This is a genomic window from Stenotrophomonas sp., from assembly GCF_050737575.1.
In the GTDB taxonomy this organism is placed as follows: Bacteria; Pseudomonadota; Gammaproteobacteria; order Xanthomonadales; family Xanthomonadaceae; genus Stenotrophomonas.
Map to the genome: position 1 here is coordinate 393978 of NZ_JBOHXW010000004.1, position 57171 is coordinate 451148.

The 57171-nt window shown below is 63.2% G+C and carries 52 protein-coding genes (2 of these 52 running past the window's edge); 37 read left to right on the forward strand and 15 right to left on the reverse strand.

The genetic code is table 11. The annotated features are described in order from the left end of the window. Positions 1–281, reverse strand: the start of a protein-coding gene (scpB, locus tag ACREP4_RS10390; RefSeq protein ID WP_431596099.1) for an SMC-Scp complex subunit ScpB. It extends 574 nt beyond the left edge of the window; the window shows 281 of its 855 coding nt (coding positions 1–281); it begins with the start codon at positions 279–281; its stop codon lies off the left edge, out of view. Between the two features lie 16 nt (positions 282–297). After that, a complete protein-coding gene (locus tag ACREP4_RS10395) occupies positions 298–1197 on the reverse strand; it encodes a segregation and condensation protein A (RefSeq protein ID WP_431596100.1) in 900 nt (299 codons plus the stop codon). A 348-nt stretch (positions 1198–1545) separates the two neighbouring features. Here ACREP4_RS10395 and ACREP4_RS10400 point away from each other — a divergent pair, with 348 nt between their 5' ends. The 9 genes from ACREP4_RS10400 to ACREP4_RS10440 all read left to right on the forward strand — a co-directional run bounded on the left by ACREP4_RS10400 (position 1546) and on the right by ACREP4_RS10440 (position 14389). Continuing rightward, positions 1546–1845 carry a YciI family protein gene (locus tag ACREP4_RS10400; protein WP_431596101.1) on the forward strand — a complete coding sequence of 100 codons (300 nt, stop codon included), beginning with the start codon at positions 1546–1548 and terminating at the stop codon, positions 1843–1845. After that, positions 1842–2120: a BolA family protein gene (locus ACREP4_RS10405; protein ID WP_431596102.1), complete on the forward strand. Its 279-nt coding sequence runs from the start codon at positions 1842–1844 to the stop codon at positions 2118–2120. Before ACREP4_RS10400 ends, ACREP4_RS10405 begins: the two co-directional genes overlap by 4 nt. 129 nt (positions 2121–2249) lie before the next feature. Then, a complete protein-coding gene (locus tag ACREP4_RS10410; RefSeq protein ID WP_431596161.1) occupies positions 2250–3269 on the forward strand; it encodes a LacI family DNA-binding transcriptional regulator in 1020 nt (339 codons plus the stop codon). Between the two features lie 78 nt (positions 3270–3347). Next, on the forward strand, positions 3348–6362 hold the full coding sequence (locus ACREP4_RS10415) for a TonB-dependent receptor domain-containing protein (RefSeq protein WP_431596103.1): 3015 nt from the start codon (positions 3348–3350) through the stop codon (positions 6360–6362). A gap of 185 nt (positions 6363–6547) precedes the next feature. Further along, entirely contained in the window at positions 6548–8077 is a 1530-nt protein-coding gene (locus ACREP4_RS10420) for a glucoamylase family protein (protein ID WP_431596104.1), read from the forward strand. Between the two features lie 7 nt (positions 8078–8084). Further along, positions 8085–9377, forward strand: coding sequence for a sugar ABC transporter substrate-binding protein (locus tag ACREP4_RS10425; protein WP_431596105.1), 1293 nt, complete (start codon positions 8085–8087; stop codon positions 9375–9377). Continuing rightward, a complete protein-coding gene (locus ACREP4_RS10430; RefSeq protein WP_431596106.1) occupies positions 9374–10255 on the forward strand; it encodes a carbohydrate ABC transporter permease in 882 nt (293 codons plus the stop codon). The genes ACREP4_RS10425 and ACREP4_RS10430 overlap by 4 nt, the downstream gene beginning before the upstream one ends. A gap of 13 nt (positions 10256–10268) precedes the next feature. Then, complete coding sequence (locus ACREP4_RS10435; protein WP_431596107.1) at positions 10269–11105, forward strand: carbohydrate ABC transporter permease; 837 nt, start codon at positions 10269–10271, stop codon at positions 11103–11105. A gap of 128 nt (positions 11106–11233) precedes the next feature. Beyond that, positions 11234–14389: a discoidin domain-containing protein gene (locus ACREP4_RS10440; protein ID WP_431596108.1), complete on the forward strand. Its 3156-nt coding sequence runs from the start codon at positions 11234–11236 to the stop codon at positions 14387–14389. A gap of 262 nt (positions 14390–14651) precedes the next feature. Here ACREP4_RS10440 and eda read toward each other — a convergent pair whose 3' ends face one another. From eda to zwf, 5 genes are all read right to left on the reverse strand, one after another. After that, positions 14652–15311, reverse strand: a complete 660-nt coding sequence (gene eda, locus ACREP4_RS10445; RefSeq protein ID WP_431596109.1) for a bifunctional 4-hydroxy-2-oxoglutarate aldolase/2-dehydro-3-deoxy-phosphogluconate aldolase — start codon at positions 15309–15311, stop codon at positions 14652–14654. 53 nt (positions 15312–15364) lie between these two features. Next, on the reverse strand, positions 15365–17275 hold the full coding sequence (gene edd, locus ACREP4_RS10450; RefSeq protein ID WP_431596110.1) for a phosphogluconate dehydratase: 1911 nt from the start codon (positions 17273–17275) through the stop codon (positions 15365–15367). A gap of 142 nt (positions 17276–17417) precedes the next feature. Further along, entirely contained in the window at positions 17418–18137 is a 720-nt protein-coding gene (locus ACREP4_RS10455; RefSeq protein ID WP_431596111.1) for a 6-phosphogluconolactonase, read from the reverse strand. Beyond that, a complete protein-coding gene (gene glk / locus ACREP4_RS10460) occupies positions 18134–19141 on the reverse strand; it encodes a glucokinase (RefSeq protein ID WP_431596112.1) in 1008 nt (335 codons plus the stop codon). Before glk ends, ACREP4_RS10455 begins: the two co-directional genes overlap by 4 nt. Then, a complete protein-coding gene (gene zwf / locus ACREP4_RS10465) occupies positions 19138–20577 on the reverse strand; it encodes a glucose-6-phosphate dehydrogenase (protein WP_431596113.1) in 1440 nt (479 codons plus the stop codon). Before zwf ends, glk begins: the two co-directional genes overlap by 4 nt. A 326-nt stretch (positions 20578–20903) precedes the next feature. Between zwf and ACREP4_RS10470 the strand changes: the two genes are divergently transcribed. After that, on the forward strand, positions 20904–21992 hold the full coding sequence (locus tag ACREP4_RS10470) for an ABC transporter ATP-binding protein (protein WP_431596114.1): 1089 nt from the start codon (positions 20904–20906) through the stop codon (positions 21990–21992). A gap of 90 nt (positions 21993–22082) precedes the next feature. Here ACREP4_RS10470 and ACREP4_RS10475 read toward each other — a convergent pair whose 3' ends face one another. Next, the gene (locus ACREP4_RS10475; RefSeq protein WP_431596115.1) at positions 22083–22943 is read right to left on the reverse strand and encodes a YgfZ/GcvT domain-containing protein; all 861 of its coding nucleotides are present in this window, start codon (positions 22941–22943) and stop codon (positions 22083–22085) included. A 39-nt stretch (positions 22944–22982) separates the two neighbouring features. On the opposite strand from ACREP4_RS10475, the gene ACREP4_RS10480 reads away from it, so the two are divergent. The 10 genes from ACREP4_RS10480 (at position 22983) to ACREP4_RS10525 (ending at position 29995) form a co-directional block, all read left to right on the forward strand. Further along, the gene (locus ACREP4_RS10480) at positions 22983–23156 is read left to right on the forward strand and encodes a DUF1674 domain-containing protein (protein WP_431596116.1); all 174 of its coding nucleotides are present in this window, start codon (positions 22983–22985) and stop codon (positions 23154–23156) included. Positions 23157–23211: 55 nt separating this feature from the next. Continuing rightward, positions 23212–23604: a succinate dehydrogenase, cytochrome b556 subunit gene (sdhC, locus tag ACREP4_RS10485; RefSeq protein WP_431596117.1), complete on the forward strand. Its 393-nt coding sequence runs from the start codon at positions 23212–23214 to the stop codon at positions 23602–23604. After that, positions 23601–23984, forward strand: coding sequence for a succinate dehydrogenase, hydrophobic membrane anchor protein (gene sdhD, locus ACREP4_RS10490; RefSeq protein ID WP_431596118.1), 384 nt, complete (start codon positions 23601–23603; stop codon positions 23982–23984). Before sdhC ends, sdhD begins: the two co-directional genes overlap by 4 nt. A gap of 3 nt (positions 23985–23987) precedes the next feature. Further along, a complete protein-coding gene (gene sdhA, locus ACREP4_RS10495) occupies positions 23988–25778 on the forward strand; it encodes a succinate dehydrogenase flavoprotein subunit (protein WP_431596119.1) in 1791 nt (596 codons plus the stop codon). Between the two features lie 18 nt (positions 25779–25796). Then, the gene (locus ACREP4_RS10500; protein WP_057631833.1) at positions 25797–26582 is read left to right on the forward strand and encodes a succinate dehydrogenase iron-sulfur subunit; all 786 of its coding nucleotides are present in this window, start codon (positions 25797–25799) and stop codon (positions 26580–26582) included. Positions 26583–26799: 217 nt separating this feature from the next. Next, positions 26800–27054: a succinate dehydrogenase assembly factor 2 gene (locus ACREP4_RS10505; protein ID WP_431596120.1), complete on the forward strand. Its 255-nt coding sequence runs from the start codon at positions 26800–26802 to the stop codon at positions 27052–27054. A 19-nt stretch (positions 27055–27073) separates the two neighbouring features. Further along, the gene (locus ACREP4_RS10510; RefSeq protein WP_431596121.1) at positions 27074–27454 is read left to right on the forward strand and encodes a hypothetical protein; all 381 of its coding nucleotides are present in this window, start codon (positions 27074–27076) and stop codon (positions 27452–27454) included. Between the two features lie 23 nt (positions 27455–27477). Next, positions 27478–28719, forward strand: a complete 1242-nt coding sequence (locus ACREP4_RS10515) for a lipoprotein-releasing ABC transporter permease subunit (RefSeq protein WP_431596122.1) — start codon at positions 27478–27480, stop codon at positions 28717–28719. Next, on the forward strand, positions 28712–29422 hold the full coding sequence (lolD, locus tag ACREP4_RS10520; protein WP_431596123.1) for a lipoprotein-releasing ABC transporter ATP-binding protein LolD: 711 nt from the start codon (positions 28712–28714) through the stop codon (positions 29420–29422). Before ACREP4_RS10515 ends, lolD begins: the two co-directional genes overlap by 8 nt. Positions 29423–29533: 111 nt before the next feature. Beyond that, positions 29534–29995: a DUF6491 family protein gene (locus ACREP4_RS10525; RefSeq protein WP_431596124.1), complete on the forward strand. Its 462-nt coding sequence runs from the start codon at positions 29534–29536 to the stop codon at positions 29993–29995. Between the two features lie 94 nt (positions 29996–30089). Here ACREP4_RS10525 and ACREP4_RS10530 read toward each other — a convergent pair whose 3' ends face one another. The 4 genes from ACREP4_RS10530 to htpG all read right to left on the reverse strand — a co-directional run bounded on the left by ACREP4_RS10530 (position 30090) and on the right by htpG (position 35171). Beyond that, the gene (locus tag ACREP4_RS10530; protein ID WP_431596125.1) at positions 30090–30365 is read right to left on the reverse strand and encodes an oxidative damage protection protein; all 276 of its coding nucleotides are present in this window, start codon (positions 30363–30365) and stop codon (positions 30090–30092) included. 25 nt (positions 30366–30390) lie between these two features. Further along, entirely contained in the window at positions 30391–31437 is a 1047-nt protein-coding gene (gene mutY / locus ACREP4_RS10535; RefSeq protein ID WP_431596126.1) for an A/G-specific adenine glycosylase, read from the reverse strand. Between the two features lie 204 nt (positions 31438–31641). After that, complete coding sequence (ftsY, locus tag ACREP4_RS10540; protein WP_431596127.1) at positions 31642–33039, reverse strand: signal recognition particle-docking protein FtsY; 1398 nt, start codon at positions 33037–33039, stop codon at positions 31642–31644. A 227-nt stretch (positions 33040–33266) separates the two neighbouring features. Continuing rightward, positions 33267–35171 carry a molecular chaperone HtpG gene (htpG, locus tag ACREP4_RS10545; RefSeq protein ID WP_431596128.1) on the reverse strand — a complete coding sequence of 635 codons (1905 nt, stop codon included), beginning with the start codon at positions 35169–35171 and terminating at the stop codon, positions 33267–33269. A gap of 204 nt (positions 35172–35375) precedes the next feature. Between htpG and rsmD the strand changes: the two genes are divergently transcribed. The 7 genes from rsmD to ACREP4_RS10580 all read left to right on the forward strand — a co-directional run bounded on the left by rsmD (position 35376) and on the right by ACREP4_RS10580 (position 41508). Continuing rightward, entirely contained in the window at positions 35376–35996 is a 621-nt protein-coding gene (gene rsmD / locus ACREP4_RS10550; protein ID WP_431596129.1) for a 16S rRNA (guanine(966)-N(2))-methyltransferase RsmD, read from the forward strand. Beyond that, positions 35993–36499: a pantetheine-phosphate adenylyltransferase gene (gene coaD, locus ACREP4_RS10555; RefSeq protein WP_431596130.1), complete on the forward strand. Its 507-nt coding sequence runs from the start codon at positions 35993–35995 to the stop codon at positions 36497–36499. Before rsmD ends, coaD begins: the two co-directional genes overlap by 4 nt. 43 nt (positions 36500–36542) lie before the next feature. After that, positions 36543–37034: a hypothetical protein gene (locus ACREP4_RS10560; RefSeq protein WP_431596131.1), complete on the forward strand. Its 492-nt coding sequence runs from the start codon at positions 36543–36545 to the stop codon at positions 37032–37034. A 314-nt stretch (positions 37035–37348) separates the two neighbouring features. Then, the gene (locus ACREP4_RS10565) at positions 37349–37633 is read left to right on the forward strand and encodes a YfhL family 4Fe-4S dicluster ferredoxin (RefSeq protein WP_431596132.1); all 285 of its coding nucleotides are present in this window, start codon (positions 37349–37351) and stop codon (positions 37631–37633) included. After that, positions 37630–39372: a gamma-glutamyltransferase gene (gene ggt / locus ACREP4_RS10570; protein WP_431596133.1), complete on the forward strand. Its 1743-nt coding sequence runs from the start codon at positions 37630–37632 to the stop codon at positions 39370–39372. Before ACREP4_RS10565 ends, ggt begins: the two co-directional genes overlap by 4 nt. Positions 39373–39684: 312 nt before the next feature. Then, positions 39685–40575, forward strand: coding sequence for an MBL fold metallo-hydrolase (locus ACREP4_RS10575; RefSeq protein ID WP_431596134.1), 891 nt, complete (start codon positions 39685–39687; stop codon positions 40573–40575). 96 nt (positions 40576–40671) lie between these two features. After that, positions 40672–41508: an alpha/beta hydrolase family protein gene (locus tag ACREP4_RS10580; RefSeq protein ID WP_431596135.1), complete on the forward strand. Its 837-nt coding sequence runs from the start codon at positions 40672–40674 to the stop codon at positions 41506–41508. 151 nt (positions 41509–41659) lie between these two features. Here the strand turns inward: ACREP4_RS10580 and ACREP4_RS10585 are convergent, their stop codons facing one another. Then, on the reverse strand, positions 41660–42070 hold the full coding sequence (locus ACREP4_RS10585; RefSeq protein ID WP_431596136.1) for a g-type lysozyme inhibitor: 411 nt from the start codon (positions 42068–42070) through the stop codon (positions 41660–41662). A gap of 139 nt (positions 42071–42209) precedes the next feature. Then, positions 42210–42842 carry a uracil phosphoribosyltransferase gene (gene upp / locus ACREP4_RS10590; protein ID WP_057631851.1) on the reverse strand — a complete coding sequence of 211 codons (633 nt, stop codon included), beginning with the start codon at positions 42840–42842 and terminating at the stop codon, positions 42210–42212. A gap of 205 nt (positions 42843–43047) precedes the next feature. On the opposite strand from upp, the gene ACREP4_RS10595 reads away from it, so the two are divergent. The 5 genes from ACREP4_RS10595 (at position 43048) to ACREP4_RS10615 (ending at position 49400) form a co-directional block, all read left to right on the forward strand. Beyond that, complete coding sequence (locus ACREP4_RS10595; RefSeq protein WP_431596162.1) at positions 43048–45561, forward strand: TonB-dependent receptor; 2514 nt, start codon at positions 43048–43050, stop codon at positions 45559–45561. After that, positions 45558–46667: a phytase gene (locus ACREP4_RS10600; protein ID WP_431596137.1), complete on the forward strand. Its 1110-nt coding sequence runs from the start codon at positions 45558–45560 to the stop codon at positions 46665–46667. Before ACREP4_RS10595 ends, ACREP4_RS10600 begins: the two co-directional genes overlap by 4 nt. Continuing rightward, positions 46667–48037 carry a metallophosphoesterase gene (locus tag ACREP4_RS10605; protein WP_431596138.1) on the forward strand — a complete coding sequence of 457 codons (1371 nt, stop codon included), beginning with the start codon at positions 46667–46669 and terminating at the stop codon, positions 48035–48037. Before ACREP4_RS10600 ends, ACREP4_RS10605 begins: the two co-directional genes overlap by 1 nt. Positions 48038–48062: 25 nt before the next feature. Next, positions 48063–48662 (forward strand): inorganic diphosphatase, encoded by a 600-nt coding sequence (locus ACREP4_RS10610; RefSeq protein WP_431596139.1) that lies wholly within the window; start codon positions 48063–48065, stop codon positions 48660–48662. Between the two features lie 228 nt (positions 48663–48890). Further along, positions 48891–49400: a hypothetical protein gene (locus ACREP4_RS10615; RefSeq protein WP_431596140.1), complete on the forward strand. Its 510-nt coding sequence runs from the start codon at positions 48891–48893 to the stop codon at positions 49398–49400. A 189-nt stretch (positions 49401–49589) separates the two neighbouring features. On the opposite strand, the gene ACREP4_RS10620 is transcribed toward ACREP4_RS10615, so the two are convergent. Beyond that, on the reverse strand, positions 49590–50612 hold the full coding sequence (locus tag ACREP4_RS10620; protein ID WP_431596141.1) for a LysR family transcriptional regulator: 1023 nt from the start codon (positions 50610–50612) through the stop codon (positions 49590–49592). A gap of 127 nt (positions 50613–50739) precedes the next feature. Here ACREP4_RS10620 and ACREP4_RS10625 point away from each other — a divergent pair, with 127 nt between their 5' ends. The 5 genes from ACREP4_RS10625 to ACREP4_RS10645 form a co-directional block, all read left to right on the forward strand. Beyond that, on the forward strand, positions 50740–50967 hold the full coding sequence (locus tag ACREP4_RS10625) for a hypothetical protein (protein ID WP_431596142.1): 228 nt from the start codon (positions 50740–50742) through the stop codon (positions 50965–50967). A 159-nt stretch (positions 50968–51126) separates the two neighbouring features. After that, entirely contained in the window at positions 51127–52335 is a 1209-nt protein-coding gene (locus ACREP4_RS10630; protein ID WP_431596143.1) for an efflux RND transporter periplasmic adaptor subunit, read from the forward strand. Between the two features lie 109 nt (positions 52336–52444). Continuing rightward, positions 52445–55615 (forward strand): efflux RND transporter permease subunit, encoded by a 3171-nt coding sequence (locus tag ACREP4_RS10635; protein WP_431596144.1) that lies wholly within the window; start codon positions 52445–52447, stop codon positions 55613–55615. Between the two features lie 206 nt (positions 55616–55821). Further along, on the forward strand, positions 55822–56559 hold the full coding sequence (locus ACREP4_RS10640; RefSeq protein WP_431596145.1) for an SDR family oxidoreductase: 738 nt from the start codon (positions 55822–55824) through the stop codon (positions 56557–56559). After that, on the forward strand, positions 56553–57171 hold the beginning of the coding sequence (locus tag ACREP4_RS10645; RefSeq protein ID WP_431596146.1) for an efflux transporter outer membrane subunit. The gene runs 794 nt beyond the window's last position; 619 of the gene's 1413 nt are visible here — the first part of the coding sequence; its start codon is at positions 56553–56555; its stop codon lies beyond the right edge, outside the window. Before ACREP4_RS10640 ends, ACREP4_RS10645 begins: the two co-directional genes overlap by 7 nt.

A 57171-nucleotide genomic window follows, 5' to 3' on the forward strand; every position in this document is an offset into this window, starting at 1 on the left:
AATGTGGCGCGGGTGTAGCGGGTCTTGCGCTCGGTCCACAGCCGGGACACCCAGCTGTGCACTTCGCCGGTGATCTGGTAGCGGAAGCCCGAGGCCACCTCGACCAGTTCCACGCCACGCTCGGCACACGCCTCGCGCAGCAGTTCCAGTGCACGCTCCACGCTGCCCGGGGGCGCCGGAGCGTCTTCCGGAAACAGGCCTTGCAGCTGCGACAGGGTCAGCGGCTGGCTGGAGGCCAGCAGGGCACCTTCGACAATACGGTTGATCAGCGGTTGATCCATGCGTCGGTCTGGTTGCTCAGGCGGGGTCGGCGTCGGCGTCATCGAACTCGCTGGAGAAGGCCAGCGGAGCGTTGGTGTTGCCGGAAGCCAGGGACTTCACGTAGATCGGGGCCAGCGAGGTTTCCTGCACGATGTCCAGCAGCTGCTCCTTGGCCAGTTCCAGCATGGCCAGGAAGGTCACCAGTACGCCGAGCTTGCCTTCTTCGGCGCTGAACAAGGTTTCAAAGCGGTAGAACTTGCCGTCTTCCAGCTGGCTGAGGATGTCGCCCATGCGCTGGCGCACACTCAGTGCCTCGCGTTTGATGGCGTGGCCGCTGAACAGCTCGGCGCGCTTGAGCACGTCATGCAGCGCCAGCAGCATTTCCTTCAGGTCCACCGGCGGCGGCAGCTTCACCGCAATGCGTTCCGGCACGAAGGCCGTTGCCAGGCTGGTGTCGCGGTCCTGGCGGGGCAGGCTGTCGATGTCTTCGGCAGCCTGTTTGAAGCGTTCGTATTCCTGCAGACGACGGACCAGCTCCGCACGCGGATCGGCTTCATCGCCTTCCACGCTTGGCGGCCGGGGCAGCAGCATGCGCGATTTGATCTCGGCAAGCATGGCGGCCATGACTAGGTATTCGGCTGCCAATTCAAAGCGCAGCTCCTGCATCACATTGATGTATTCAACGTATTGCTTGGTGATCTCGGCGACCGGGATATCCAGGATGTCCAGGTTCTGCCGGCGGATCAGGTACAGCAGCAGATCCAGCGGGCCTTCAAATGCATCCAGGATGACTTCCAGCGCGTCCGGCGGGATGTACAGATCCTGTGGGATCTGCAGTACCGGCTGCCCATGCACCATCGCCAGCGGCATTTCCTGCTGCTGCGGTATATGGGGCGGCGTTGGCGGGTTCGCGTCGTGCGCGAGTTCGGAAGTCATCAGGTCGACATCGGGTATTACGAGCCGTACGCATCCCGGGTTCCCGCCCGGTAGGGTTCGGCCTGAGTATTGCGAGCCATGCGCGCTTGTCTGGCGCGCTTCTTCCATACATGAACAACAAGACGCACCGCGAAGGGCGGCAACGTCATTACGAGGAGGTCGTCTACGCGGTCCGGGAAGAGGAGTGCTTCGGTGAACCGGCGGGGCCTGAGCCTTCCGCCGCACCGAGCCGCTACAGGCCGGCTGCGTGCAATAGCGCAAAGAGTAATCGCCAGAACCGGGCGGTGTCCAGCCTTGTGGGGCTAGACTTGTCACCGATCCATTCAGCGGACAAGGAGATAAACGCCCGTGTGGTACGTGATTGAAGGCTATGACGGCGAGCAGGTGCTGGCCGCGCGCATGCAGGCCAGGGCAGCGCACCTGGACCGGTTGAAGGCATTGCTTGACCAGGGAAGGCTTCTTTTGGCTGGTCCGTGTCCTGCCATTGACTCCGAAGACCCGGGCGAGGCTGGTTTCAGCGGCAGTGTGGTGATTGCCGAGTTCCCGGACCTGAACGCTGCCCGTGCCTGGGCGGACGCTGATCCGTATGTGGCCGCCGGCGTTTATGTACGCGTGGATGTGCGGCCCTTCCGCAAGGTGCTGCCATGAGCCGGGTAGACCAGATCCGCGCCGCGCTGCAGGCGGCGTTTGCCCCCGCACTGCTGGAGGTGGAAGACGACAGCCATCGTCATGCTGGCCATGCCGGGGCCCGTGACGGGCGCGGCCACTTCAATGTGCTGGTGGTGAGCGAGGTATTTGCCGGCAAGGCGCCGTTGGCCCGCCACCGTGCGGTGTATACGGCGGTGGGAACCATGATGGAGACCGACATCCACGCGCTGTCGATCAAGGCACTGACCCCGGCGGAGCATGCTGGCGGCGCGTGAGCCCGCTTGTCCGGCGATCCGCGCGGACAGGGAATGTCCTGTCATGGCCCAGCGCAGCATGACAAACGGTTTACAGATCGCTTTGAAAACGTTTACATTCCGCGCAACCGTGCTGCGGAGGGCATGACGGTGGCAAAACCGGCAATCACCATCAAGGATGTTGCCCGCGAGGCGAACGTCTCCGTTGCTACCGTGTCCCGTGCCCTCAATGGTCACGACAACGTCGCCGAGGCGGTGCGAGCACGGGTGTTGGAAGTCGCCAACCGGCTGCGTTACACCCCGCATGCCGCCGCGCGCAGCCTGAGCAGCCGCAGTACCCAGACCGTTGGGGTGGTGCTGCCTGACCTGCACGGCGAGTTTTTTTCCGAATTGATGCGCGGCATCGACGGTGTGGCCAGCGCCCACCGCCGGCACCTGCTCGTGTCCAGCTATCACGGCGACCCGCAGCAGCAACGCACGGTGCTGCAGGCCATGCGCGGTCGCGTGGACGGCCTGCTGCTGCTTTCGCCGTATGCCGGTGATCCCAGCTTCCTGCTGGAAAGCCTGCCTACGACCCTTCCGACGGTGTTGATCAACACGCCGCTGGACGATGGCCAGCATCCAATGTTCAGCATTGACGACCATGCCGGCGCGGTGACGATGACCGAGCATTTGTTGGCGCAAGGTCACCGCCATATCGCCTTCATCGGTGGCCCACCGCAAAACCACGATGCACAGGAACGCCTGCGTGGCTTCCGCGATGCCATGGCCGCACAGGCCGGTGGCAGTGAAGGGATTGAACTGCCCGGCGGCTTCGATGAAGCCAGCGGCCATCGTGCCGGTGTGGCCCTGCTGAAGCGTAAAACCCTGCCCGATGCGGTGTTCGCCGCCAACGACATGATGGCGCTGGGCTGTCTGTATGCCTTCAGCCAGGCCGGCGTGCGCGTCCCCGAGCAGGTGGCGTTGGCCGGCTTCGACGACATTCCGCTGGCACGCTTTGTTCACCCTGCTTTGACGACGATGCAGGTGAGCATCGCTGAGCTGGGCGAACGGGCAATGCAGCAGCTGGTGCTGCAGATAGACGATGAACACGCCAGCCCAACGCCTGGCGTCACCCTGATTCCCAGCCTGGTAGTGCGTGATTCGACCGCAGCCCGTGGTCCTTCCTGAGCCCGTGAACGCACTGGGACACCGCTTCAAACCAAATTCCTGGCAGTCCCTGACTGCCGCCGTGGAGAGAGTTGAACCATGAGAAATCCCCCTTTGAAGCATGTTCCGTCGCGCACCTTGCTGAGTTGCGCGTTGGCAGGCTGCCTGTTGCTGGGCGCCGCACCTGCATTTGCACAGAGCACCGGTGCCACCATTCGTGGCCAGGTGAGCGCTGATTCCACACCCGCCGCGCAGGCGCAGGTGACCGCCACCAACATCGCCACCGGCCTGAGCCGCAGCGTGAAGAGCAGCGCCAGCGGCGGTTACTCGCTGGCCGGTCTGCCGCCGGGCACTTACCGGGTTGACGTCAATGCAGGCGGCAAAACCAGCACCCAGAACATCACCGTGCAGGTCGGCCAGACCGCTACCGTGAATCTGGGGGTGGGCGGTGTGAGTGAAACCGCACAGGGCGGGGCGGCGACCACGCTGGATGCGGTGCAGGTCACTGCGCAGGCGGTGGTGGAAACCAAAACCTCGGAAGTGGCGACCTACGTTACCCAGAAGCAGTTGCAGGCATTGCCGCAGAATTCGCGCAACTTCCTGGCATTCGCCGACATCGTGCCGGGCGTGATGTTCAACACGGGCAACGAAGGTTCCACCTCGATCCGCAGCGGCGCCCAGCTCTCCAGCGGCGTCAATGTGTTCATCGATGGTGTCGGGCAGAAGGACTATGTGCTCAAGGGCGGCATTACCGGGCAGGACTCCAGTCGCGGCAATCCGTTTCCGCAGCTGGGCATTGCCGAGTACAAAGTTGTCACGTCGAACTACAAAGCCGAATATGACCAGCTGAGCAGCGCCGGCATCACTGCGGTCACACGCTCGGGCACCAACGAATTCCATGGCGATTTTTTCTGGGACAACGTCGCCAGCAGCTGGGTGGCAGACACCATTCGTGAAAGGGATGGTCGCGACATCAAGGCGCGCACCCATGACGAGCAGTACGGCGTGGCGCTGGGCGGCCCGCTGATCAAGGACAAACTGCACTTCTTCGTGACCTACGAAGCAAAGGATCGCAGCGATGCGCGCCAGGTGATTCCGGGCCGCCAGATATCAATCGAAGAACTGCCCGAGCGTTTCCAGGACGAGGCACGTTCCACCAACAACGCGCCGTTCAAGGAAGACCTGTACTTCGGCAAGTTGAGCTGGACGCCGGGCGATGCGCACCTGGTCGAGTTGACCATGAAGCGCCGCGAGGAAGATGAAGTCACCGGTGTGGGTGGCGTCAACCTGGCGTCATACGGAACCTTGAAGACCGGCGAAGAAACACGTATCGACCTGCGCCACCAGTTCAATGCAGCGAACTGGATGAACGATGCCCACATTACCTATGAAGACGCCAGCTTCGCGCCGCGCCCCATCAATCTGGACAACGGTTACAAGCTGTTTGTGCCACGTCGTGGTGAGGAACTCTTGAACAACCCGACGATGGAAGAGGTGATCAACCGCGGCGGTGGTGGTGATTTCCAGGAAAAGTCGCAGAAGGGCTATTCGTTCCAGAACGACTTCACCTTCTTTGGCTGGGAAGGTCATACCGTCAAGGCGGGCATCAAGTACAAGGACATCGATCTTTCCGCCTTCGAGCAGAGCCCGTACTCACCGCAGTTCCGTTATGACTTGAACCAGAGTCTGGACACACCTTATATGGTGCAGTTCACCGCATCGGGCAACGGTTACCCGACGTCGGTGGAGTCCAGTGTCAAACAGTTTGGCATCTACATTCAGGACGATTGGGAGGTCAACGAGCACCTCACCTTGAACCTCGGTTTGCGCTGGGATTACGAAACCAATCCAGCCTATGAAGACCATGTAACCCCGGCCGGGCTTGTATCCGCGCTGCAGGCATGGCCGAACATCAACAACGCAAATGTTGATTACGACTACAACAACTACATCAGCAACGGCCACAACCGCAGCGCCTTCAAGGATGGCTGGCAGCCGCGTGTGGGCTTCTCGTACGATCTCAATGGCGATCAGCGCCATGTGTTCTTCGGTGGCGCGGGCCGCTCGTACAACCGCAATCAGTTCGACTATCTGTCACTGGAAAAATACCGCCTCGCCTTCCAGCGTTACGAATACCAGTTCAATACGCCGGGCCATGCGTGTACGCCGGGGGCGGGCAGCAACTGCTACAACTTCGATCCGAGCATGTTCGATCCCGCCGTGCTGGCGCAGATGGCAGCAGCCAACCCGAACAACGGGAGCGAGGTGTTCCTGCTCAACAACGACATCAAGACGCCGTACTCCGACCAGTTCAGCATCGGTATGCGCAACGCGTTTTCGATGTGGGGGCACGACTGGAATTCGTCAGTGACCTTGATGCACGTGTTGAGTCACGACGGCATCCTTTGGACGATGGGCAACCGCTATCCCAATGGCGAGTACCGCAACAATCCTGCGGTCAACTGGGGCGGCCAGCCTTGGGGCGAGCAGTTGCCGGGATGGGGCCGGTTCTTCATCGGCAACAACGCGGTCGAAACGCGCCTGAATTCGCTGCTGCTGGCGTTGGACAAACCGTACACCACGGAATCCCATTGGGGTGTGAGCTTTGCCTACACCTACAGCGACGCCAAGGAAAACCGCAGCAATTCCGACACCTTCTCGTTCGACTACCCGAATCTGGACAACGTCGCGTTCACCCGCGCGCTCGGCATTCCAGAGCACCGTCTGGTAGCCACCGGCATTGTCGATTTCTGGGGGATTACGGGCTCGGCGAAGCTCGTCCTGGAAAGCCCAAAACTGGTTGAAGCGATCAATTGCTATTCCAGCAGCATTGCAGGTGACTGCGCGTTTGATCCGTTCAAGCCGGACAAAAAGATCGGCTACAAGCAGTTGGATCTGGCACTGCAGAAAGAATGGGATACGGGTACGGACTTGAAGCTGCGCGTGCGTGGTGACGTGCTCAACGTCTTCAACTGGCGCAATGTGCTCTCTTCCGAATATGCCAACTGGCGCGGCAATGCGGGAACGCCTGATCCGAACTATGGCAACCGGACGGGTGATGCGATTGCGCGTCCCACGCGGACGTTCAAGTTGTCGTTTGGTCTGACCTGGTGATTCACGTCCCGGCTGGCCGAAGGCCGGTCGGGCTACCGCGGTAAATGCGGTGCATCACCTTCTTTCATTTGCATTTCATGGATGTCGCCTTGAGCAAGTCATGCACCCCACAGTGGTTGGCCTGTGTCCTCGCCGGTTTCGGGCTGGCGCTGTTGGCGGGGTGCGGCAAAGCACCGGAACCGCCGATGCCAAAGGTACTGCCGCAGGTGATCCTGATCGAAGCGGATTTGCCGCCACGACCAATGAAGCCGGAACTGCCGCCGTTGTTCGACGACATCGAGCGGCGCACGTTCCAGTTCTTCTGGGACACCACCAATGAACAGAACGGGCTGACGCCGGACCGCTACCCATCGCGGCCATTCGCCAGCATTGCCTCGGTGGGCTTTGCGCTTACCGCGTATCCCATTGGCATCGAAAACGGCTGGGTAAGCCGCAACCAGGCCATTGATCGCACGCTGACCACGCTGCGTTTCTTCCGCGACCTGCCGAGCGGGCCGCAACGCACCGGCAAGGGAGCTTACAAGGGCTTCTACTACCACTTCCTGGACATGCAGGAGGGGCGTCGTTACGACAGTTGGGTGGAGCTCTCCAGCGTTGATACCGCGTTGCTGCTGATGGGCGTGCTGTTCGCCCAGTCGTACTACGACGGGGACGACGCGCGCGAGAAGGAAATCCGGCAGATCGCCGACACGATCTACAAGCGCGTGGACTGGCAGTGGCTGCAGCGCAACAAGCCGTTGGTGTCGATGGGCTGGTTCCCGGAGAGCGGCTTCATCCAGCACGACTGGATGGGCTACAACGAGGCGATGATGCTGTACATCCTCGCGCTGGGCTCGCCCACGCATGCGGTGGAGCCGGATGCCTGGACGGTGTGGTCGCGCACCTATGACAACGATTGGGGCGTGTATGAGGGGCAGGAATACCTGGCGTTCGGGCCCTTGTTCGGCCACCAGTACAGCCATGTCTGGATCGATTTCCGTGACATCCAGGATCCTTACATGCGCGAACGCGGCATCGACTATTTCCTCAACAGTCGCCGCGCCACGCTCGCCCAGCGTGAGTACGCCATCGAGAACCCAATGCAGTGGCGCGAGTACAGCGCCAATGTCTGGGGTTTGACCGCAGGTGACGGCCCGCAGAACACCACCCAGGAATACCGCGGCGAGCAGCGCCAGTTCCGCCATTACTCGGCGCGTGGTGCAGGCCTGCGCGAGAACTTCGATGACGGCACCATCGTGCCGTCGGCGGCCATTTCTTCATTGCCGTTCGCGCCGGAAGTGGTGATTCCCGCCACCGTTGAAATGCACAAGCGCTTCGGTGACTACCTGTATTCCAGCTACGGCTTTCTGGACTCGTTCAACCCCAGCTTCAACTACGACATCCCGCTCAAGACCGGGCGTTTGATTCCCGAGCGCGGTTGGGTGGCCAGTGATTACATCGCCATCGACCAGGGGCCGATCCTTACCGGCATTGCCAACTACCGCAATGAATTTGTGTGGGAGGTGATGAAGAAGAATCCGTACATCCGCAAGGGCTTGGAGCGCGCCGGTTTCACCGGCGGCTGGCTGGCACCGGAAGACAGTTTCCAGCCGCTGCAGAAGGACGAAAAAGCCGCCTCTGCACGGGCAGCAGGCATCGCCGAATCGCGCGCTGCCGCTGCTGCCGAACAGAAGGCGGCAACCGTTGTACCGCCCGCTTCCAAGCCGAAGCAGTGAGCCGCTGATGATCCGCGCGCTGGCCATGATGTTGTTGACGCTGGTGGTGGCCGGCTGCGGCAAATCGCAGGAAGGCACCACGCTGCGCTTCTGGGCGATGGGCCGAGAGGCCGAAGTCGTGGGTGAGTTGATTCGCGAATTCGAGGCCGAGAACCCCGGCATCCGTGTCGAAATCCAGAACATTCCGTGGACCGCTGCGCACGAAAAACTGCTCACCGCCTATGCCGCCGACGGGCTGCCGGATGTCTGCCAACTGGGCAATACCTGGATCGCCGAGTTCGCCATGCTGCAGGCGCTCACGCCATTGCAGTCGTATGTGGATGCCTCGTCGGTGGTGAAGCCACTGGATTACTTCCCCGGTATCTGGGACACCAATGTGGTGGACGGGCAACTGGTTGGCGTGCCGTGGTACGTGGACACGCGCCTGCTGTTCTATCGCAAGGATCTGCTGCGGCAAGCCGGCTTCGATCACCCACCGCGCACCTGGGCCGAATGGGATCAGATGAATGCTGCGCTGAAGCAGTTGATGGGGCCGAATCGCTATCCGGTACTGATGCCGCTCAACGAATTCGAGCCACAACTGTCGTTCGCGTTGCAGCAAAGTGATCCCTTGCTGCGCGAGCAGGACACGCGGGGTAATTTCCGCAGCCCCGGCTTCCGCCGCACGCTGGCGTTCTACGACAACATGTTCGAGCAGGGCTGGGCGCCGAAGATGTCCGAGACGCAGATATCCAATGTCTGGGACGAGTTCTTCCGTGGCTTCACCGCGTTCTATCTATCCGGCCCGTGGAATATCCGCGAGTTCCGCCAGCGCCAGCCGGCCAGCCTGGAAGGCGAGTGGGGCACTACCGCACTGCCGGGGCCGAATGGTCCGGGTGCGGGTATTGCCGGCGGCACCAGTCTGGTGGTGATGCGTTCGTCGCAGAAGAAAGAAGCGGCATGGAAGTTGATTGAATTTCTGTCGCGGCCGGCCATCCAACAGCGGTTCTACACCATCATCGGCGACTTGCCGCCGCGCCGCAGTGCCTGGGATTCGCCGGAGCTGACGAGCGATCCACTGACGGCGGCATTTGCGGATCAGTTGGAGCGGGTCAAGCCCACGCCAAAGGTGCTGGAGTGGGAACGTATCGCCCAGCAGATGCGCATCGTCACCGAGCAGGTCGTGCGTGGTGGATTGTCGCAGGACAAGGCGGTGGAGCAGTTGGACCAGCAGGTGGACGATATTCTCGCCAAGCGCCGTTGGCTGGTTGAGCAGCGTGCTGAGGCGGCAGAAGCGGCTGCGGCGGAGCGTGCGCGATGAAGCAGCGTTCGCTTGCCGGCTGGTTGTTCGCGGCACCGGCCCTGATTGTGATCGGCGTGTTCTTTGGCCTGCCGGTATTGTCGGCATTGGCCTTGAGCCTGACCGACTTCGACCTGTACGCACTGGCTGATCCGCACAACCTGCGCTTTGCGGGGCTGGGGAATTACATCGACCTGCTGCAGACGCCGATGTTCTGGAAGGCGCTGGGCAATACCGCGTATTTCGTGGTGGTGGGTGTGCCGCTGTCGATTGGTTTGTCGCTGGGCGCGGCAATGCTGCTCAATGCGCCGGCAGCCCGTTTCAAAGCTTTGTTCCGCACGGCCTTGTTCGCGCCGGTGGTGACCACGCTGGTCGCGGTGGCGGTGATCTGGCGCTATCTGTTCCACACCCGCTACGGTTTGGTGAACTGGGGGCTGGGGCAGGTCGGCATCAATCCTGTGGATTGGTTGGGCGACCCGCATTGGGCAATGCCGACCATCATTGGCTTCGCCGTGTGGAAAAACTTCGGCTACAACATGGTGATCTTCCTGGCCGGCTTGCAGGCCATTCCGAAGGATCTATACGAAGCGGCGCGCATCGACGGCGCCTCGCGCTGGCAGCAGTTTCTGCACATCACCTTGCCGATGCTGGGTCCGGTGTTGCTGGTAGTCGGCGTGATTACCGTATCCGGCTATTTCCAGCTGTTCGCCGAGCCGTATGTGATGACCCGCGGTGATCCGCTGCAAAGCACGGTAAGTGTTCTGTATTTCATGTTCGAGGAAGGCTTCAAGTGGTGGAATCTGGGTCGCGCTTCAGCGGTGGCGTTCCTGTTGTTCCTGATCATCCTGGCGGTGACCACGCTGATGTTGCGTTTGGGAAAACGCCGGGAGCTGGTATGAGCAGGGGGCAGCCATGAGCCGCGAAATCGGGCAATCGCGTTGGCACGCGTGGTGGGTCAATGGTGGGCTGGGTTTACTTGCGTTGGTCAGCTTGGCGCCGCTGCTGTGGATGGTGTCGGTGTCGTTCATGCCCAGCGGGCAGGCGTCGCAATTTCCGCCGCCGCTGCTGCCGGCGCAGACCACCGTGGCCAACTACCAGGCCTTGTTCGCACGCACCGGCATGGGCGGCAACTTCATCAACAGCCTGTTGGTGTCGGTGGGCATTACGTTGGGCTCGTTGCTGTTCAATACGCTGGCCGGTTATGCCTTCGCCAAACTGCGCTTTGCCGGCCGCGAGCGGATATTCCAGATGCTGCTGGCAGCGCTGGTGATTCCGGCGCAGGTGGTGATGTTGCCGTTGTTCCTGCTGATGAAACAGATGGGCTTGGTCAACACGTTTGGCGGCGTGGTGATTCCGGCCTTGGCCAGCGTGTTCGGGATTTTTCTGGTGCGGCAGTACGCGCGCTCCATTCCCGATGAGCTGCTGGAAGCGGCGCGTATCGATGGTGCCAGCGAGGCGCGCATCTTCTTCCAGATCGTGTTGCCGATGCTCAAGCCGGTGCTGGTGACCTTGGCCATTTTCACCTTCATGGGCGCATGGAATGACTTCATGTGGCCGCTGATCATATTGACCGACCAGGAGCACTACACGCTGCCAGTGGCACTGGCCAGCCTGTCGCGCGAGCACATCATGGATGTGGAAATGATGATGGCCGGCGCGGTGGTCACGGTGCTACCGGTGCTGCTGCTGTTCCTGCTGCTGCAGCGCTATTACATACAAGGCTTGCTGCTGGGTAGCATCAAGGGATGAGTGGACGTGGCAGCGGTGTATTACGCCGTCACGGTTCTGCTGTTTGGCAGTGAAACAACGGTCACGCAGGGCGTCTTTCTCTGCGAAAATCCGGCCCGGATTGTTGGGCATGAATCGAGATGCTGGTGATGAGTAAGCGCGTCGTCTGTTTGCTGTTTCTGGTGTTGCTGAGCGTGACCGTGCCGGCGACGGCAGCGGTGTTGGCGAAGTTTGATGACATCAGCGCCTGGCAACTGATTACTTCGCCGCAGGTCAGCGGTTCGCTGCGGCCGGTGAGCGGAAACAACGGCCGCGCGTTGTGCCTGGATTACGACTTCCACGAAGTATCTGGCTATGTCGGTATCCGCCGCGAGATCGATATCACCTGGCCGGAGAACTATCAGGTTTCTTTCGAGCTGCGCGGTGATTCGCCGGCCAACGACCTGCAGTTCAAGTTGATCGATGGCAGTGGCGACAATGTCTGGTGGGTCAACCGCACCGGCTATCAGTTTCCCAAGCGTTGGACGCGGGTGGATTACCGCAAACGACATATTGAAAAGGCATGGGGCCCGGGCGAAGACAAAACCCTGCGGCGCAGTGCGGCGGTGGAATTCACCATTTACAGCAAGGTTGGCGGTCGCGGCACGGTGTGCTTCGACCAGTTGACCCTGCAGCCGCTGCCGAAAGAAGACACCACGGCGCTGACCACGGCAGTCATCGCCGACACCGCCACCGCGTTGCAGCAGCGCATCGCCGACGGCAAGCCGGATACGTTCTGGATCAGCGGCGGCGTCAAGCAGCAGACCATCAGCCTGGATCTGGGCAAGGTGCGCGAATTCGGCGGCGCGGTGGTGCAATGGGTGCCGGGTTTGGAGGCGTCGCACTATGTGGTGCAGGCTTCGAGCGACGGACGCGATTGGCACAAGCTGCGCGAAGTGACCACCGGCGGCGGTGGCCGCGATTGGCTGGCGCTGCCGGAGACCGAGGCGCGCTATCTGCGCTTTGATCTGGAAGACGGCCCGAGCTGGCGCTACGGCATTCGCGACATCAGTCTCAAGCCGCTTTCGTTTGCGAACACGCCGAACGACTTCATCCGCTCGGTCGGCGCAGATCTGCCGCGCGGTTCACTGCCGCGTGGCTTCAGCGGTGAGCAGCCTTATTGGACGCTGCTCGGGCTGGACGGCGGCCGCGAGCAGGCGTTGATGAGCGAGGACGGTGCGCTGGAAGCGGCCAAATCCGGCTTCAGCATCGAGCCGTTCGTGGTGCTCGATGGCAAGGTGCTGGGCTGGGCCGATGTGAGCGCCAGTCAATCCTTGCAGGACGGCTATCTGCCGGTGCCGTCGGTCGATTGGAAGCACGACCAGTTCGGCTTGCGGGTAACCGGCTTTGTGCAGGGACGCCCGGATCAAGCGCAATTGGTTGCGCGTTATCGGCTGAGCAACACCGACAAAGTGGCGCACGAATACACGCTGGCGTTGGCGGTTCGCCCGTTCCAGGTCAACCCGCCCAGCCAGTTCCTCAACACCGTGGGCGGCGTCAGTCGCATCGAACGCCTCGCCATGCAGGACGGGCAAGTGTCGGTGAATGGCCAGCCGCGAGCGTTCGCGGTCACCAAGCCGGATCAAACCTTCGCCAGCACCTTCGACGCCAAGCTGGACGTCACGCATCTGGCCGACAAGCACCTGCCCGGCACGCATGAAGTGAGCGATCCCACCGGATTGGCATCCGGCGCCATGCTGTACACGCTGAAGCTTGATCCGGGGCAGAGCAGGGAAGTGGCGTTGGTGTTGCCGCAGACCGGTGAATGGCGCATGCCAGCCGGCTTCGATGCAGACAAGGCGCAGCAGCAGGTTGCGGCGATGTGGCGGCAGAAACTGGGGCAGGTGCAGCTGCAGCTGCCCGACGCTGGTAAGCCGCTGGCAGACACGCTGCGCACGGCGCTGGCGCACATGCTGATCTCGCGCGTCGGCCCCAGCCTGCAACCCGGCACGCGCTCGTACGCACGCAGCTGGATCCGTGATGGCGCGATGATTTCCGAAGGCCTGCTGCGCATGGGCCGCGACGATGCCGTGCGTCAGTACGTGGACTGGTACGCGCCGTATCAATTCGAGAGCGGCATGGTGCCGTGCTGCGTGGATGCACGCGGCAGCGATCCGGTGCCGGAGAACGACAGCCACGGCGAGTTGATCTACACCATCGCCGAGTACTGGCGTCACACCGGCGATCTCGCATTTCTGCAACGCATGTGGCCGCATGTGCAGGGTGCGTGGAAGTACATGGAAACGCTGCGCCTGAGCGAGCGCACCGAGGAGAACCGCGCGCGCCATCCCGGCTTCTACGGAATGATGCCGGCCTCGATCAGTCACGAAGGCTATTCGGCCAAGCCGGTGCATTCGTACTGGGATGATTTCTGGGCATTGCGTGGTTACAAGGACGCGGCCGACATGGCTGCGGCCTTGGGGCTGGAAGAAGAAGCGCTGGCGATGTCCGCTTCGCGCGACGAGTTCCGTCAGGATCTGAATGACTCGCTGCTGGCGACCATGCAGTCACACAAGATTGATTTCCTGCCGGGCTCGGTGGAGTTGGGTGATTTCGATGCCACCTCAACCACGATCGCGTTGGCGCCGGGCGGCGAACAGGGGCGACTGCCGCAGCCCGCGTTGAACAACACCTTCGAGCGCTATTGGGCGCACTTCGTCGAGCGCCGCGACGGCAAGCGCCAGTGGAAGGATTACACGCCCTACGAATGGCGCAATGTGGCCGCGTTCGTGCGATTGGGTTGGCGTGCGCGCGCCAATGAAGCCAGCGACTACTTCTTCAAGGATCGCGCACCGCAGGGCTGGAACCAGTGGGCCGAAGTGGTGTCCTCGACACCGCGCAAACCGTTCTTCGTCGGTGACCTGCCACACGCTTGGGTCGCATCGGATTTCGTGCGTTCTGCATTGGACATGTTTGCCTACGAGCGCGAGGTGGACAGCGCGATCGTGTTGGCAGCCGGCGTGCCGGCGGCATGGTTGAGCGGCAAAGGCATCGCCATCGACGGTCTGCACACCGCGCACGGCACAGTGAAGTACAGCCTGGTGCGCAGCGACAAGCAGCTGACTTTGCAGGTTCCAGAAGGCCTGCAGCTGCAAGCCGGAGGGTTGGTGTTGCCGTGGCCGTACGAAGGCACGCCGGGCGCGGCAACCATCAACGGTGAACCGGCCGAATGGATGGCCAACGAGCTTCGCATTACCGCATTGCCGGCCAAGGTGGAGATTGAGATTCCGTCGGAGTTGCGCCGCAGTGAGCGGGCCAGGCGCTAACGGGGCGGTCTTTCCCCCTCTCCCCAACCCCTCTCCCGCGAGGGGAGAGGGGCTTTAAAGCTGCAGTTGCTCAATTGAGCCTCAACATGACGTACACCGAGCCCCTCTCCCCTTGCGGGAGAGGGGTTGGGGAGAGGGGGAGCTGCCAAGCATCAGCACTCGCCAAACTCAACAATCCCTCAAATAAAAACTGCGCCTCGAACTCCGAGGCGCAGGTCAGTAGACGGAGGGAGAGGGAGATCTACCGTCGTACCTGTAAAACTCAGGCCGTGCGTGCGCGCTTGACGATTTCCGCCGCGGCCGCGGCTGATTGCTTCACCGCATCCCATTGGCCTTCGCGGATCCAGCTGTCCTGCACCATCCACGAACCGCCGATGCAGACCACGTTCTTCTGCGACAGATAGTCGCCTGCGGTTGCTTCGGTGATGCCGCCGGTGGGGCACAGCTTCAATTCGGGAATCGGTCCGGCAACGCCTTTGATCATCGCCAGCCCGCCCACGGCGGTAGCCGGGAACAACTTGCAGATGCGGAAACCGCGTGCGACCAGCGCCAGCAGCTCGGTCGGCGTTGCGGCGCCGGGGACCACCGGCAACGGCGCGTTGGCGAGCGCGTCGACCATGTGCGCAGGCGTGCCCGGCGTCACCAGAAAATCCGCGCCGGCATCAATGGCACGCTGCATCTGCTCGACGGTCAGTACCGTGCCCGCACCGACCACCACATCCGGCAGTTCGCGCTTGAGCATGGCCAGTGCTTCCATCGCCACCGGCGTGCGCAGGGTCAGTTCGATGGCCGGCAGGCCGCCTTCCAACAGCGCCGCGCTGACCGCGCGCGCCTGGTCCAGCGTGTGGACGGTGACCACCGGCAGGATGCCTGCGGCGGTAAGAAGCTGCTCGGCGCGGTCCTGATGTTGGGCAATGCTCATCGTGTTCCTCTACTGATACGGAGAGTGCGCCGCGTCGTGGCGGCGCGCGGGGATCATGCGTCCTTGGCTTCGTGCGGTGCGCCAGCGGCGGCCGCATCGTGGCCAAGGTCGTATTCGGCGTCGTATTCCCACACGCTGCCATCCGGACGCGCCGGGCCGCACGAGATCGACACTGCGCCCTGATCGGCCGGGCCCACCATGCGGCGGTTCATCGCGAACAGATTGCGGCCCATGTCATTGCCGGCCGGTGCAGTGTTGGCGGCGATGCCGCGTGACGCCCATTCCGCAGCGTCCACCAGCACTTCCAGCGTGCCGGCTTCACCGTCCAGACGAATGATGTCGCCTTCGCGCACGCGGGCGATGGAACCGCCACGCGCCGCTTCCGGTGTGACGTGGATCGCGGCCGGGATCTTGCCCGACGCACCCGACAAACGACCGTCGGTAACCAGCGCAACGCGTCGGCCTTGGTTCTGCAGCAGGCCCAGTAGCGGCGCCAGCGAATGCAGTTCCGGCATGCCGTTCGCGCGCGGGCCCTGGTAACGCACCACGGCGACGAAGTCGTGTGGCAGGGCACCGGCGGCGTGCAATTTGTTCAACACCTGTGGCGCATCCACCACCACGGCCGGGGCTTCGATGGTGCGGTACTGCGGCTTCACTGCCGAGAGCTTGATCAGCGAGCTGCCGATGTTGCCCTTGAGCAGGCGCAGGCCACCTTGTGCCTCGAACGGGTTGGACGCCGGGCGCACCGCGTCTTCATCGGCGCTCTCGGCCACGGCGGGGGCATAGCTCACCTTGCCGTCGATCAGGCGCGGTTCCTGCGCGAATGCGCGCATGCCGCCTTCGGCAATGGTGGCCAGGTCGTCATGCATCAAACCGGCATCCATCAGCTCGCGGAACACGAAGCCCGGGCCGCCAGCGGCGGCGAAGCGGTTCACGTCGGCCTCGCCGTTCGGGTAGACGCGGGCCAGCAACGGCACGATCTGCGACAGCTCGTCCATGTCATCCCACGTCAATACGATGCCGGCGGCACGCGCCACGGCAATCCAGTGAATGGTGTGATTGGTGGAGCCGCCGGTGGCCATCAATGCGACCACGGCGTTGACGATGGCGCGTTCGTCGATCAAGTGACCGAGCGGACGGAAGTCGTCGCCGAGCGCGCAGATTTCCAGCGCACGCACGCTGGCGGCGCGGGTCAGCGCATCACGCAGCGGCATTTCCGGGTTGACGAACGAAGCGCCCGGCAGCTGCACGCCCATCGCTTCCAGCAACACCTGGTTGGAGTTGGCGGTGCCGTAGAACGTGCAGGTGCCAGGGCCGTGATAAGACGCCGACTCGGCTTCCAACAGTTCTTCGCGGGTAGCTTCGCCAGCGGCGTAGCGCTCGCGCACTTCGGCTTTCTGCTTGTTGGGAATGCCCGGCGTCATCGGGCCGGCTGGCACGAACACCGCCGGCAGATGGCCGAAGGCGAGTGCGCCAATCAACAGGCCCGGCACAATCTTGTCGCACACGCCCAGATAGACCGTGGCATCGAACATGTCATGGCTCAGGCCAATCGCGGTGGCCTGGGCAATGATGTCGCGCGAGAACAGCGACAGCTCCATGCCGCCACGGCCTTGAGTGACACCGTCGCACATGGCCGGCACGGCGCCAGCGACCTGCGCGGTGGCGCCCATTTCGCGTGCGGCCTGACGCATCAACTCCGGGTAATGCTCGAACGGCTGGTGTGCCGAGAGCATGTCGTTGTAGGCGGTGATGATGCCGAGGTTGGGCGTTACGTCGCCGCGCAGCCGGCCCTTGTCGGTCGGCCCGCACGCAGCAAATGCGTGTGCCAGATTGCCGCAGCTCAGGCGGGAGCGGAACGGACCCTCACGCAGGGCGGCATCGATGCCGGCCAGATACGCCGCGCGCGAAGGGGCGCTGCGCTGGCGGATGCGTTCGGTGATGGCGTGGATTTTAGGATGCATGGCTCTATGGCTGGGAATGGGAAATGGGGGCCGCGGGTTATGCGTGGGCGGCGGTTTTTGCTGCTGCGAGTGGTGCTTGCGGCGGGTTGGGCAGGCGGTGGGAATCTTCCATTCCCTTGCGCCCGATTCCCCATTCCCCGCCTCAAGGGGCCCAATGCACGCGCAGCTTGTTTCCAGGTGCGTTGACGGCCGCCAGCACCGGGTAGGTATGCACGTCGCCGGAAATCAAGGCGGCGTTGAGTACTTCCAGCTTCTGCTTGCCGCGCAGCAACAGCAGCCGGTTGTTGATCGGCGCCAAGCCGTGCGGCGTCAACGTGATGCGCAAATGCCAGTCTTTGGCCACCGGGCAGCCGGTTGCATCCAGCGCGGCGTAGGGCTGGTTGCTCTGCAGAACACGATCCAGATCGCGCGAACCCGGGAACAGCGACGCAGTATGGCCATCGTTGCCCATGCCCAGCACCACCAGGCACGCCGGCTGCGAATGCGCGGCCAGCAAATTGGCGCTGTGCACGCATTCGGCGATGGGCAGGCCCACGCGCACCAGCGGATCGAAGTGCGCGCCTTCGGCCAGATTCATGAAGCTGTTGCGCACCAGCCACGCATTGCTGTCGTGATCCTGCGGCGACAACCAGCGCTCGTCGGCCAGGCCGACTTCAATGCGCGCCCATTCCAGCGGCTGCTCGGCGAGCAGTTCGTAAATCGGTGAGGGCGTTGTGCCACCGGAGAGCAGCATGCGTGCGCGGCCGTGCTGCTGGATCTGCTGGGTCAGGATCGTCCCCATTTCCTTGGCCACGTCTTCGATCCATTCGGCCTCGTTGGCGTGGCGAATGAGCGTGATGCGGTCGGATACGGCGGCGTTCATGCGGATACTCCAGAAGCAGCCCGCTGCATGTCCACCGCATAAGCGGCGGCACCGAGCAGGCCGGGGCAGGGATGAAGAATGGCCATGGACGGAATCTGCGACATGGTCGCGGAGAACCGGCCCTTGCTCTCGAAACGTTGGCGGAAGCCGGAATGCTGCAATTCGTGCAGCAGGCGCGGGACCAATCCGCCGGTCAGGAATACGCCGTCCCAGGCGCCTTGCACCAGCACGGCGTCGCCAGCGACGGCGCCGAAAATTTCCAGAAATACTTCCACCGCGCGTGCGGCTACCGCATCACCTTCCGCTGCGCGGGCGGTGACATCGGCTGGCTGCAGATGGCCCGGATCGGTGCCGGCAATTTCGCTCAAGGCGCGATGGATGTTGACCAGGCCGGGGCCGCAGATCAGGCGCTCGTTGGAGACGCGGCCGAATTGCGCGGACAGGATTTCAAGAATGCGAATCTGCTCCGGCGAGGCCGGTGCGAAGCTGGCATGGCCGCCTTCGGTGGCCAACGGATAATTGCGGCCATCGCGCGCTACCAGACCGCCAACACCCAAGCCGGTGCCCGGGCCGAGCACGCAGTAATTGCGCGATTCGCCGGCCGGCGCAGGCGCCCAACTGGCACCGCCAATCTGCACCACATCCTCCGGACCGAGCAGGGCGATGGACATCGCCTGGGCAACGAAATCATTGATCAGGTGCAGTTGCTTGAAGCCCAACTGCGCTGCGGTGCGCGAGCGTGAAATCACCCACGGATGATTGGTGATGCGTGCTTCGTCACCATCGACACGCCCGGCCACGGCAAACACACCGCTGCCGGCACTTGCGCCTTGCTGTTGCAGGTAATGTGCGGCGGCATCGGCCAGCGAGGCGAACTCGGTGACTGGATACTCGTCGATGCTGCTTTGGTTGAGGGGAACGCTGGCGGAGAGATCCGCCAGCGCAAACCGTGCATTGGTGCCGCCGATATCGGCGACCAGCACCGTGTTCGCCGTTTGGCTCACAGCGCGGCGTCCGCGCGGTTTTCGGCAACGATGGCTGCGGGCAGGAACTGATGCGCCTGGCCCGGGCCCCAGCCGCCGGCCGGGTAGGGTTCCATCGGCAGATCGCTGGCCTTCCACGCGTCGCTGACGCTGTCGATCCAAGCCCAGGCCGCACGCACTTCGTCATCGCGAACGAACAATGCGTGGTTGCCATTGAAGGCATCCAGGAACAGACGTTCGTAAGCAATGCGGCGATGCAAGCCGGTCGGTACCGACAGCTCCAGCTCCAGCGGCTGCAGTTCCAGTGCGCCCCATTCCGGGCCGGCCAGCGAACTCATCAGGCCGAGCTGGATGTTTTCCTGCGGCTGCAGCTGGAAGGTCAGGCGATTCGGCGTGGCGCTCTTGCGGTCGGGCCGCTCGAACAGCCAGTGCGTCACTGGCTTGAGGTTGACCTCGATGCGCGTGGTGCGCTCGGGCAGACGCTTGCCAGTCACCAGATGGAACGGCACGCCAGCCCAGCGCCAGTTGTCGATGTGCGCGGTGACGCCGACAAAAGTTTCGGCCTCGCTGCCTTCCGGCGGCTGGTAGGCCTGCGCTGGTTGACCGTTGATGGTGCCGGCGGTGTAGCGGCCGCGCACCGAATCCTTGGCGGCATGCTTGGCGTCGAGCGGGCGCAGTGCGCGCAGCACTTTCACCTTCTCGTCGCGGATGCGGTCGGCTTCCAGCGATGCCGGCGGCTCCATCGCCACCAGGCACAGCAGCTGCAGGATGTGGCTCTGCACCATGTCGCGCAGCGCGCCGGAGCGGGAGTAATACGAGTCGCGGCCGTCCACGCCATCACTCTCGGCGACCAGAATGTGCACCGACTCGATGAAGTTGCGGTTCCACACCGCCTCAAGCAGCGTGTTGCCAAAGCGCAGCGCCATCAGGTTCTGCACCGGGGCCTTGCCCAGGTAGTGATCCAGACGGAATACGCGGTCTTCGTCGACCAGCTTGCCGATCGATTGCAGGATTTCCTCGGCGCTGTCCGTGTCCGAACCGATTGGCTTTTCCAGCATCAGCCGGTTCGGTGCGGTCAGCGCACCGCCCAGTGCCAGGCCTTCGCAGGTGGAGATGTACAGGCCCGGCGGAATCGCCAGGTAGCTCACGCACTGGCGGTGGACCAGATCCTTGACCGCCTCAGCTACCGATTCGGCGTTGCGCAGGTCCACCGAGCGGTAGTCGATGCGCCCCAGGAGATTGTTGATGTCGTCCTGGCTCGCCTGCGGCATGGCCTGCTCAAGGCGCGGACGCAGCAGGTCGCGGAACTTGTCAGTGTCATGCGGCGACAGCGCCAACGCACGGACACGGAAGTCTTCCGGAAGCAGGCCGTCGCCCAACAGGCGCAACAGGGACGGAAACAGATAGCGCTGGGCCAGATCACCTGTGGCACCGAACAGGAAGAGGGTGTCATGCATGGCTCGAGTTTCGTGTGCTGGTGACATCGTTGTCAATTGCTCGTCATCGGGTGCAAACCCAGTGGGCGGCGTATGTTTGGGTAGTGGCGGGGCCGGGTGCCGCCTCGGTGGGTGTCCGCAGTTCGCAAGGCCGCAGCGCAGGGACCTTTCGTCTGTCCCTGGCCGCTCGGGCCAGCGTTGAATGCAAGGCCGATGGTGCCATATGAATATGCTTACCGTGCACTCGGTTTCCGATGTATACGATTGCAGTGTTTCGATGACAGCGGCCAAGCCGTTGTAGTGGCAGTGGTTGGATGGAAGCACCGCATGAAGTTGAAGAGGTGAAGATGGCTAAGGTTCGTTTCGATGGGGTGCGTAAGGTCTACGACAACGGCCAGGTGGCGGTGCAGGGGGCCAGTTTCGAGATTGCCGACGGCGAGCTGATGGTGCTGGTCGGGCCGTCCGGCTGCGGCAAATCCACACTGTTGCGCATGGTGGCCGGGCTGGAGGAGATCAGCGCCGGCACGCTGAGCATTGGTGACCGCGTGGTCAACGACGTGGCGCCGAAGGATCGGGACATCGCGATGGTGTTCCAGAACTACGCCCTTTACCCGCACATGACCGTGGCCGAGAACCTTGCGTTCGGGCTGAAGTTGCGCGGCCACGAGAAGGCCGAAGTGCAGCGCCGGGTGCAGGGTGCGGCCGAAGCGCTGGGCTTGACTTCCATGCTCGACAAACTGCCGCGCGCGATGTCCGGCGGCCAGCGCCAGCGCGTTGCGCTGGGGCGGGCGTTGGTGCGCGAGCCGGAGGTGTTCCTGCTGGACGAGCCCTTGTCGAACCTGGACGCCAAGCTGCGGCACTCGGTGCGCACCGAGATTGCCCAACTGCATCGCAAGCTCGGCACCACGATGATCTACGTCACCCATGACCAGGTGGAAGCGATGACGCTGGGCCAGCGCATCGTGGTGCTCAACGAAGGGGTGATCCAGCAGATCGACGCGCCGATGGCGTTGTACGACTGTCCCGCGAATCTGTTCGTTGCTGGTTTTCTGGGCAGCCCCGCGATGAACCTGTTGCGCGGCGTCGCCCGTCACGATGATGGCGGTGGCGTGTTGCTGCGCCTGGATGACGGTCAGGATGTGCCGCTGGGTGCGGCAGCGGTGCCGGCGCAGTGGCTGGGTCGCGAACTGGTGGTCGGCGTGCGCCCGGAGCACCTGCAGCCGGCGTCAGGGAATGTGTCGTTCCGCGCCCGGATCGAAGGACTGGAGCCGGTCGGCAACGAGATATTCGTGAATCTGCGCTATGGCGCGCAGGGATTGGTGATCCGTGTCGCGCCGCAGGCCTTGCCGGCGCTGGGGCAGGAGCTCGCCGTGGCGGTCGCGCCGGCCGTGCTGCATTTCTTTGATCCGGCCAGTGGCGAGAGAATCAGTGCCTGAGTTCGGTTTGTAGAGCGGAGCCATGCTCCGCTGTGGCAGTGCCGGGAAGCCTTCCGCCGAGCATGGCTCGGCGCGCTATACGTCAGCGGGTCAGCGCGCCAAGCCGTCCAGCAGCGGCTCGATCTGGGCTGGCTCGCCATTCACCTGCAGCGTGCCGTCTGCCAACTCCAGCGGCAATACCGCAAGGGCCAGGCCGCCGGCGCTGCTGGCAATGCTGCCGACAGTGCCGTCGTTCTGCATCACCGACGTGCCTGCGGTCGCTTCGCTGGCGGTATGCAGCAACGCCAGTGAGCGCTTGGCCTTGCCCAGGAAATGCGTGCGGGCAACGATTTCCTGCCCCGGGTAGCAGCCCTTCTTGACGCTGTAGGCGGCCAGTCGGTCCAACCCCAGTTGTTGTGGTGTCCAGCTTTCGCGTTGGCTCTCCACCAAACGCGGCAAGCCCAGGCGTAGGTCGCTCTGGCGCCAGGCCAGCTCGGCGACCGGGTCGCAGGCTTCGTCCGGGGCAGGGCCGATGTGGAGCGTGCGCGGCAAGGCGGGGCTGCCGACATCCAGCTCGATCACGCCGTCTTCCAGGGTGTGCATCGTCGCGCCGTGCGCGGCAATCGGCGCAACCAGCGCGCCACGTACGACCAAGGTCGTGGCGTGGCTGATGACAACTTTGCGTCGGAACACGAAACGTCGGAGTTGTTCGGCCATGGCCTCGGCGGCGCCGTCGTGGCAGATCAACAGCAGGTTCTGCGCATCCACGCGTAACAGCTGGAAGATAGACAGGACGCGGCCCTTGGCACTTAGCCAGGTGCTCCACTGCCAATGGTTGTCAGCCAGAGTGGGGACGTCATTGGAGAACTGCGCCTGCGCGAATGCGACGCAATCCGGTCCGGAAAGGCTCACAAGCTGCGGTGAGGACAGTGTGCGGAAACCGCTGAAAGCTGGGGCAAGGTTGTCAGACACGAGTGTGAGGACTAAAATTTGTGCGTTGCGAGACCGACAATGATAGGACAAACAACCCCCACTCCCGAGACCGAAGCTGAAGCCCCGCTGGCACCCGAGAAGCAACCGCTTCCCGAGGCCGGAACGGTGCCTGAGGAATTCGGTGGTCGCGGCGGACTTGATCCGGTGCGATATGGCGATTGGGAAAAAAACGGGCGCTGCATCGATTTTTGAGCAGCGTTGAGCCAACGCGGCATTGAGCCGCCCAGCCGAGATATCGAGTCAGCGAATGGCGAACAGACCCCGCCCCCTTTCTCCGCACCTGCAGGTGTACCGCTGGCAGATCCAGATGGCCACCTCGATCCTGCATCGAGCCACAGGCATCATTCTGGCTGTCGGCGCCCTGATCATCGCAGGCGGTTTGCTCGCCTTGATGATGGGCCCTGAGTCCTGGAACTGCTTCACCACCCACGCCAGTGCCTGGTACGGGAAGGTGATCATGTTCGGTTGGACGTGGTGCTTCGCCTACCACCTGTGCAATGGCATCCGCCACATCGTGCAGGACTTCGCCATCGGCTATGACAAGGCCACCTTCGTCCGCAGCGGCTGGTTGTCGGTGATCGCATCACTGGTCATCACTGCGCTGATCTGGGCGTATGTCTGTTTGGGAGCTGCCGCATGAGCAAGTACCGTACCCCGCTCAAGAATGCGCGCGGCCTGGGCAGCTCCAAGTCCGGCACCGAGCACTTCATCCATCAGCGCCTGACCGCCACCGCGCTGGTCGCACTGACCATCTGGTTCCTGTGCCTGGTGCTGAGCCTGATCGGCGCGGATTACGTCACCGCCGTGGACACCATTTCCAAGCCGTGGAACGCGATCCTGCTGGTCGGCTTCCTGGTTGCCATGTTCTGGCACGCCCAGCTTGGCCTGCAGGTGGTCCTTGAGGACTACATCCACAATTCGCTGATGGCTCTTGCGCTGCAGACCACGGTGAAGTTCATCGCCGTGCTCGGCGCGATCATCAGCATCTTTGCGGTCGCCCGCATCGTGTTTGGGAACTGATACATGTCCGCTTACAACATCACTGAACACAAGGTCGACATGGTGGTCGTCGGCGCCGGTGGCGCTGGCCTGCGTGCAACCTTCGGCCTGGCCCAGAAGGGCCTGCAGACTGTCTGCATCACCAAGGTCTTCCCGACCCGTTCGCACACCGTTGCAGCGCAGGGCGGTATTTCCGCCGCGCTCGCCAACATGGGTGAGGACGACTGGCGCTACCACTTCTACGACACCATCAAGGGTTCGGATTGGCTGGGCGACCAGGACGCCATCGAGTACATGTGCCGTGAGGCCATCCCGGCGATCATCGAGCTGGAGCACTACGGCGTTCCGTTCTCGCGTACCGAAGAAGGCAAGATCTATCAGCGTCCGTTTGGTGGCATGACCACCAAGTACGGTGAAGGCCCGTCCGCGCAGCGTACCTGCGCAGCGGCTGACCGTACCGGCCACGCCATCCTGCACACGCTGTACCAGCAGTCGCTGGCGCACAACGCGCAGTTCATGATCGAGTACTTCGCACTCGACCTGATCTTCGACGACGAAGGCGTCTGCCGCGGCGTACTCGCCCTGGATATGGCCGAAGGCACCCTGCACCTGTTCCGTTCGCAGGGCGTGGTGCTGGCAACCGGCGGTTACGGTCGTGCCTACTTCAGCGCCACCTCGGCGCACACCTGTACCGGTGACGGCGGTGGCCTGGTGGCCCGTGCCGGCCTGCCGCTGCAGGACATGGAATTCGTGCAGTTCCACCCGACCGGCATCTATGGCGCCGGCTGCCTGATCACCGAAGGTGTGCGAGGCGAGGGCGGTATTCTGCGCAACAGCAGTGGCGAGCGCTTCATGGAGCGCTACGCACCGCATTACAAGGATCTGGCATCGCGTGACGTGGTGTCGCGTTCGATGACCATCGAAATCCGCGAAGGCCGCGGCGTCGGCGAGCACAAGGATCACATCCTGCTCGACCTGACCCATCTGGGCCCGGGCGTCATCGACGACAAGCTGCCAGGTATCGCTGAAAGCGCACGCATCTTTGCTGGCGTCGACGTGCACAAGCAGCCGATTCCTGTCATCCCGACCGTGCACTACAACATGGGCGGCATCCCGACCAACTACCACGGCGAAGTCGTGCGCAAGGTCGGCGATAACCCCGATGCAGTCGTGCCGGGCCTGTACGCCATCGGCGAAGCAGCCTGCGTGTCGGTGCACGGTGCCAACCGTCTGGGTTCCAACTCGCTGCTCGATCTGGTGGTGTTCGGTCGTGCCGTGGCCAACCGCTGCGCCGAGACGATCAAGCCGGGTGCCACGCACAAGACCCTGCCGTCCGACGCCTGCGACAAGGCCCTGGGCCTGCTCGACAAGCTGCGTCACGCCAATGGCGACACGCCGACCTCGGTCATCCGCGACAACATGCAGCGCACCATGCAGAACGATGCTGCCGTGTTCCGCACCAGCAAGACGCTGGAAGAAGGCTGCCAGAAGATGGCCGAAGTGTTCGATTCGTTCCAGAACGTCAAGGTTTCCGACCGCTCGCTGGTCTGGAACTCGGACCTGATCGAAACCTACGAGCTGAACAACCTGCTGCTCAACGCCGTTGCGACCATCAATTCGGCCGAACAGCGCAAGGAAAGCCGTGGTGCGCACGCACACGAGGACTTCCCGGACCGCGACGACGTCAACTGGCAGAAGCACACGCTGGTCACCGTCGGCGACAAGGGCAAGTGCAGCTTCGACTACCGTCCGGTGCACATGTACACGCTCAGCGATGACGTGTCCGTCGTGCCGCCGAAGCCGCGCGTCTATTGATCCGGGGAACCTACGAACATGGCTGAATTTGCACTTCCGAAGAACTCCCGGATCACCAAGGGCAAGCACTTCCCCGTCAAGGGCGGCGCGAAGAATACGCGTACCTTCAAGATCTACCGCTGGAGCCCCGACGACGACCAGAACCCGCGTACCGACACCTACGAGATCGATCTCGATGCGTGCGGCCCGATGGTTCTGGACGCGCTGATCAAGATCAAGAACGAAATTGATCCGACCCTGACCTTCCGCCGCTCCTGCCGCGAAGGTATCTGCGGTTCGTGCGCGATGAACATCGACGGCACCAATACGCTGGCCTGCACCCGCGCCATTGCCGATTGCGGCAAGGCCGAGGTGCCGATCTACCCGTTGCCGCACATGGACGTGGTCAAGGATCTGGTTCCAGACCTGACCCACTTCTATGCGCAGTACGCGTCGATCAAGCCGTGGATCCGCACCCAGACGCCGGCACCGCCGGACCGCGAGCGCCTGCAGTCGCCAGAAGACCGCAAGAAGCTCGATGGCCTGTACGAGTGCATCCTGTGCGCGTGCTGCTCGACCAGCTGCCCGAGCTACTGGTGGAATGGTGAGCGTTACCTGGGCCCGGCGATCCTGCTGCAGGCGTACCGTTGGATCATCGACTCGCGCGATGAAGACACCGGCGCACGTCTGGACGATCTGGAAGATCCGTTCAAGCTGTACCGCTGCCACACCATCATGAACTGCGCGCGCACCTGCCCGAAGGGCTTGAACCCGGCACTGGCTATTGCCGAGATCAAGAAGCTGATGATGGCGCGCCGCGCGTAAAGCACAGTCGCCCCGGCGCAAGCCCCGGCATCTGCTGTTGATTTGCAGTTGATCTCCCTTCTCCCGCACGCGGGGGAAGGTGGCCCGCAGGGGCCGATGAGGGGCGCTTCTGAAGTTGCCCTTACTGCACTTAGAGTGCCGGTCTGGAGTTCCTCCAAAGGCGGCCCTCACCCCAACCCCTCTCCCGTGAACGGGAGAGGGGCTTAAGCTTGAAGCCATGCAGACCGAAGACGACATCCTGTTGAAGAAGCTGCGCTGGCGTTGCCGGCGTGGCATGCGTGAGCTTGACCAGCTGTTCGGGCGTTATCTGGACCGCCGCTGGGCGGAAGCCCCGGAGGCCGAACGCGCGGTTTTCCTGCAGTTGCTGGAGACCGAGGACGATAAGTTGTGGCGCTGGTCGATGGGCTACGAGGCTTGTCCGGATGCGCCGCAGGCACAACTCCTGGAATACATCCGCTCCCTTCCGGTGTGAGTGGAAACCCTCGCGCTGGTTGATCGCTGCGATCAGTTTGCTGGGACTGCTGGGCGCCATTGCCGCCCTCAATTGTGATCTTGGGCCGCACCAAGCCTGGCCGCTGGCCGTCACGTCCGTTGTATGGGCAGGAGTGCTGGTGCGCAAAGAGTGGCGCCGGCCGCTGCAACGCCTGTTGATTCCCCAGCCGCCGAGTCCGGCCCGGCTGGATGACCTGCCGTTGGAAGCCCTGGAGCTGCTTGAACGCGGACCGCTGCTGATCCTGCGCTGGCGCACCGCCAAGGCGCGCGGGGTCCTGCTGTTTTGGCCGGACAGCCTGCCGCGTGCGCGTAGACGTGAACTGCGTCTGGCCGTTCGCGCCCATGCCGTTTCCCGCAACGCGGAGACAGTGGCACCATAGCGGCAGTTCACGGGCACATACGCATGTTCAAACCCTTACCTGTAGCAATCGGTCTGCGTTACCTGCGTGCAAAGCGCCGTAACGGTTTCATCTCCTTTATTTCCATGGCCTCCATCCTTGGCATTGCGCTCGGGGTGACGGTGCTGATCACGACATTGGCGGTCATGAGTGGCTTCCAGAAGGAGATTCGTGATCGCCTGCTGCAGATGTCGGCGCATGCCACGGTCAGTGCTGACGGCGAGCCGATGACGAACTGGCAGCATGCAGTGGATGTCGCGATGAAGGATCCGCGTGTCGCTGGCGCTGCGCCGTATATCGAGATTCAAGGCATGTTGGCCGGCCCGCGTGTGCAGGGCGCCATCGTGCAGGGCGTCGATCCCGCGCAGGAGCCGAAGGTCTCGGTGCTGGGCGAGAAGATGACGAAAGGCTCGCTCGACAGTTTGAAGCCGGGTGAATTCAACATTCTGCTGGGCAAGGAACTCGCTATCTGGCTGGGCGTGGAGGTGGGCGACAACGTGGTCGCCACGCTCGCCGAAATCCAGGGCACGCCGGTCGGCGCGATGGCGCGTACCAAGCGCTTCAAGGTGAGTGGCATCTTCGAGGCCGGCTCCAACGAAGTGGACCGCGGTGTTGCCTTCGTCAACATGAGCGACCTTGAGCGTGTGCTGCGCGTGGACGGCGTGACCGGCGTGCGCTTGAAGATGCATGACATGGATGAGGCGTACACGGTTGCACGCGATCTTGCGCTCAACCTCAACGGTTATTACCGGGTGAGCGACTGGACCCAGGAGAACGCCAATCTCTATCACTCGTTGAAGATGGAAAAGACGGTGATGGGCATCCTGCTGTCGCTGATCATCGCCATGGGCGCGTTCAACCTGGTGTCCTCGCAGGTGATGCTGGTCACCGACAAGCAGGCCGACATCGCGATCCTGCGCACGTTGGGGCTGACGCCCGGTGGTGTGATGCAGGTGTTCATGGTGCAGGGCACGTTGATCGGTGTGTTCGGCACGATTGCCGGCGTCATTGGTGGCATCACGCTGACGCTCAATCTGGAGCACATCCTTGGGCTGATCGAATCGGTCTTCAACATCAAACTGCTGCCGGAGGATGTGTATTACATCACCGGCTTGCCGACCGACATGCAGACCAGCGATATCGTCGTCATCACCGTTGTCGCGTTGTTGATGAGCTTTGCTGCCACGTTGTACCCGGCGTGGCGCGCGGCCCGCACCCAGCCGGCCGAGGCCCTGCGTTATGAATGAGAATTCCCCGATGGAAGTGGTGATCAGCGCCGAAGGCCTGGGCAAGACCTACGCCGAAGGCAAGATGCATACGCCGGTGTTCGACGGTTTGGATCTGCGCGTGGAAGCCGGCGAGACCGTGGCCATCGTCGGCGCGTCCGGCGCGGGCAAGAGCACCTTGCTGCACCTGCTGGGCGGGCTGGATACGCCCACTGCTGGCGAAGTGTATGTGGCCGGCAATCGCATGTCGGCGCTGTCCGATACCGAACGCGGCCACCTGCGCAATCGTTCACTCGGCTTCGTTTACCAGTTCCACCATCTGCTGCCGGAGTTCACCGCGTTGGAGAACGTGATGATGCCGGTGATGTTGGGTGGCGCCAGTGCAGTGGCCGCAAGTCGCAGTGCCAAGACCTTGCTGGAATCGGTGGGCTTGGGGCATCGGCTTGAACACAAGCCGGGTGAGCTGTCCGGCGGCGAGCGTCAGCGTGCCGCGGTTGCGCGCGCCCTGGTCAACCAGCCGGCCTGCGTGTTGGGCGATGAGCCCACCGGCAACCTGGACGACAAGACCGCAGCGATCGTGTTCGAGCTGATGCTGGAATTGAACCGTGCCCAGCGCACCAGCTTGGTGTTGGTGACACATGACCGCAGCCTGGCGCGCAAGCTGGATCGCGTGTTGGAACTGCGTGAAGGCAAGTTGCACCACCTGGCCCGTAACGAGGTTTAAGCGCTACGTTTGGAGGGGTGGCACATTGCCTTGGAATTCACCTGATGCGGCGGATGATCGACAGGTTCCCCGGCAGTGTCGGGGTTATCCAGACCATGAGGGAGTGGTGTCATGAAGAAGGTGCTTCTTGCATTGATGGCTGTTGCGGCACTGGTTGGCTGCGCCACTGCAGGCAAATTGACCAGTGGCGAGCGGTTGGCGCTGTATCGCAGCCATGCCGGTGAGCCGGTTAAAAGTTTCAGGTACTTCGGTTCGCTCAATGGCTGGACCGAGTTGGGCGACAGCGCGCTGGCGGTGTGGACCAAGCCCAGCGAGGCGTGGCTGTTGAGCCTGAGTGGGCCGTGCCTGGATCTGTCCTTCGCACCGGCCATCACGGTGACCAACATGATGGGGCAGGTGTCAGCCAAGTTTGACCGCGTGATCGTGCACGGCAATGGCCCGATGATGCACGTCCCTTGCCGCATCGACACGATCCAGCCACTGGACGTGAAGGCACTGCGTGCGACAGAGCGGCAATTGCGTGAAGCCAAGCTCGCTGCACGTGCGGAAGAGCAGGCTGACGACGCGAAATAGCGCGCGCAAGCGCGTTGCTGTAGAGCGGAGCCATGCTCCGCTGTGGCATTGCCGGTGAAGCCCCTGCCGAGCATGGCTCGGCACTACCGTGCGCTTAGTTGGATTCTGGTGCGACGTAGCCTGCCGGCTTTTCCGCGCCACCTGAGAACAGGAACTTGACCAGCTCTTCTTCAAGGAAGGCGCGGTGCTTCGGGTCGCGTGGCGAAAGCCGGTTTTCGTTGATCAGCATGGTCTGGTGCGCCAACCATGTGGCCCAGGCCGGCTTGCCGATGTTGGCGAAGATGCGCTGACCCAGCTCGCCGGGGTAGGGCACGAAATCCAGACCTTCGGTTTCGCGTTGTTCGTACTGGCAGAAGACGGAACGGGGCATGACGTAATCCTATGGGTCAATGCGCTCAATGGCGCTCTAGCAATTTGCGGATCGGGGCGGGCAGGCCGATGTCGGCCAGTTCTGTGCGTGCGACCCAGCGCAGGCCGTCATTGTCGCCAACCTTTGCGCGCAGGGCGACTTTGCGTGCATGCAGTGGCTGCAGATGCAGGCGGTAATGGCTGAAAGTGTGGACGATCAGCGGCAGTTCGTTGGCGTTGTCGTAGTTGCCTTTGATGTTGCCATCGAACCAAAGGCGCATCTCAGCGTCGGTATCGGCCTGCGGCAGTGTCCACAGCGAGGCCCAGATGCCGGTCGGTGGGCGCTTGAGCAGCAGGATGCGGCCTTGCGCGTCCTCCAGCAGCAAGGCGGTGGCTTCGCGCTCGGGCAGGATCTTGCTGGGCTTGGGCGTCGGCAGTGAATCCACCAGCCCTTGTGCATGCGCGACGCAGTTGGACTGCAGTGGGCACAGGATGCAGGCTGGCTTTGCGCGGGTGCAGAGTGTGGCGCCGAAGTCCATCTGCGCCTGCGTGTAGTCGGCCATGCGGCCTTTCGGTACGTGGGCAACTTGCTCGGTAGCCAGCGCCCACAGCTGTTTTTCGATGGCAGGCAGACCGGGGAAGCCGACGATGCCGTGGTAACGGGTCATCACCCGTTTGACGTTGCCGTCGAGGATCGGGAACGGCTGGTTCCATGCCTGGCTGAGGATGGCGCCAGCAGTGCTGCGGCCAATGCCGGGCAGGGCGAGCAGTGCATCGAAATCGCAGGGTAGTTCGCCGCCATGCAGCTCAACGCATTGCTTGGCAGCGGCGTGCAGGTTGCGGGCGCGGGCGTAGTAGCCAAGCCCGGCCCAGTTGGCCATCACCGTATCGTTGTCGGCCTTGGCCAGATCGACAAGCGTCGGGAACACCTGCATGAAGCGCAGAAAATACGGAGTTGCCGTAGCGACTTGCGTCTGCTGCAGCATGATCTCCGACAGCCACACCCGATACGGCGAACGCGGATGCTGCCAGGGAAGATCGTGGCGGCCGTGCTGCTCGAACCAGGTGAGGAGTTGGCTGGGGAAGTTGGGCATGGGCTCGCGAAGGCTGGCGGCTGTGGTGTTTCTCTTCTCCCGCTTGCGGGAGAAGGTGCCCCGCAGGGGCGGATGAGGGGGAGCTTGCCGCGGTTCGCCATCAAGGCACATGGCGACGCGTTCTCCATCGCTACGGTTGATGGACGTCCGAGGCGCCCCTCACCCCAACCCCTCTCCCGCACGCGGGAGAGGGGCTTTGAGTGCTTAAGCGGCCTGGCTGCCCAAGGCCTGCGGCAGCAGCGCGTCTACGAAGGCTTCCGGGTCGAATACGCGCAGATCTTCCGGGCGCTCGCCGATGCCGGCGAAGCGGATCGGAATGCCGAATTCGCGAGCCAGCGCGAACACCACGCCGCCCTTGGCGGTGCCGTCCAGCTTGGTCACGACCAGGCCGGTCACGCCGGCAGCGGTGTGGAAATGGCGCAGCTGCGAGAGCGCGTTCTGGCCGGTGGTGCCGTCGATGACCATCAACACTTCGTGCGGAGCGGTGTCGTCGATCTTGCCGAGCACGCGGCGGATCTTGCTCAGTTCGTTCATCAGGCCAGTCTGCGTGTGCAGGCGGCCGGCGGTGTCGGCGATCAGGACGCTGGTGCCGCGTGCCTTGCCGGCCTGCAGTGCGTCGAATGCGACCGAGGCGGCGTCGGCGTTCTGTCCCTGCGCGACCACGGCCACGCCGTTGCGCTCGCCCCAGATCTGCAGCTGTGCCACTGCAGCGGCACGGAAGGTGTCGCCGGCGGCCAGCATCAGGCTGTGGCCTTCATCTTTGAAGCGCTTGGCCAGCTTGCCGATGGTGGTGGTCTTGCCGACGCCGTTGACGCCGACGGTCAGGATCACGAACGGCTTGGCATTGCGGTCGATGACCAGTGGCTTGGAAACCGGCTGCAGCAGTGCGATGAGATCGCTGCGCAGTGCGGCGAGCAACGCATTGGCATCGGCGAATTCGCGCGACTTCATGCGCTTGCGCAGGTCTTCGATCAGCGCGGTGGTGGCGGGGACGCCGACGTCAGCGGTGATGAGTGCGGTTTCGATCTCGTCGAGCAGGTCGTCGTCGAGCTTGGGGTTGCGCGAGAACAGGCCGCCAAAGCTGCGGGCGAAAGTGCTGTTGCGCAGACGCTCGCGCCAGCCGAGCTTGCCGGAGGCGGCTGCCGGGGCGGCGTTTGCGGGAATGAGTGCGTCGTCAGCTTCTGCTGTTTCAACCGTCTGCGCGGGAATGACTTCGGCAATTACGGGGACGGCAGCTGCCGGCGCGATGATTGCGGGCTGGGCTTCTGGCTGGGGAACAGGTGCCGTTTCAATCACTTCAACAACGGGTTGAACTTCAACCACGGTTGCCGGCGTTTCAATCACGATTTCTGCGACGACCGGCGCTGGCGGCAGTGCTTCCTGCACGACGGTGGGAGCGGCGACAGGCGCAGCTTCGATGACAGTCTCGGCGACCGGTGCTTCAACAACCGGTGGATCGAACGCTTCGCTGAGATCGACCGGCGCTGCGGCTTCGGACGGCGCTTTCGGGAATGCGGCTGCCAGATCTTCCGCGCTCAGCGTGGACGGCTTTGCAGGCGGTTGGGCGTCGTCGGTCTTCTTGCGGCGAAAAAAGCTGAACATGGAAGGAAATGGCCTGAAATCAGCTGCATATGCTAACACCGGCGGTACGGCAGCCGCGGGTGGAGTAATGCGGTAGGAGCGAGCTTGGTCGCGAGATTGTGGGGTGTCCCAGATGCGCTGAGCTTGCCCGGCTTACCTGGTTTTGTCGGCTTCGCGGCCGAAGCCGCTCCTACTGGCGGCTCCCGGCATCAATGAGACGGGCTGGGATGCAATCCCAGCCCGTTGGGTCAGGCCGACAACTCCAGCAGCAGCTTGTTCAGCCTGCGCACGTAACCGGCCGGGTCCTTGAGGCTGTCGCCAGCGGCCAGTGCGGCCTGGTCGAACAACACGTGGGCCAGGTCGTTGAAGCGGCTTTCCTCGGCTTCGGCGTCCAGCTTTTCGATCAGCGGGTGCGCGGGGTTGAACTCGAACACCGGCTTGCTGTCGGGCACCTTCTGGCCGCTGGCTTCGAGAATCTGGCGCATCTGCAGGCCCAGGTCCTGTTCGCCGATGGCGAGGATGGCCGGGGAGTCGGTCAGGCGGTGCGACACGCGCACTTCGGCGACGTCTTCACCCAGCGCGGTCTTCAGGCGCGTGACCAGGGCTTCCTTGGTCTTGGCGACTTCTTCCTGCGCCTTCTTGTCTTCCTCGGTTTCCAGCTTGCCCAGGTCGAGGTCGCCGCGCGCGATGTCGACGAACGACTTGCCGTCGAACTCGTTGAGATAGCTCATCAGCCACTCGTCGATGCGGTCGGTCATCAGCAGCACTTCGATGCCCTTCTTGCGGAACACCTCAAGATGCGGGCTGTCCTTCACCTGCTGGAAGCTCTCGCCAGTCAGGTAATAGATCTTGTCCTGGCCTTCGATCATGCGGCCGACGTAATCGGCCAGCGCCACGTTCTGCTCGCCGCTGCCGTCGTGGGTGGAGGTGAAACGCAGCAGGCCGGCGATCTTCTCGCGGTTGTTGAAGTCCTCGGCCGGGCCTTCCTTCAGCACCTGGCCGAAGTTCTTCCAGAAGCCTGCGTAGGCTTCCGGCTGGTCTTTGGCCAATTTTTCCAGCATGTCCAGCGAACGCTTGGTCAGCGCCGACTTCATCGAGTCAATGACCGGGCCGGACTGCAGGATTTCGCGCGACACGTTCAACGGCAGGTCGTTGGAATCGACCACGCCCTTGACGAAGCGCAGGTACAGCGGCAGGAACTGCTCGGCCTGGTCCATGATGAAAACACGCTGCACATAGAGCTTCAGGCCCTTGGGTGCGTCGCGGTGGTACAGGTCGAACGGTGCGCGGCCCGGCGTGTACAGCAGCGAGGTGTACTCGAGCTTGCCTTCGACCTTGTTGTGGGTCCAGGCCAGCGGGTCGGTCGGGTCGTGCGCGATGTGCTTGTAGAACTCCTGGTATTCCTCGTCCTTGATCTCGGACTTGGCACGGGTCCACAACGCGTTGGCGCGGTTGACGGTTTCCCACTCCGGCTCAGCCGGTGCGTCGGCTTCGTCACCGTGATGTTCTTTCTTCAGCTCGATCGGCAGGCCGATGTGATCGGAGTACTTCTTGATCAGGCTGCGCAGCTGCCAACCGTCGGTATAGCTTTCTTCGCCTTCCTTCAGGTGCAGCACGATGCGGGTGCCGCGCTCGGGCTTGTCGATGGTTTCCACCTCGAACTCGCCTTCGCCCTTGGACGACCAATGCACGCCTTCGCTGGCCGGCAGGCCGGCGCGACGGCTGTACACGTCAACCTGGTCGGCCACGATGAAGGCCGAATAGAAGCCCACGCCGAACTGGCCGATCAGGTTGGAGTCTTTCTTCTGGTCGCCGGACAGGTTCTTCAGGAACTCGGCGGTGCCGGACTTGGCGATGGTGCCAAGGTGGGCGATGGCTTCATCGCGGCTCAGGCCGATGCCGTTGTCGTCGATGGTCAGGGTGCGGGCGACCGGGTCGGCCTCGATGCGGATACGCAGCTCGCCATTGCCTTCCAGCAGTTCCGGCTGGGTCAGCGCCTCGAAGCGCAGCTTGTCGCTGGCGTCGGCGGCGTTGGACACCAGCTCGCGCAGGAAGATTTCCTTGTTCGAGTACAGCGAGTGGATCATCAGGTGCAGCAGCTGCTTCACCTCGGTCTGGAACCCGCGGGTTTCCTTATGGCTTTGTGCGTTCATCGGTCGGTCGTGCTCCGTGGCTGACGTGCCGCGCCCAGCGCGGCGGCTGTGACAGGGGTAAGGGTGAACCGGCCGATTTCAAGGTGTGCGCTGCGCGATGGGGCGCTGGTCTATCATCTGCGGCCTGTTTCGGTTGCTACCGGGTGTTCCGCAGATGTCGTTGATTTGCCAGCTGTTGTTGATGGTTTTGCCGGAGGTGGCGGCATGAGTCGCGGGCATGGCAATGCGCCGACCGGCACCGGCCAGGTGCGCATCATTGGCGGGCGCTGGCGCAATACGCGGCTGGAAGTCCCGCAGCTGCAGGGGCTGCGGCCTACCAGCGACCGCGTCCGCGAGACACTGTTCAACTGGTTGATACCCAAACTGGCGGGCGCGCGCGTGCTCGATCTGTTCGCCGGCAGCGGCGCGCTGGGGCTGGAGGCGGTGTCGCGTGGCGCGGCGTCGGCGCAGCTGGTCGAACGCGACCCATCGCTGGTCGCCGCATTGCGCGGCGTGGTCGGCAAGCTGGGCGCGGCCGAGCAGGTGCAGGTGGTCCAGGGCGACGCGGTGCAATGGCTGGACAACGCTGTGCCGGCTCAGGCGGACCTGGTGTTTCTGGATCCGCCTTTCGCCGCCGGGCTGTGGGAGCAGGTGATCGAGCGGCTGCCCCGGCATCTGGCCCCGGGCGCCTGGCTTTACCTGGAAGCGCCAACCGGCGCGGCACCGCGATTGCCGGCCGGCTGGAGCCTGCATCGCGATGGCAGTACCCGCGATGTCAGCTATGCCCTGTATAGACAAGCCGCTGCTACACTTCGCGGCGACATGAACGCGCCTGAACCCGCATGACTACAGCCAATCGCCGCATTGCCGTTTACCCGGGGACATTCGACCCGATCACCAACGGTCATATCGACCTGGTGAACCGGGCCGCGCCGTTGTTCGAGAAAGTGGTGGTGGGCGTGGCGCAGAGCCCGGCCAAAGGCCCGACATTGCCGCTGGAACAGCGCGTGTCGCTGGCCGCGGAAGCACTGAAGCACCTCGCGAACGTGGAAGTGGTGGGTTTTGACACCCTACTGGCCCATTTCGTGCGTGCCTGCCACGGCGGCGTGCTGCTGCGCGGCCTGCGTGCGGTGTCTGATTTTGAATATGAATTCCAGATGGCGAGCATGAACCGCCATCTGATTCCGGAGGTCGAAACCCTGTTCTTGACCCCCTCCGAGCAGCACAGCTTCATTTCGTCCTCGCTGGTGCGTGAAATCGCCCGGCTGGGGGGCGATGTTTCCGGTTTCGTGCCGGCCACCGTGCTGGAAGCGTTGCGTCAGGCCCGCGAAGCCCGCGCGGGCAAGTAAACCATCCGAACAGTTGTACAGAACCTCAAATGGGAGAAGAAACATGAAGAACACGATGCGCGTGATGCTTGCCGCTTCGATGGTGCTGGGCTTCACGGCCTGCAACAAGAACGACGCCGCTCCGGTGGTTGAAGCCCAGCAGGCGCTGGTTGCCCCGGCCAAGGACGACGATGCGGGCTGGAAGAAGTATCTGCAGGCTGTGGCTGTGCAGAACATGGGCAACATCACCGCCAGCCCGTTCCTGTACTACCTCCCGCCGGAGTCGGACCCGGAGTTCGCTGCCAAGTACGAGCGTCAGGTTGAAAGCGCCACCACCGCCATCAGCCGTGGCATCCAGCCGGGCAACATGCTGGCGTTCGGTTCGTCGGCCTCGGCCAAGATGGCCGACATGATCGAAACCGGCTTCAAGGGTGTGCAGGCTGACTCGATGAAGGGTGTGCGCGTGGTGTTCATCGGCGATGCCGCTGACAACGCCCGCGTGCAGACCATCGTCCAGCCGACCGGCGCCGACTACATCTTCGTCGAAGCCAAGTGACGCAATGGCGCGTGGCCGCATGCGGCCATGCCTTTGCCATTGCGTCATCCCCGCGCAGGCGGGGATCGGATGCTTTGGCTTGTGTCGTTTGAATGATCCCCGCGAAAGCGGGGGCCGGATGGGGCCGCACCGCGGCCCCATCTTTGCTTTGAGCTTTGGGCGCGAAGCGGATGGAACACTCAATGCCTGCAGTTGTGTGATTGCAGCCACTCTCCAGGCAAGCGATTGCCGGCCTCGCGGCTTACAATCGGCCCCTGAGCATCGAACCGGCATGTGCCGGTTGCAAGCCCCGCTCTGACGGGAAGAACGCAGGAATGTCCCTCAAAATCAATGAGCTCTGCGTCAACTGTGACGTCTGTGAGCCCGCCTGCCCGAATCAGGCCATTTCCATGGGCGAGACGATCTACGTGATCGATCCGGCCCGTTGTACCGAGTGCGTCGGCCATTTTGATGAGCCGCAATGCGTGGTGGTGTGCCCTGTGGAGTGCATCGACCCGGACCCGGACATCCCCGAAACCCAGGATCAGCTGCTGGCCAAGTTGTACGGGCTGCAGCGCGATCACCCCGAACTTTACGAATCGGAGAATCCGCCGGCATGAAGATTGTTGCCCGTTCCTTGATGTTGTTTGCGCTGGTGATGACGCCAGTTGCGTGGGCGGCCGATGCGCCGCAGGCGCGCGCATCGCACCCCGATGGTGCGGTGATTGCCAGCGGTCACTCGCTGGCCACCGATGCCGGCATGGAGATTCTCGCCAAGGGCGGTAATGCGTTCGATGCGGCCATTGCCGTGTCCTCGACGCTGGCCGTGGTCGAGCCGATCAGCTCGGGCTTGGGCGGCGGTGGTTTCTTCCTGCTGCACGACGCCAAGACCGGCAAGGACGTAATGCTGGACGCGCGCGAAACCGCGCCGGAGTCGGCCACGCCGGAGCAGTTCCTGGACAAGAAGGGCGAGCTGGACCGCGACCGTTCGGTCAACGGCCCGTGGTCGGCCGGCATCCCCGGTTTGCCGGCGGCGCTGGTGCAGCTGGCGCGTGAACACGGCCGTCTGCCGCTGACCGAATCGTTGGCGCCGGCCATCCGCGTCGCGACCGACGGCTTCCCGGTTTACGCGCGCATGGCGCGTGGTTACGCCTCACGCCGCGAGGTGATGGAGCGTTACCCCGGAACGCGTGAGGTCTACCTGCGCAACGGCCGCCCGATTGCCGAAGGCGATCTGTTCAAGCAGCCGGAGTTGGCGCATACGCTGCAGCTGTTGGCCGAGAAGGGCTTTGACGGCTTCTACCGCGGTGAAACGGGTCGCAAGTTGCTGGCCGGCGTGAAGCAGGCCGGTGGCCGTTGGACCGCCGAGGAACTGGCCGGCTATACGGTCAAGACCCGTGAGCCCATCGTCTTCAACTACCGCGACTGGAAGATCACCACCGCCTCGCCGCCGTCCTCCGGTGGCATTGCGTTGGCCGCGATGCTGCAGATCCTGGAAGGCTGGGACCTGAGCACGATGGATCAGGCGCACCGCACCCATCTGGTGGTGGAAGCCATGCGCCGCGCCTATCGCGACCGCACCTTCTTCCTGGGTGATCCGGATTTTGTCGACATCCCGCAGAAGGTGCTGACCAGCCGCGATTACGCGCAGGGCCTGCGTGCGACCATTCACCCGGAGAAGGCCACGCCCAGCGACATGTTGTCGGGCAACCCGACGCCGCTGGAAGATGACGAGACCACGCATTTCTCGATCATCGACAGCGAAGGCAACCGCGTCGGCGGCACCCAGACGGTGAACCTGCTGTACGGCTCGGGGCTGATCCCGGCCGGCACCGGTGTGCTGCTGAACAACGAGATGGACGACTTCGCACTGAAGCCGGGCACGCCCAATGCGTTTGGTGTGATGGGTTACGCCGCAAATGCCCCGAAGAAGGGCAAGCGCATGCTCAGCTCGATGACCCCGACGTTCATGGAGAGCGATGACAAGGTCGTGGTGATTGGCACGCCGGGCGGCAGCCGCATCATCACCATGGTGCTGCTGGGTATCCTGGGTTACGACGATGGTCTGACTGCGCAGCAGGTTGCCGCGTTGCCGCGTTACCACCACCAGTGGTTGCCGGATTTGATCGAAGCCGAAGACGGCGCGTTCGATGCGGATACGATCAAGCAGCTGCAGGCGATGGGCCACAAGATCGACCTGCCGGGTGACGTCGCTGCTGGCGGTCGTGGTTCCAGCCATGTGTGGGGCAACCTGCAGACGGTGGAATGGGATCGCGTCAAAAACACGCTTTATGGCGGCACTGATCCGCGCAACCCCGTGGGCAGTGCGCGGGTGGTAACGCCGGAAAAGGCCAACTGAAAGTGATTGATGAAGACCCCGCTTTCGAGCGGGGTTTTTGTTTATGTTGTTTTTCGTTTGCAGTACGGAGTCATGCTCGGTTGAGGCATTCCCGGGAAGATCTCTGCCGAGCGCGGCGGGTGACTGAAAATTTGATGCGCCGTTCAGATGCGGGAGCGAATGATGGACAGGTACAGCCGAACGCCAAATGGCGACGGCCGTGTGATTGTTGAAAGTCCATCAAACATTCCATTCCATTTGTAGACGCTGGCGTCAATAAGTCGGCGGTCCAGAATTGCGAATATTTAACGCTCGCCGGGTAGAATTTTTCATATGAAACTTTGGTCGATTCGCGGTAATTCGCAAAAGCTCGATGGCGGCGCAATGTTCGGCAATGCTCCTAAAGCGTTGTGGGAAAAATGGTCGCCGTCGGATGATCTCAATCGCATTGAACTGGCGTGCCGGGCGTTGCTTGCCAGCCCACTGGGCGGCAAGACGGTGCTGTTTGAAACCGGCATCGGCGCGTTCTTCGAGCCCAAAATGCGTGAGCGTTTTGGTGTGCAGGAGCCGCGCCATATCCTGATGGATTCGCTGCGCGAAGCCGGTTTTGAACACGAAGATATCGACGTGGTGGTGCTCAGCCATCTGCACTTCGATCATGCTGGTGGCTTGCTGGCGCCGTGGTCGGAAGGGCGCGAACCGGAGCTGTTGTTTCCCAACGCCACCTTCGTGGTGGGCGCCGAACATTGGGAGCGTGCGCGGCATCCACATTCGCGCGACCGTGCCAGCTTCATCCCCGAATTGCCGGGTTTGCTGGAAGCCAGCGGACGCCTGGAAGTGGTGTCGGGCGAGTACTCAAAAACACTGGGCGAATCGGTGCGTTTCAGCTACAGCGATGGCCATACGCCGGGCCTGATGCTGGCCGAAATCGTTGGACCTGAGCGTGTCAACGGCCAGCCGCGTGGAGGTGTGGTGTTCTGTGCCGACCTGATCCCCGGGCGCTCGTGGGTGCATGTGCCGATCACAATGGGCTACGACCGAAATGCCGAGTTGTTGATCGACGAGAAGCGCGCCTTCCTTGAGGACAAACTCGCGCGCAACGTGCATCTGTTCTTTACTCACGACCCCGAATGCGCAATGGCGCAGGTCGTGCGTGATGAGAAGGGTCGATTCGGCACTGCCCATGAAGTGGGCGAGTTGAAGGCGCGCACGTTGGCGGCCTGAGATGACGACTGTCATGCGCAACCGCTGACGTCTGGCGCTGTTGTTGCCGGATGGCGCCGTGGACACTGATCCCACTACCACGACCGGATCAGTCCCTTGAACTTTCGCTCAATGTTTGGCCGCATCCTGATTGCCGGCACGTTGTTGCTGGCCCCTGGGGCCAGCTTGCTGGCAGCCCCCACCGTGACGGTAACGCTGCATGTCAGTGCGGAGCGAGCGACGACGATGGACATCTGGGAGCCGGCAAAGGTTCGCGGTGTGGTCCTGTTTTCCAGTGGACATGGCGCTTGGCCGGAGCGGTATGACCGTTTGTTGCAGGCGTGGTCCGATGCAGGTTTCGTGGTGCTGGCGCCACTGCATGTGGACTCGATGAAGTACCCGGAGCGCGATCGCTTCACGCTGCAGCAAGGCCTGGGTGAGCGCTTTGCCGACATGAAGGCAGCCAGCAGCTATGCCGCAGCGCATTGGCCGTCCATGCCGGTCGCTGCGGGTGGCCACAGCCTCGGCACACTGATATCGACGGTGTTGGGAGGCGCATTGGCAAACCTCGGGCCGTTGCGTGATCCGTCGGTGGTCGCGGTGGTGGGCTTTTCGTCGCCGGGCAGGATTCCAGGCTTGATCGCGCCTGACTCCTATGCCTCGCTGGCTGTTCCGCTGCTGCTGGTCACCGGCGACAAGGACGTCGTGCAGGGATTCGTCAGCAATCCGGCCGATCATCTGTACCCGGTGGAGACCGCTGCCGCCGGTGACAAGATTGCCGTGGTGCTGCCCGGTGGCGATCACAACCTGATTGGCGGTGAAGCGGGTCAGTTGTTCGAGCGGGCGCAGCAATTGGGGACCGCGTTCCTGCAAGCCGAGCTGTTGGGTGATGAACAGGCCCGCGAGGTGCTGGATGCGCCAGCGGCGGCTGGCGAACAGTGGTTACGTCGCTGAGGTTGGTGATGGCGTGGTGCGGATTTCCGGGCGCATTGCCCCGGAAATTCGGTAAGAAACAGCCAGCGTGATGTCAGGCAGATCCTGCTGAACAAGGAAAACGCTGCCTCCGCTCACTCGCGTGGCAGCGCCTTGCCGCAGTTCAAGCGCTTCAGTGAATACCGAAGCTGATGGTGTAGCGCGCAGTTTGCCCACGGCGTGCCGTGGCGCGCATCTGATAGACCTGCACGGTGTAGCTTCCGTTGCTGGGCAATACGCCGCTCCAGTCCTGTCCCACTGCGCCACTGCCGATTGCAGTCGCGGCACCGGGAACATCACCGGGAGCGAAGACGTTGAAGTTGGCATTGCTGCTGCCGCTGATGCTCACCCGCATCGTTTGGCCGGCCGTGGCCGAGAGCGTGTAGTGGGCACTCTCGTAGCCTTTCACCGCACCGGGCAAGCTGGCGCTGCTGGCGCCTTTGCTGAAGTGAACCGGCGTAGCGGTGACTTTGTCCTGGGCGAGTGCTGGCGCCATGGCGCAGGCCAGCAAGGCAGCAATGGCGAAGCTCGCGAAGTGCTTCATGGAGTGTTCTCTTGGTTCTGTCGTGGGGAGAGAAACGCTACGCTTTTGAGCGATCAGAGCGCGTCAACGCAACGTTGTTTTCGGGACAGCGACAGGCCGCCGTTCATGCGGCCTGAATGTGCTGCGACGCGTGCCGGTCTCAGCCGACGCGGGTGCCGAAGATGCGGTCGCCGGCATCGCCCAGGCCCGGCAGGATGTAGGCCTTGTCGTTGAGGCGTTCGTCGATGGCGGCGGTGTAGATCTCCACGTCCGGGTGCGCGGCTTCCACGGCTTGCAGGCCTTCCGGTGCAGCGACCAGGAAGATGCCCTTGATGCGGCGCGCGCCAGCACGCTTGAGCATGTCGATGGTGGCGATCAGGGTGCCGCCGGTGGCCAGCATCGGGTCCAGGATCAGCGCATCGCGCTCTTCCAGGCGGCCGGTGAGGCGCTCGAAGTAGGGCACCGCTTCCAGGGTTTCCTCGTCGCGCTGCAGGCCAACCACGCTGACGCGGGCAGCCGGGATCAGCGACAGCACGCCGGTCAACATGCCAAGGCCGGCGCGCAGGATCGGCACCACGGTGATCTTGGCGCCAGCGATGCGCTGCACCTGCACCGGGCCAGCCCAGCCGGCGGTGGTGTGGGTTTCGGTGTCCAGATCGGCGGTGGCCTCGTAGGCCAGCAGCGTGCCCAGTTCGTTGACCACTTCACGGAAATCCTTGGTGCTCATGGCCGCATCGCGGAGCAGGCCAATCTTGTGCTGGACCAGGGGGTGACGGACTTCGACGATCTTCATGGCGGAGGGGCTACTGGGGAGATGCCACAGTTTGCCGTAGGCGTTCTGTACTCGGCCAGTACACCGCTGAAATATTCCCGCCTTGGGGCTGTCATGGTGGCGAAACCATACGGACATAACGTGCGCACCCATCCTTTACATGGTTCCGGGGGCAGGTGTGCGAAAGAGCGTATTGGTGGTGGCGGTAACGACCGTGGTGGCCTGCATGGCCGCTGCGCCGGCTGGGGCGCAGCAGGTGGCATCGGACGGATCGGTGGTGGCTGTCGCCGCTGCGGGGGCGGTGGATCTGGAGCGGATTGAAGTGCGCGCGCAGTTGGAAGCGCAGATCCGTGCGGTGGAGCTCAAGCGCGACGCCAACGGCATCCAGGACGGCATTGCCTCAGACTCCATGGGCGACTATCCCGACATGAACGTGGCCGAGTCGCTGCAGCGCCTGCCGGGCGTCAGCGTCACCCGTGATCAGGGCGAAGGTCGCTTCGTGGTGGTGCGCGGCCTGGATGCAGCGCTCAACAGCGTCAGCATCGACGGCATTGCTGTGGGCACCCCGGAAGACTCTTCGCGCGGCGCGCCGCTGGACGTGATTCCGACCGATTCGACCGAACGCCTGCGGGTGGTCAAGTCGGCTACGCCGGACATGCCGGGCGATGCCATCGGCGGCACCGTGGTGGTGGAGTCGGCCTCGGCCTTTGACCGCGACGGCCGCTCGATCAAGGGCAAGATCGAAGCCAGCCATCAGCAGCTGTCCGGCGAAACCAGCCCCAAGGCCGCCTTCAACTACAGTGAAGTGTTCAATGACACCTTCGGCGTGGCGCTGGGTGTGAACTACCAGAAGCGCACCTTCGAGTCGGACAACACCGAAGCCGCCTATGACACGTTCGATGGCGGCGCGGACGACGATCTGGTCGTCACCGAACTGCAGCGCCGCAAGTACACCATCGAACGCGAACGCACCGGCGCCAACCTCAATCTGGATTGGCACCCGGACGACGATAACCGTTACTACCTGCGCACGCTGTACAGCCGCTTCGACGATGCTGAAACGCGCCAGCGCACCGTGTTCGGCCTGGAAGACGGCAGCATCAGCGCGTTGGGCAACGGTCGCTATCAGGTTGATGACCTGCCGGCCGATGCGATCTCCAAGCGCATGCGCTACCGCACCAAGGAAGAGAACACCTTCGCCGCCAGCATCGGTGGCGAGAACCGCCTGAGCGGTGCCGTGCTGGACTATCGCCTGGGTTACACCAAGACCCGCGAGCGTGTGAACGATGAGATGGAGGCGCGTTTCAAACACACCGGTGATGATCTGTCGGCCACCATCGACCAGAACAGCGGCATCCCGGGTTTGTCGCTGAGCGACAACGGCTGGACCGACAGCGCCAACTACAAGTTCGACCGCGTGGTGCTGGCACCCAAACAGGTGGACGACAGCGAGCGCAGCGCGCAGGTCAATATCCGCTTTGATGGCGACCACGCCAGCTACAAGTTCGGTGTGCTCGGCCGCTGGCGCGAGCGTGCGGTGAACGTGGACGAGGCCGAGCTGCGCAAGGGCCCGGCGGTGGACCTGACCACCTGGAACGGTGAAACCCTCGATCATCGTGGCGGCCCGCTGGGGCAGGGCATGAGTTCGGCGGCGATGCGCAAGTGGTGGGCGACCAATGGCCACCTGTACAGCGCACGTCCGCAGGAAGTGGCAGGCAATGTGATGACGTCGCTGGAAGAGGATTACACCGCCAACGAAGACATCTTCGCCGCCTATGCGATGGGCACCTGGGACATCGGCGCGCTGCGCGTGATCGGCGGCGTGCGCGTTGAGAGCACGCAGTTCGATGCCACCGGCAACCAGGTGGATATTGATGCCGATGGCGAGACGGCCGTAGTCACCCCGCGCACCGCCAGCAACAGCTACACCAACGTGCTGCCGGGCCTGCATCTGCGCTACGACACCAGCAACGATTGGGTGCTGCGTGGCTCGGTCAACAAGACCGTGGCACGGCCCTCGTTTGGTGATGTGTCGCCGCGCCTGGGCGTGAATCGTGATGACATGGAAGTGCGCGTCGGCAACCCGATGCTCGATCCGTACGAGTCCACCAATCTGGACGTCTCGTTCGAGCGCTACCTCGGCGACAGCGGCATCGTTTCGCTGGGCTTGTTCAACAAGTCCATCGACGGCTACATCGTGGAAACCATCACCGATGAAGATGCCGAATATCCGGGCTTCGATGTGACCCGCTCGATCAATGGCGACAAGGCCAAGGTGTTTGGTGCCGAGTTCAATTGGCAGCAGCAGCTGGCGTTCCTGCCGGGCGCGTGGTCGGGCCTGCTGCTGGGTGCGAGCGGCACCTGGCTGGACACCGATTACGCCCCGGGCCTTGCCGGCCGTGAGAACGATGACTTCACCCTGCCGCGTGCGTCCAAGCATGTGTACAGCGCGCATGTTGGCTACGAATGGGCCGGCTTCAGTACGCGCCTGGCCGGTGTGTACCGCAGTGAATACCTGGACACCATTGGCAAGAACAGCGCGTATGACATCTACGTCGCACCGCACACGCAGTTGGATTTCAGCCTGGACTACAAGTTCAGCAAGCGCATGAGCGTGTACTTCGAGGCGTCCAACCTGCTCGACAAGCCGCTTGAGTTGTATCAGGGCGTGCGTTCGCGGACGCTGCAGAACGAAGAGTATGGCCGCACCTACGCCGTTGGCCTGAAGGTGGCGCTGTGAGGGCCGCGCTGCTGGGCGCCGCTGTCGCACTGGCGTTGACCGCGTGTCAGCCCGCACCTAAAGCGTCGCATCCGCCGACCGCGGCCGATGTCGCGGAAGGCGCCGCTGCGGCGCGCACGGTGCTGGTGAACGAGGCGTTCCTGACGCCGATGACGCCGGCCGACAACATTGATTCGCCCGCCAGCTGGCGGGCGCCCGATGGGCAGTCGTGGTTGATCGCCACGGCCAAGGCCACCGACAAGCTGGTGGTCTATGACGGGCAGACCGGCAAGCACCTGCGTGATGTGGGCAGCGTTGGCACCGCGCTGGGCCAGTTCGACCGCCCCAACGGTATCGCGGTGACCGGCGATCTGGTGTTCATCGTCGAGCGCGACAACCATCGTGTGCAGGTGTTGCAGCTGCCGGACTTCACGCCGTTGGGTGTGTTCGCTGCGGGCGATCTGCGCAAGCCGTACGGCTTGTGGGTGAACCCGACAAAGGGCGGCTACGACGTCTATGTCACCGATTCCTACGACGACGGCGAAGACGCGGCCGGCAACGACATTCTGCCGGCGCTGGAGCGGCTCAACGAACGTGTGCGCCGCTATCACGTCAGCGTTGACGGCAGCGGCGTCAAGGCCGAGCTGGTGCGCAGCATTGGCGACACAACGTCGAAGGGTGCGTTGCGGGTGGTGGAGTCGATCTGGGGCGACCCGGCAAACGACCGCCTGTTGGTGGCCGAAGAAGATGAAACCTATGCCAGCGAGTTCAAGGTGTACACGCTGGCCGGCGACTTCACCGGCAATACGTTCGGCAATGGCCTGTTCAAGGCGCAGGCCGAAGGCGTGATGCTGCGGACCTGTGGCGAAGGTGGTTGGTGGATCACCACCGAGCAGGGCAAGGACCGCAGCGTGTTCCATTTGTTCGACCGCAAGACCTTGGCGCCGGTGGGTGCATTCCACGGCAACACGGTGGCCAACACCGATGGCATCTGGAACAGCCAGCAGCCGTCGGCGCGCTTCCCGCAGGGGGCGTTGTATGCGGTGCATGACGACCAAGGTGTGGTCGCGTTCGATTGGCGGGATATCGCCAAGGCCTTGTCGCTGCCGCAGGACTGCGCGCTGTGATGCTCAGGGGTAAGAGGCAGTGGCTGCTGTTGGCAGCCATGGTGATGGCGGCCGGAGCGGTGGGGGTCGCTCCGGCCGCGGAGCCGAATACGCAGGTGCCGGCGGGGAGCCGGCATTACGCGGCCAGCGGATTTCCGGATCGCATCGTGGCGTCGCCCGCGCAGGATGCGGCCACCGGTTTTGCGGTGGCATGGCGCACCTCGGCGTTGGCCTCGCCACCGCTGTTGGAGCTGGCCGTCGCCGGCGATTCACCGGACATGGGCAAGCCGCGGCAGATCACCGCGCGCAGCCGCGAGCTGCAGAGCGAGAACGGAACGTCGCAGCATCACCGCGCCGATATCGACGGCCTACAGCCGGACACGCTGTACGCGTATCGCGTGCAGGGGCAGGACACCTGGAGCGCGTGGAATCACTTCCGCACCGCCGGTGCCGCGGGGCAGCCGCTGACGTTGCTGTACTTCGGTGACACGCAGAACAAGAACCTCAGTCACGTCAGCCGAGTGATCCGCCAGGGCTGGCAGACTGCGCCGGACGCACGACTGGCGTTGTTCGCGGGTGATCTGGTCAGCGGCGGCGACGGCGTGGATGACAGCGAATGGGGCGAGTGGTTTGCCGCTGGCGGCTGGTTGCTGCCGGGCATGGCGGTCGCGCCGGCTGCTGGTAACCACGAGTACTTCGAGGAGTTCGAGGACACGCCGCAGGAGCGTCGCGTGCTCGGCGGGCATTGGCCGGTGAGCTTCGCGCTGCCGGGCAATGGTGCCCCGGCTACCGCCAACACCACGTATTGGTTCGACTACCAAGGCGTGCGCGTGGTGATTCTGGACGGCACCTCGGCATTGGACTTGGGCACCGCACAGGCGCAGGCGCAATGGTTGGAGGGCGTGCTGGCGGGCAACCAGCAGCCGTGGAGCATCGTGGTCGTGCATCAGCCGCTGTATCCGTTGCGCGCTGAGCGTGACACCTCGGTGCTGGCCACGCAGATTCGCCCGGTGCTGCAGAAGCATCACGTTGATCTGGTGCTGCAAGGTCACGATCACACCTACGGTCGTCGTGCCGATGACAACGCGGCGCTGCCGCAGTACATCTCGTCGGTGGCCGGGCCCAAGCAGTACCGTTTGTCGTCGCAGGCACGGGCGACGATGCAGCCGGTGGCGGAGGACACGCAGCTGTTCCAGGTGCTGCATATCGACGGCAAGCAGCTGCGCTATGAAGCACGCACCGCAACCGGTCGCCTGTATGACGCCTTCCAGATCAACCGCAATGACCAGGGCAGCAAGCGGTTTGAAGAGCTGCGCGAGGGCCGCATTCCGCAGCGTGATTGTCCACGGCCGGTGTCGCCGAAGGGGCGCGATGATCGGTGCTGGGAATGACGGTTGCCATGCCTGAGGGATGCAAATGAAGCTGCGATTTGTCGCAATGCTGTTGTGCCTGCTGCCCTGCGCAGCAGGCGCGGCAGAAGGGATGCAGCATCCGTTCGCGCTGGCGCAGCCCACCAACGCGCCGGATGAAGTGCTGTTGGTGGTGGAGATTCCTGCCGGCGGCGCCATCAAGTACGAGATGGGCGAGGGCGGCGAGCTGCGGGTGGACCGCTTTCTGTCGATGCCGGTTGCCTATCCGGCCAATTACGGCTCGATGTCGCGCACCTTGGCAGGCGATGGCGACCCGCTGGATGCGCTGGTATTGACGCGCTTTCCGGTGCAGCCGGGTGCGGTGATCCGCTTCCGGCCATTGGGCGTGCTGCGCATGGTGGATCGCGGCGAGGCGGACGAGAAGATCGTCGGCGTCCCGGTGGATGCGGTCGATCCCACCTATCGTGATCTGCGCAGTCTGGATGATTTGCCGGCAATGGAGCGCCAGCGCATCGAGGCGTTCTTTCGTGTCTACAAACAATTGCCGGACGGTGGCGACATCCAGCTCAATGGCTGGGGCGATACCGCTGAAGCACGACAGATCATCAGCCGGGCGTTGCAGCACTACCAAGCGCAGCGCCCTTGATGCCAGCGGAAGTCCGATCAAAGCGCGCGGCGTTTCACGACAAGGTTTAAGCGGTGCACCTATACTCCGGACGGTCGCCAAGTGCTGGGGGCTTGCTGTGACGGAGCGGATCAGGCCGAAAGGTCGAGCCGTTCCAATGACGGCACGCTGCTGCTTCAAGCGCGAAGCGAAGACCTAATTCATCGCCCGGGCAGCAGTGTCGCGGGGCGATCATCACGGAGGATAGTCATGCGAGCAGGCAGGTTTTTGGTGAAGGCGGGCGCAGTGATGTTGCTGGCCGCCGTCTCCTGGGGCGCAACGGCACAGCAGGCGCCGCTGCAGGAAGAGTTGGTCAACCCGAGCGAAGTGGTGTTCGAGGGCGGGCAGGCGTATGCCGACGCCGGTGGCGGCCGGTTGGAGCGCCTGCACAGCCGCAAGCAGGGTGGCGAAACCATTTACTACCGCATGGTCCGTTACGACGACGAGGGTGGTTATGTCGGCGACGACCGCGGTGCTGTCGCGTCGCAGAATGTGGGTAGCACGGGATCACTGGGCGCAACGCCTTACCGCTACTACGGCAATGGCAATCTGTCGCGTCCGGACTACTACAACAGTCCCTACAACCGAGATGCGCGCCAGCGTTACTGGGGGCCGGGTTATTTCGGCAGTTGCAGCCGCTACGACGGTTGCCGCGAAGTGCAGTACGTGCCGCTGGTGCCGGTGGTTCCAGTAGTGCCGTATCACCGCTCGAGTTACTGAGCGGCGCATCGCACACAAGAACGGCGACCAATGGCCGCCGTTTTCATTTGGCTCACCGCTGCCCGGCAGCGGCCCGTAGGTTGGGATGAAACCCCGGCGCTCCGTGTGGCGCACGGCTTACCGAATGCTGGGATGGCGTTACCCTGCATCCCAGCCTACGCGGCGGTCTGAAGTCGGCACAGACGACATTCAGGCGTTCAGCACTTCCAGCACGCGGCCATCGGCAAGCTTCAAGCCTTGCGGGCGTTGTTGGGTTTCCAGCAGCTCGGCGATGCGGCCGGCATTCGGGCACTGCAGCATCATGTAGTTGACGTCGAAGTTGAGCTTGTCCACCAGGAAATCGATGAACGCGCGGACCTTGGGCGACACCATGCCGCCACCGGCAAACACGGCGTTGAAGTCGTATTCCGGCCCGGTCCAGCCGGCCAGCACGCGGCGTAACATGCCCGACTCAACGAAGGGCTTGGCCATCACGTCGCTGCTCAGCATCAGGCCTTCGCCGGCGACCAGCATGGTGTTCAATGCAGCCGGATCATTGGCGACCAAGGCCGGGTTGACCGTGAACTCCTGCATCTCGCCACCGGCCTCGGCCAGCGTCCAGCTGAAGCGGTTGTTGTGGTTGTGCGCCTTGCGCACCGCCAGCGTGCGGTGGAACTGCAGTTCGCTGGGATGGCGCGGTTCGCCGTAACGCTGGATGTAGCCGGGGCTGGCAAACACCTGGCTGCGCAGCCGGCCCAACTTGCGGGCAACCAGGTTGGAGTCGGGCAGTGGGCCGACCCGCAACGCCAGGTCGGTTTCACCGGCGATCAGGTCCAGCTTCTCGTTGCCCAGGTGCATGTCCACGCGGATTTCCGGGTACTGGGCCTGGAACTGGTTCAACAACGGTGCGATCCACATCGTGCCCATGGAGTAGGGCACGGTGAAGCGCAGCCAGCCGCGCGGGCCGGACTGCAATTGGCTCACCGCGCTTTCAGCCTGTTCCAGTTCGCGGGCGATGCGTTGGCAATGCTCGTAATAGACCGTGCCCGCTTCGGTGAGGCCGAGGCGGCGCGTGGTGCGGTTCAACAGGCGGGCGCCGAGCCGGCTTTCCAGCTCCTGCACCTTGCGGCTGACGGTGGTCTTGGGTTGTCCGAGCAGGCGGGCTGCAGCGGTGAAGCTGCCCTGTTCGACCACCTTCACGAAGATCAAGGTGTCGTTGAGATCGTTTGCCATTGGGGGGCGCTCTGGCGGCAGCGGGATTGTGCCGGCGACGGGACGATTATTCCCTTCAATTCGTACTAATCAAGTCTGGATTAGAGGATTACTGTTTGCGTCCTCCGCCAAGTCCGGATTTGCAGCCATGCGCCTGCGCCACCTTCCCCAATTTCGACAGACCCGCCGTGGTCCGGCGCTCTCCGGTAATGCTGATTACCGTTCTTACGCCAACAAACTGAATCCATTGAACTTTGAAGCGCTTTTCAGCGGCCCTGATGTCGCGCTTGCGCACACCGTAACCGGTGCGAAGTGGGACAGGTTGAGGCGTTGGATGCAGGCCTTTGTCCCACCAGTGGGAGAAAAATTTCCGTGAGCGGGACACTGTACCCACGTATTCAGCTGGCCCTCGGCACCAATTTCGACGGTGCCTGCGCGACACCGCGCAGTAAGGCCCCGGGTTGCTGCGCCGCGCTTGGCCGCAGACCCGCCCGATTTGCTTTTTCGCTTCTCCACTCCCCCATGGATGCATGACATGAACGGTATCTCCTTCCCCTCCCGCATTACGCGGCGCATCGCCACGTTTGGCATGTCCGCGCTCGCCCTTGCCGTCCTTGCCGCCTGCACTGGTGGTCACGCGGAAGAAGCCGGCATGCCGCCGGCGCCCGAGGTCAACGCCGCACCGGTGTTGGTCAAGCAGGTCAGCCAGTGGGACGAATTCAGCGGCCGCGTCGAAGCGGTGCAGAGCGTTGAACTGCGTCCGCGCGTGTCTGGCTACATCGACAAGGTCAATTACGTCGAAGGCCAGGAGGTGAAGAAGGGCGAGGTGCTGTTCACCATCGACGCGCGCAGCTACCAGGCCGAGTTCAATCGTGCGCAGGCCGAGTTGGCCCGCGCACGCACGCAAGCGGCCTTGGCCCGCAGTGAATCCGAACGCGCGCGTCGTTTGGCGGAACAACAGGCCATCGCCGCCGAGACGGCCGAGCAGCGCCGCGCAGCTGCCGATCAGGCCGGTGCACAGGTGATGGCGGCACAGGCGGCATTGGATGCCGCGCGCTTGAACCTGGAGTTCACCAAGGTGCGCGCACCGATTGATGGCCGCGCCGGGCGCGCGATGGTCACCGCCGGCAACCTGGTCACCGCCGGTGATGCGGCCAGCGTGCTGACCACGCTGGTGTCGCTGGATACGGTGCATGTGTACTTCGATGCAGACGAATCCACCTTCCTGCGTTACGCGCAGATGGCACGCAAGGGTGAACGTCCGAGCGAGCGCGAGGAGGCATTGCCGGTGAAGGTTGGCCTCAGTGGCGAGGAAGGTTTCCCGCATGACGGCAAGGTCGATTTCCTCGACAACCAGGTCGCACGCAGCACCGGCACCATCGGTGTGCGCGCGTTGCTGGACAACCGTGATCGTCAATTCACGCCGGGCCTGTTCGCGCGCGTGCGGTTGCTGGGCAGCAGCGAGTTCCAGGCGGTGCTGATCGACGACAAGGCCGTGCTCACCGACCAGGACCGCAAGTATGTGTATGTGGTGGACAAGGACAGCAAGGCGCAGCGACGTGATGTTGCATTGGGTCGCACCGCTGAGGGTCTGCGCATTGTCGAACAGGGCCTGGCGGCCGGTGACAAGGTGATTGTCGACGGCGTGCAGAAGGTCTTCATGCCCGGCATGCCGGTGCAGGCCAAGCCAGTGGCAATGCAGCCGTTGCCGGTTGCTGCCGGCAAGACCGCGTCGCTGAACTGATCCACGGTTTGTTTTGATGCCGGCGCCATGCCGGTCACGCGTCTTCGTCCAATCGGCCGAGGGCAGGGTGGCTGCATGCCGACGCCGGCCTTTTCAAGGATTTCCTCAGATGGATTTTTCCCGTTTCTTCATCGACAGGCCGATCTTCGCGGCGGTGTTGTCGATTGTGATTTTCGCCGCCGGCCTGATCAGCATTCCGATGCTGCCTATCGGCGAGTACCCGGAAGTGGTGCCGCCTTCAGTGGTGGTGCGCACGGTCTACCCGGGAGCCAACCCCAAGGTCATTGCCGAGACCGTAGCCACGCCATTGGAAGAAGCCATCAACGGCGTTGAGGGCATGATGTACCTCAAGTCGGTGGCCGGCTCCGATGGCGTGCTGCAGATGACCATCACCTTCCGCCCGGGCACCGACCCGGACGAAGCAGCGGTGAAGGTGCAGAACCGCGTTGCCCAGGCACAGGCGCGCCTGCCTGAGGATGTCCGCCGGCAAGGCGTGACCACGCAGAAGCAGTCGCCCACCTTCCTGATGGTGGTGCACCTGACCTCGCCCAACGGCAAGTACGACACCTTGTACCTGCGCAACTACGCACGTCTGCACGTCAAGGATGCGCTGGCGCGTATCCAGGGCGTGGGCGATGCACAGATCTTCGGCGGTGGTGATTACGCCATGCGTGCGTGGCTGGACCCGGACCGCGTGGCATCGCGCGGGCTGACCGCGAGTGATGTGGTGCGCGCGATGCGTGAGCAGAACGTGCAGGTGTCGGCCGGCCAACTCGGCGCCGAGCCCATGCCCAACAGCCAGTTCCTGACCCTGATCAACGCCCAGGGCCGCCTGCGCAGCGAGCAGGAATTCAAGGACATCGTGCTCAAGAGCGGTGCCGATGGTGAAGTGGTGCGGCTGTCGGATGTGGCGCGCATCGAGCTGGGTGCGGGCGACTACACGCTGCGTTCGCAGCTGGATGGCAAGAACGCCGTCGGCATTGGTATCTTCCAGGCACCCGGCGCCAACGCGCTGGAAATTCGCGATTCGGTCATCGGCACGATGGACGAAATGCAGAAGCGTTTCCCGGCCGACGTGAAATACGAAGCGGTGTACGACACCACCATCTTCGTGCGCGATTCGATCAAGGCCGTGGTCAGCACGTTGCTGGAAGCCATCGCGCTGGTGGTGTTGGTCGTGATTCTGTTCCTGCAGACCTGGCGCGCTTCGATCATTCCGTTGATCGCGGTGCCGGTGTCCATCGTCGGTACGTTTGGCGCGTTGTATCTGCTGGGCTTCTCGATCAACACGCTGAGTCTGTTCGGCTTGGTGCTGGCGATCGGCATCGTGGTGGATGACGCCATCGTGGTGGTGGAGAACGTTGAGCGAAACATCGAAGAAGGCCTGTCGCCAACCGCTGCAGCGCACCAGGCGATGAAGGAAGTGTCCGGGCCGATCATCGCCATCGCGCTGGTGTTGTGTGCCGTGTTCGTGCCGATGGCGTTCCTGTCGGGTGTGACCGGACAGTTCTACAAGCAGTTCGCGGTGACCATCGCAATCTCCACGGTGATTTCGGCAATCAACTCGCTGACCTTGTCGCCGGCACTGGCGGCGCGTCTGCTCAAGCCGCATGGTGCCCCGAAAGACGGCCCGAGCCGTTTGATCGACCGTTTGTTCGGCTGGGTGTTCCGCCCGTTCAACCGCTTCTTCAAGTCCAGCTCGGAGAAGTACGAGCGTGGCGTGTCGAAGATTCTCGGCCGTCGTGGCGCGGTGTTCCTGGTGTATGCGGTGCTGCTACTCGGCACCGGTGTGATCTTCAAGCTGGTGCCGCCGGGCTTCATTCCCACCCAGGACAAGCTGTACCTGATCGCAGGCGTGAAACTGCCGGAAGGTTCGTCCATTGCCCGCACCGATGAAATGCTGCGCAAGGTGGCGAAGATTGCCCAGGAAACCGATGGCGTCGCGCACACCATTTCCTTCCCCGGCTTGAATGCACTGCAGTTCACCAATACGCCAAACACCGGTGTGGCGTTCATCCCGCTCAAGCCGTTCAACGAGCGTCATGGTCGTACCGCCGCGCAGATCAACGCGGAGATCAACCAGAAGATTGCTGGCCTGAAGGAAGGCTTTGCGTTCGCAATGATGCCGCCGCCGATCCTTGGACTGGGTAACGGCAACGGCTACCAGATGTTCATCGAAGACCGCGGCAACCTTGGCTACGGCGCGTTGCAGAACGCAGTGCAGGCGATGCAGGGTGCGGTGGCGCAGACGCCGGGCATGGCGTATCCGATCACCAGCTACCAGGCCAACGTGCCGCAGCTGGATGCGGAAGTGGATCGCGTCAAAGCCAAAGCACAGGGCGTGCAGCTGACCGAGTTGTTCGACACGCTGCAGACGTATTTGGGCTCGGCGTACGTCAACGACTTCAACCAGTTTGGTCGTACCTGGCAGGTGATCGCGCAGGCCGATGGCCAGTTCCGCGACAGCGTGGAAGACATCGGCAAGCTGCGTACCCGCAATGATCGCGGCGAGATGGTGCCGATTGGTTCCATGGTGACCATCAAGGAAACCTTTGGCCCGGATCCGGTGCTGCGCTTCAACGGTTATCCGGCGGCTGATCTGGCCGGTGAAGCCGACCCGCGCATGCTGTCCTCTGCTGAAGCGATGAACAAGCTGACCGAGATCGCAGGCAAGGTGTTGCCGGCGGGCATGGTTACCGAGTGGACCGACCTGAGTTATCAGCAGGCCACGCAGGGCAAGGCCGCTTTCATCGTGTTCCCGGTGGCGATCCTGCTGGCGTTCCTGGTGCTGGCCGCGTTGTACGAAAGCTGGTCGCTACCGCTGGCGGTGATCCTGATCGTGCCAATGACCTTGCTGTCGGCCCTGTTCGGCGTCTGGCTCACTGGCGGTGACAACAACGTGTTCGTGCAGGTGGGTTTGGTGGTGTTGATGGGCCTGGCGTGTAAGAACGCGATCCTGATCGTCGAGTTCGCCCGCGAGTTGGAGATGGGCGGCAAGGGCATCGTTGAGGCCGCGTTGGAAGCCTGCCGTCTGCGTCTGCGTCCCATCGTGATGACCTCCATCGCGTTCATCGCCGGCACGATTCCGTTGGTGCTGTCGCATGGTGCAGGCGCCGAAGTGCGCTCGGTCACCGGCATCACGGTGTTCGCCGGCATGTTGGGCGTGACGCTGTTCGGTCTGTTCCTGACCCCGGTGTTCTACGTGGCCCTGCGCAAGTTCGTCTCCCGCAATGGCGGCGGCAAGCTGGTGCAGCACGGCGAGTCGACCCTCCATCACTAAGGGCTGGCGCATCGTCATTCACGCTGGTGCGGGAATGACGATCCCCTCGCGGAAATGCGGGACTGCTAATTCCCTCTCCCGTAAACGGGAGAGGGGCAGGGGTGAGGGCGCTCTTGCCCTTGATCCGTCATTCCTGCAAAGGCGGGAATGACAATCTGAAAGCCCTCCGCAGCCGTCCCAATCAAATCCCCCATGAGAAGAAATCAATGAGCACTCACAACGACAAGATCGCGCTGGTCACCGGCGCCACCCGTGGCATCGGCACCGAGACCGTGCGCCAGTTGGCGCAGACCGGTGTGCATACCTTGCTGGCGGGCCGTAAGCGTGAAGCGGCGGTGGAGCTGGCACTGAAACTGCAGGCAGAAGGCCTGCCGGTGGAAGCGCTGCAGCTGGACGTGACCGATGCCGACAGCATCGCCATCGCGGTGGAGCTAGTGACCGAGCGTCATGGTCACCTCGACATCCTGGTCAACAACGCCGGTGTGCTGCTGGAAGATCCTGCTGTAGCACCGTCAGCGCAGCCGCTGGATGCCTGGCACCGCACCTTCGACACCAATGTGTATGCATTGGTTGCGGTGACTCAGGCGTTCCTGCCGCTGCTGCAGAAGTCCCGTGCCGGTCGCATCGTCAATGTCTCCAGCATGCTGGGCTCGCAGACGCTGCATGCCGACCCGACCTCCGACATCTGGGACTTCAAAATCCCCGCCTACAACGCGTCCAAGGCTGCGGTGAACAGCTGGACGCTCAGCCTGGCGTACGAGCTACGCAACTCGCCGATCAAGGTCAATACCGTGCATCCGGGTTACGTCAAAACCGACATGAACGGTGGCGAAGGTGAGATCGAAATCGCCGACGGCGCACGTTCCTCCGTGCAGATGGCGCTGATCGGCAGCGATGGCCCGACCGGCAGCTTCACTTATCTGGGCGAGGTGCTGCCATGGTGATCCGCGTGTTGACCGCCGCCGTTGCCAGCGCATTGCTGGCCGGCTGCGTCAGTGTCGGTCCCGACTACAAGGCGCCGCCACCGCAGGCGGTGCAGCTGCAGGGCAGTGCTGATCCTTCCTTCAGCAGCGCGTCGCCGGTCGCCAACTGGTGGTCGCAGTTTGATGACCCGGTGTTGGCGCAGCTGGTGCACGGCGCGTTGGCGGAAAACCTGGATCTGCGTATCGCGATGGCACGGGTGCGCGCGGCGCGTGCGGCCTTCACCGAACAGCGTCTGGATCAGGCGCCACATGTGACGGCCGGCGGCAGCCAGGATCGCCGCAAGCAGCCGGATCCAAGCCAGGGCGGTGATCGCGTTTACAGCGAAAGCTACCAACTCGGTTTTGATGCCGGTTGGGAGTTGGACTTGTTCGGCCGGCAACGGCGTGCCGCTGAAGCCGCGCGTGCCGACCTCGGTGCCGAGCGTGACAACCTGGTCGATGCACAAGTCACGGTCGCGGCTGAAGTGGCCCGAAATTACTTTGAACTGCGCGGCACGCAGAAGCGTATTGCAGTGGCCCAGCAAACGCTGGTCAACCTGCACGAAACCCAGAAGCTCACCGAAACCCGCTGGG

Bases quoted from the DNA above. Each gene is read 5' to 3' on its own strand.
- ACREP4_RS10395 (WP_431596100.1), bottom strand. From the start codon at position 1,197: ATGACTTCCGAACTCGCGCACGACGCGAACCCGCCAACGCCGCCCCAT.
- ACREP4_RS10405 (WP_431596102.1), top strand. From the start codon at position 1,842: ATGAGCCGGGTAGACCAGATCCGCGCCGCGCTGCAGGCGGCGTTTGCC.
- ACREP4_RS10415 (WP_431596103.1), top strand. From the start codon at position 3,348: ATGAGAAATCCCCCTTTGAAGCATGTTCCGTCGCGCACCTTGCTGAGT.
- ACREP4_RS10420 (WP_431596104.1), top strand. From the start codon at position 6,548: ATGCCAAAGGTACTGCCGCAGGTGATCCTGATCGAAGCGGATTTGCCG.
- ACREP4_RS10425 (WP_431596105.1), top strand. From the start codon at position 8,085: ATGATCCGCGCGCTGGCCATGATGTTGTTGACGCTGGTGGTGGCCGGC.
- ACREP4_RS10430 (WP_431596106.1), top strand. From the start codon at position 9,374: ATGAAGCAGCGTTCGCTTGCCGGCTGGTTGTTCGCGGCACCGGCCCTG.
- ACREP4_RS10435 (WP_431596107.1), top strand. From the start codon at position 10,269: ATGAGCCGCGAAATCGGGCAATCGCGTTGGCACGCGTGGTGGGTCAAT.
- ACREP4_RS10440 (WP_431596108.1), top strand. From the start codon at position 11,234: ATGAGTAAGCGCGTCGTCTGTTTGCTGTTTCTGGTGTTGCTGAGCGTG.
- eda (WP_431596109.1), bottom strand. From the start codon at position 15,311: ATGAGCATTGCCCAACATCAGGACCGCGCCGAGCAGCTTCTTACCGCC.
- edd (WP_431596110.1), bottom strand. From the start codon at position 17,275: ATGCATCCTAAAATCCACGCCATCACCGAACGCATCCGCCAGCGCAGC.
- ACREP4_RS10455 (WP_431596111.1), bottom strand. From the start codon at position 18,137: ATGAACGCCGCCGTATCCGACCGCATCACGCTCATTCGCCACGCCAAC.
- zwf (WP_431596113.1), bottom strand. From the start codon at position 20,577: ATGCATGACACCCTCTTCCTGTTCGGTGCCACAGGTGATCTGGCCCAG.
- ACREP4_RS10470 (WP_431596114.1), top strand. From the start codon at position 20,904: ATGGCTAAGGTTCGTTTCGATGGGGTGCGTAAGGTCTACGACAACGGC.
- ACREP4_RS10480 (WP_431596116.1), top strand. From the start codon at position 22,983: ATGATAGGACAAACAACCCCCACTCCCGAGACCGAAGCTGAAGCCCCG.
- sdhC (WP_431596117.1), top strand. From the start codon at position 23,212: ATGGCGAACAGACCCCGCCCCCTTTCTCCGCACCTGCAGGTGTACCGC.
- sdhD (WP_431596118.1), top strand. From the start codon at position 23,601: ATGAGCAAGTACCGTACCCCGCTCAAGAATGCGCGCGGCCTGGGCAGC.
- sdhA (WP_431596119.1), top strand. From the start codon at position 23,988: ATGTCCGCTTACAACATCACTGAACACAAGGTCGACATGGTGGTCGTC.
- ACREP4_RS10500 (WP_057631833.1), top strand. From the start codon at position 25,797: ATGGCTGAATTTGCACTTCCGAAGAACTCCCGGATCACCAAGGGCAAG.
- ACREP4_RS10505 (WP_431596120.1), top strand. From the start codon at position 26,800: ATGCAGACCGAAGACGACATCCTGTTGAAGAAGCTGCGCTGGCGTTGC.
- ACREP4_RS10515 (WP_431596122.1), top strand. From the start codon at position 27,478: ATGTTCAAACCCTTACCTGTAGCAATCGGTCTGCGTTACCTGCGTGCA.
- lolD (WP_431596123.1), top strand. From the start codon at position 28,712: ATGAATGAGAATTCCCCGATGGAAGTGGTGATCAGCGCCGAAGGCCTG.
- ACREP4_RS10525 (WP_431596124.1), top strand. From the start codon at position 29,534: ATGAAGAAGGTGCTTCTTGCATTGATGGCTGTTGCGGCACTGGTTGGC.
- ACREP4_RS10530 (WP_431596125.1), bottom strand. From the start codon at position 30,365: ATGCCCCGTTCCGTCTTCTGCCAGTACGAACAACGCGAAACCGAAGGT.
- mutY (WP_431596126.1), bottom strand. From the start codon at position 31,437: ATGCCCAACTTCCCCAGCCAACTCCTCACCTGGTTCGAGCAGCACGGC.
- ftsY (WP_431596127.1), bottom strand. From the start codon at position 33,039: ATGTTCAGCTTTTTTCGCCGCAAGAAGACCGACGACGCCCAACCGCCT.
- htpG (WP_431596128.1), bottom strand. From the start codon at position 35,171: ATGAACGCACAAAGCCATAAGGAAACCCGCGGGTTCCAGACCGAGGTG.
- rsmD (WP_431596129.1), top strand. From the start codon at position 35,376: ATGAGTCGCGGGCATGGCAATGCGCCGACCGGCACCGGCCAGGTGCGC.
- coaD (WP_431596130.1), top strand. From the start codon at position 35,993: ATGACTACAGCCAATCGCCGCATTGCCGTTTACCCGGGGACATTCGAC.
- ACREP4_RS10560 (WP_431596131.1), top strand. From the start codon at position 36,543: ATGAAGAACACGATGCGCGTGATGCTTGCCGCTTCGATGGTGCTGGGC.
- ACREP4_RS10565 (WP_431596132.1), top strand. From the start codon at position 37,349: ATGTCCCTCAAAATCAATGAGCTCTGCGTCAACTGTGACGTCTGTGAG.
- ggt (WP_431596133.1), top strand. From the start codon at position 37,630: ATGAAGATTGTTGCCCGTTCCTTGATGTTGTTTGCGCTGGTGATGACG.
- ACREP4_RS10575 (WP_431596134.1), top strand. From the start codon at position 39,685: ATGAAACTTTGGTCGATTCGCGGTAATTCGCAAAAGCTCGATGGCGGC.
- ACREP4_RS10585 (WP_431596136.1), bottom strand. From the start codon at position 42,070: ATGAAGCACTTCGCGAGCTTCGCCATTGCTGCCTTGCTGGCCTGCGCC.
- upp (WP_057631851.1), bottom strand. From the start codon at position 42,842: ATGAAGATCGTCGAAGTCCGTCACCCCCTGGTCCAGCACAAGATTGGC.
- ACREP4_RS10595 (WP_431596162.1), top strand. From the start codon at position 43,048: ATGGCCGCTGCGCCGGCTGGGGCGCAGCAGGTGGCATCGGACGGATCG.
- ACREP4_RS10605 (WP_431596138.1), top strand. From the start codon at position 46,667: ATGCTCAGGGGTAAGAGGCAGTGGCTGCTGTTGGCAGCCATGGTGATG.
- ACREP4_RS10610 (WP_431596139.1), top strand. From the start codon at position 48,063: ATGAAGCTGCGATTTGTCGCAATGCTGTTGTGCCTGCTGCCCTGCGCA.
- ACREP4_RS10615 (WP_431596140.1), top strand. From the start codon at position 48,891: ATGCGAGCAGGCAGGTTTTTGGTGAAGGCGGGCGCAGTGATGTTGCTG.
- ACREP4_RS10620 (WP_431596141.1), bottom strand. From the start codon at position 50,612: ATGGCAAACGATCTCAACGACACCTTGATCTTCGTGAAGGTGGTCGAA.
- ACREP4_RS10625 (WP_431596142.1), top strand. From the start codon at position 50,740: ATGCGCCTGCGCCACCTTCCCCAATTTCGACAGACCCGCCGTGGTCCG.
- ACREP4_RS10630 (WP_431596143.1), top strand. From the start codon at position 51,127: ATGAACGGTATCTCCTTCCCCTCCCGCATTACGCGGCGCATCGCCACG.
- ACREP4_RS10635 (WP_431596144.1), top strand. From the start codon at position 52,445: ATGGATTTTTCCCGTTTCTTCATCGACAGGCCGATCTTCGCGGCGGTG.
- ACREP4_RS10640 (WP_431596145.1), top strand. From the start codon at position 55,822: ATGAGCACTCACAACGACAAGATCGCGCTGGTCACCGGCGCCACCCGT.